We start from the raw sequence: 55,998 nt of genomic DNA on the forward strand, positions 1-55,998 counted from the left end.
GGTGCGGGTGGTGCCGTTGGGGTAGACGGAGACGTAGCTGCCGGCGGTGGGGTCGGTGGCTGTGACGTTGAGGACGACGGCGGTGACGCCGGTGGCGGGGAGGCCTGCGGTGTCGGCGACCTGGAGGGTCACCGTTCCGCCTTGGCCGACCTTCGCCTTGGGCACGCCCAGTCCCATACGGGTGTCCATCAGCCGCGTGGGCGTGATCGGCTTGTACGTGGAGCCGGAGCCGTCGGTGGTGTAGTAGCCGGCGACGTCGGCGATGAGGTCGACCGATCCGGCGTTGTTGTAGAAGCTGACCTTCCCGTTGACGACGGGGACGACGACGAGGTTCGGAATCGTCTGTCCTGCGGTGAAGTTGAGGTTCGAGGCGCTGGTGCGGGTGGTGCCATTGGGATAGACCGACACGTAGCTGCCCGCGGTGGGGTCGGTCGCCGTGACGTTCAGGACGACGGCCGTGACCCCGGTGGCGGGGATGCCTGCGGTGCCGGTGACCTGGAGGGTTGCGGTGCCGCCTCCGCTGATTTTGGCTTTGGGGACGCCGAGTCCTTCGCGGGTGTCCATCAGCCGGGTGGGTGTGATCGGCTTGTACGTACCCAGGCCGGAGACCGCGGGCGGCGTCACCGTCAGCGTGCCGCGCGGGTAACTGAAGCTGAGCTCGCTGACCGTGATGGTCCAGTGGCCGGCGGGGGCCGTACGCAGGTCCACGGTCGCCTTCAGCGTCCGGGCGTCGTCGGAGACCGAGACGGTCGTGGCCGTCAGCGGCGTCGGGCCGCCGCTCAGCCTGATGGTGGTGTTCTTGCTCAGCGCGGTGCCCTGCACGGTGAGGGTCGCGACCGTACCGCTCTGCGCGGTGGTCGGCGTGACGTCCCCGACGGACAGTTCCTCGGGGCCGCAGGGCGCGGTGGTGCAGACCACCTCGGCGCGGTACGCCGTACGATCCGCCTCGTCCGGCAGCGCGAGGACGAACAGGCTCTGGCCGGTGCTCTGGCAGTCGTAGGGGGACGAGTTGCCCATGCAGAGGTTGCGCCCGTCGCCGGTGTAGAGCGCGGCCTCCGGGGTGGACGCTCCGCCGTCCGTGGCGGTGATGTCGATCCTGAACCGGTTCCCCGAGACGCTCGGCAGCACGGCGCACACGCCGGTGCGATCCTCGGAGAGCGTGCCGGTCAGCGGGCCGTACCCGTACGCCACCGATCCGGCCCGGGTGCACTCGGGCGCGGGGCCGGCCGCCGTGGCGATCCGCCAGGCGTCTAGGCGGTAGGAGGCGGGCAGGGACCAGTTCTCCGGGACCTGGGTGACGACCTGGTAGCCGGTGGAGCCGGTGGCCGTGCACGCCCAGGTCCGCTGGTGGCAGGCGATGCCGCCGGCATTGTCCATGACCAGCAGGTGCGTGCTGTCGTGGGCGTCCCGGGCGTTGAGGAGCAGCCGGTCCGTGGCGGTGCCCGTGGTGATCCGGTGGCAGCGCAGGGTGCCGTTCTGACCGGACGCGGCGGTCGTGGCCGGGGCGCCGATCGCCGTCGCGGCGGAGGCTGCGCAGCCCTTGGCCGTGGCGGTGACGTCATGGCGGTCAAGGGTGTGGCTGCGCGGTGCGTCCTGGCCCTGCAGCAGGACGGTGTACCCCTTGCCGCCGGTGAAGGAGCAGCTGCTGAGGGCGTCTGTTAGGAGAGACTGGCTCGGGGTCGGGTGTCTGTAGCAGGAAGGCGGCCCGTTGCCGTCGGTGTCGATCAACCTGATCACCCAGCGCGGGATCAGGTCAGTGCCGTCCGGGAGGCCGTAGCGGATCCGGAGGAGCTCGGAGGCGGAGTGTGCGTCGGCCGGGATGGTCAGGCAGTGCGAGAAGACGCCGTTGCCGGTCTCCAGGCGCACGGCTCCCGCGTCGTCGGCGAAACTTCCGGCGGGCAGGATCTGGCAGCCGGCCTGGAGTACGTCCGTACGGACGAAGTGGACGCCGTACGGCCCGGTCGCGGTCTCGTCGTCGGCGTGCACGAGTGCACGGAACGGCGCCGTCCCGGTCAGGGTGCACTCGCCCCCGGGGAGATCCCCGGCGGTGCACTGGGCGGCGCCGTTCTTGTCGACCACCTCGACCTGGACGGTGAGGCTCGCGCCGCCGAGCGAGGTGAGGGCGGCGATCCGGGCGCCCTGCGGGCTCGGCAGTTGCAGGCAGTGCGTCTGTCCCGCCGTGGTGAAGTGACCCGCGTACCGCCCCTCGGCGACGCTCACGCAGTCTTCGGCGGCCGGCGCAGCCTGAGCCACACCCACCGGCAGGAGAAGTGCGGCTAGGACGGCCAGCAAGCACGTCAGTACGGTGGAAATGGGGCGTCTCGCGGACGCCAATGCCGGTGGCATGAACCCCCCAGGGTGGTGTGCGACGAGTGATCGTCGCACACCCGTACGGGGCCTGGACGCGGCCGTCCGCGGACGGGGACGGACCGTCCGGAACGTCAGCGGCCGTTCGTGTCGCCGTTCTCGCGGCGGTTGCGGTTGCGTCGGCCCAGAGCCCCCGCCAAGCCGATCAAGCCGCCCGTGAGCGCGCCGGCCACCAGGATGCGCAGCAGGTCTTCCATGTGTTCTCCCCCTTCGAAGCCAGGTTCACCGTCGCTCAGGCCTCCCCCGGGCAGCCTGAGCGACGACGACGAACAGCACGCTATCCAGGTGCGGACGGCCTGGCTTGGACGAATTTGACCTCGTCGCTCACAGGGCGAGGGCTCCCTCCGTCACGCGGGCGGCGGCCATCTGGCCGGGAGTGGTTCCGGCCAGGGCCCGGAACTCGCGGTTGAGGTGGGCCTGGTCGTAGAAACCGCAGGCGGCGGTCGCGTCGGTGAGGTTCACACCCTCGCGCGTGAGCAGCCGCACGGCGCGGTGGAAGCGCAGCACCCGTGCGGACGACTTGGGCGTCAGGCCGATCTGCTCGGTGAACCGGCGGATCAGGTACCCCTGGCTCCAGCCCACTTCGGCCGCGATCGCACCGACCGGCATCGCCCCGCCGGCGCGGGACAGCAGGCGCCAGGCGTGGCTCACCTCGGGCGCGGGACGCGGGCCCCGCTCGAACCGGGCGGACAACGCGATGTCCAGCAGGTCGAACCGGGCGCCCCAGTCGCTGGTGGCCGCCAGTTGTTCCACCAGGAATCCGGCCCGGGGCCCCAGGACGTCGCAGAGTTCGACCACCCTGTTGGTCAGCTCCCTCATCGGCACGGCGAACAGCCGAAACGCGCCCAGCGGGGTCAGCTCTAACCGAATCGCCTCCTGGCCACCGGGGTGGTGACACACCCGGGGTCCGTCCTCCAGACCCGCGATCAGCGAGCCGGTCACCTGGCTGACCGGGCTCGTGTCGCCCAGCCGGCGCACTTGGGCGAAGGGCTCCCGGAGGCTGATCACCACGACGGCCCGACCCGTGGGAACCAGGCGCACCCGATAGGGCGTGACCGCCGCCTCCCAGTAGCCGGCGTAGCTGTGCACGAAGGGGCGCAGGTGGGCAGGCCACGGCCGGGTCACCCGCCACCGGCCACCCACCCGGGTCATCTCGACCCCCCGTCCGGACGTGCCTGCGCCTGCGCCTGCCCTTGCGACTGCGACCACCGGCATGTCCCTCTTCCTCCCGTGGCGACGAGCCCCTCCCCTTACTGCACACCATCCCCGGCCTGCTGTCTGCGGTGGTTTTGGGCTTTACGGGTGGTGTTTGTCGGAAGATCGGCGCGGGCGGTGGGTGGCGTCGAGTTGCGACCACATCATGACGAATGTATGCAGATCCACCCGTCGGAACATCGCGAAATGAGGCACTCCGTCATGGCTCACCGCAGCATCCTCACGTCGATCTGGACCTCCGTCCTCGCCGTCCTCGCCGCTCTGCTCGGCTTCCTCGGTCTCGCCGGGAAAGCGGCCCCCGTCGCCGCCGGTGTCCCGGCTCCCGCCGCTGCCGCCACCGCCCGCCGCCGGCCGGCCGTCGTGGCCCGACGGACCTGGCGAGCGATGATGCGGGGTGGTTCGCTCCCGCCGACCATCAAGCAGCGGATCCGCGCCGAGGCCCACGGCAAGACCCCGTCCGTCCGGCGCTCGACCACCGCGGCGGCCATGGCCGGCGCTCGTGAGACCGGTGGTACGTCCGTGACCATGCCCGGAGCGGCCTCCGTACCGGCTGCGGCGCCCGTGAACGCCCCGGCTCGTGCAGCGCTCGCGCTCGCCGCGTAGCTCCGTGACGCCGTGGGCGCTGTCGGCCCCCGCAGGACCAGCAGTACCCCGTAGGTGCAGTCGCGCAGTCGTGTAGTTGTTGGGTCCGGATCGCAGGCGCACGCGCCGCCGCCGGGCTGGAGTGTCAGCAGGAGTAGCAGGAGTAGCAGGAGTAGCAGGAGCAGTACGAGCAGGAGCAGGTAGCGAACGCAGGCGTTGGAGCCCGGTCCGTCGTGGCCGTGGAGCGCGCCGCGTGGTGCCCCGGAGCGGGGCGCGGATGAACTTGCCCCCGGCGCACGCGGAGAGCGTGCAGGGGCGTGAAGCTTTGGCATGGCAGGGCCGCAGGCCCGGGAGACGGTGGGGTTCCCGGAGGCGCGCGGCCCTTTTCGGCATGTCCCGGACGAGGCGGTATAGCGAAACGTTTCACCCCGCCCGCGTCATCGCCGCCGTCGCCGCTCTCCCCTCGCCGTCGCACTCTTCGGCGGTGTCGCCTCGGCCGACAACGGCGTCATCGGCAGCGGCATGGGCGGCGACAACCACGGCAACTCCTCCACCTCGCAGCAGGTGGCGTCTGTGCGACCGGACCGGCTGGGGTCCGGTAGCGCAGGCGCCCTCTCGCATGCCCGCCGGCCCGTTTCGCTGCCTCGACGCCCTCCCGACCTTGACACCACCGGTGAATCTGACGGACAGTCAGGTTCACTCGATGATGTGTGATGCCGGGAGGCCAGCGCCGTGCACCTCGCCCCGACCGAAGGCCAGTTGCGGCTGCGTGCCGAACTGCGGGAGTACTTCCAGGATCTGCTGCCGAACGGAGTCCCCGACGACCCGGCCCGCCAGCGCGAACTGCTGCGCCGCATCGGCGCCGACGGACTGCTCGGCCTCGGCTGGCCCGTCGAGTACGGCGGCCAAGGACGCGGCCCCGACGAGCAGTTCGTCTTCTTCGACGAGGCCTACCGGGCCGGTGCCCCCGTTTCCATGGTCACGCTCAACACCGTCGGCCCGACCCTGATGAAGTACGGGACCCAGCAGCAGAAGGACTACTTCCTGCCCCGGATCCTCAAGGGGGAGATCGTCTTCGCCATCGGCTACTCGGAGCCCGAGGCCGGCACCGACCTCGCCTCGCTGCGCACCCGCGCCGTACGCGAAGACGACAGCGACGGGAACGGCGACGGCGCGAGCTGGGTGATCGACGGGCAGAAGATCTTCACCTCCAACGCCCAGAACGCGGACTGGATCTGGCTCGCCTGCCGCACCGACCCCGAAGCCCCCAAACACAAGGGCATCTCGATCATCCTGGTGCCCACCGACGACCCCGGCTTCTCCTGGACCCCGATCGACACCGTCGGCGGCCTCACGACCACGGCCACGTACTACGACTCCGTCCGCGTGCCCGTCGGCAACCTCGTCGGCCCCGAGCACGGCGGCTGGGGCCTGATCACCAACCAGCTCAACCACGAGCGCGTCGCCCTCGCCGCCATCGGCATGCAGGCCGAGGACTTCTACGAGCGCGCCCTCGACCACGCCCGCACCCCCGACCCGGTTACCGGTGACCGCCCCGCCGACCTGCCCTGGGTGCAGTCCCGGCTCGCCGAGGCGCACGCGCGCCTGGCCGCCGTACGGCTGCTCAACTGGCGGCTCGTCCAGGACGTGGGCGCCGGCACCCTGGCCCCCGGCGACGCCAGCGGCGTGAAGTTCCTCGGCACCGAGTCCACCGTCGAGGTGTACCGGATGTGCCAGGAGGTGGTGGGCGAGGAGGCGCTCGTGCGGGGGCCGACGGCCTTCGCGGGCGGCGAGCTGGAGCGGATGAACCGGGCCGCGCAGATCAACACCTTCGGCGGCGGGGTCAGCGAGGTCCAGCGGGAGATCGTCGCCATGATGCGGCTCGGCATGAAGGGGAGGAAGCGATGACGGCGCGAGCGATGAAGCCGGGGGCGGTGCCGGCGCGAGCGGCGACGGACGCAACCAGCGCAGCAGCCGACGGCGCAGACCGGTTCCACGCGCTGCTGGCGGCCTTCGAAGGCCGCCCGGCCGCCACCGACGGCCGGGGCAAGGACGCGGTCAACGAGCCGATGATCCGCCACTGGTGCGAGGCGATGGGCGACGCCAACCCCGCCTACACCGGCCCGGACGCCATCGCTCCGCCCACCATGCTCCAGGCCTGGACGATGGGCGGTCTCCGTGGCCACGCCGACCGCTCCTCCTCCTACGACGAGCTCTTCGCCCTCCTCGACGACGCCGGTTTCACCTCCGTCGTCGCCACCGACTGCGAGCAGGAGTACCTCCGCCCGCTGCGTCCCGGCGACGCGATCACCTTCGACGCCGTCATCGAGTCCGTGTCGCCCCGCAAGACGACCAAGCTGGGCACCGGGCACTTCGTGACGACCCGGATGGACGTCCGCGTGGACGGGGAGCTCGCCGGTACCCACCGCTTCCGCATCCTCAAGTACGCGCCCGCCGCCAGGCCGAAGGCCAAACCCGCGGCGCAACGCCCCCGACCGGTGATCAACCGCGACAACCAGGGCTTCTGGGACGGCGTCCGGGACCACAAGCTCCTGATCCAGCGCTGCACCTCCTGCGCCACCCTCCGCTTCCCGTGGCTCCCCGGCTGCAACGCCTGCGCCTCCCCCGACTGGGACACCGTCGAGGCGTCCGGCGCCGGCACGGTGTTCTCGTACGTGGTCATGCACCACCCGGCCTTCCCCGCCTTCTCCCCTCCCTACGCGGTGGCGCTCGTCGAGCTCGCCGAAGGCGTCCGGATGATCAGCAACATCACCGGTGTCCCGTACGACCAGGTGCGCATCGGCCTGCCCGTCCAGCTGGAGTTCCTGCGCGTCGACGACGCCCTCGAACTCCCCGTCTTCCGCGGGAGTGAAGGCTGATGGACTTCCACCCCACCGAGGAACAGGCCGCCGCGGCCGGCCTGGCCGCCCGTATCTTCGGCGACCTCGCCACCCACGAACGCCTCGCCGCCGCGGGCACCGGCAGCGACGCCGAACTGTGGAAGGCCCTCACCTCGGCCGGACTGACCGCCGCCGTCCCGGAGATCGGCCTGCTCGGGCTGGTGCTGCTGCTGGAGGAGCAGGGCCGCACCACCGCGCAGGTCCCGTACGCCGCCACCTGCGTGTACGGGATCCTCCCCGTGGCCGCGCACGGCAGCTCCGAGCAGCGGGCCCGCCTGCTGCCCGCCCTCGGCACCGGCGAGGCGGTGGCCACCGGTGCCTTCCCTGAGCGCGGACGGATCACCGCCACGTCCGGGGGCGGGCTGACCGGCACCGTCCCCGTCGTGCCCTGGCTGCGCGACGCCACGCACGTACTGGTCCCGGACGCGGACCGGGGGCTGTGGCTCGTACGGACGGACGCGCCCGGAGTGGAGACGGCCGCGGTGGAGACCACCGCCCCCTGGTCGGCGGGCCGCTTGACCCTGACCCGCGCCGAGGGCGAGCGCATCGGGCACTCCGGCGACCCCGTAAGCGACGACCCGCGTCCCCCCGACGCCCTCGGCCACGGCTCCCGCCCGTACGAGGACACGCTCGCCGCCGCCCGTACCGCCTTCGCCGGGCTCCAGGCGGGCGTCTGCGCGGGCTCGCTCGCCCGCGCGGTGCAGTACACCTCCACCCGCGAGCAGTTCGGCCGGCCGCTCTCCACCAACCAGGGCGTCATGCTGCGCGCGGCCGACGCGTACATGGACACCGAGGCGATCCGGGTCACCGCGTACGAGGCGGCCTGGCGCATCGACCAGGGCCTCGCGGCGCGCGAGCACGCGCTGACGGCGGCCTGGTGGGCCTCGGAAGCGGGCAAACGGGTCGTGCACGCGGGTCAGCACCTGCACGGCGGCATGGGCGCCGACCTCGACCACCCCGTCCACCGGCACTTCCTGTGGGGGCGCCAGCTGGACGCGTACCTGGGATGCGGCAGCGAGCTGCTGGCCGAACTGGGAGCTTCGATCGCTTCGACGGCCGAGGGAGAGCAGGCATGAAGGCCGGTGACACGCTGCCGCCGCTGGAGATCGCGGTCACCCGCACGCTGATCGTGGCGGGCGCGATCGCCTCCCGCGACTACCAGGACGTGCACCACGACGCGGAACTCGCTCGGGAGAAGGGCTCCCCGGACATCTTCATGAACATCCTCACCACGAACGGCCTGGTCGGCCGCTACGTCACCGATCACCTCGGGCCGCACGCCGTCCTGCGCAAGGTGGCCATCCGCCTGGGCGCCCCCAACTACCCGGGCGACACCATGACCCTCACGGGCACCGTGGCCGCCGTGTCCGGGACCACTGTCGAGATCAGGGTCGTCGGCGCCAACGGCCTCGGCCACCACGTGACGGGAACGGTCATCGCGGAGGTGGCGGCATGAGCGTCCGTTCCCGCGACGAGCTCGGCGGCCGCGCCGCCATCGCCGGCATCGGCGCGACCGAGTTCTCCAAGGACTCCGGCCGCAGCGAACTCAAGCTCGCCGTGGAAGCCGTGCACGCCGCGCTCGACGACGCCGGGCTGACCCCCGCCGACGTCGACGGGATGGTCACCTTCACGATGGACACCAGCCCCGAGATCACCGTGGCCCAGGCGGCCGGCACCGGGGACCTCTCCTTCTTCTCCCGTATCCACTACGGCGGCGGCGCGGCCTGCGCCACAGTCCAGCAGGCCGCCCTCGCCGTCGCCACCGGCGTCGCCGAGGTCGTGGTCTGCTACCGCGCCTTCAACGAGCGCTCCGGGCGCCGCTTCGGGTCGGGCATCCAGCAGCGCGAGCCCTCGGCGGAGGGGGCGGCGCTCGGCTGGTCCCTGCCCTGGGGGCTGTTGACGCCCGCTTCCTGGGTGGCCATGACCGCCCAGCGCTACCTGCACACCTATCACCTCACCCCCGAGGCCTTCGGGCACGTCGCCGTCACCGACCGCCGGCACGCCGCGAACAATCCCGCCGCGTACTTCCACGGCAAGCCGATCACCCTCGCCGACCACGCCGCCTCGCGCTGGATCGTGGAGCCGCTGCGGCTGCTGGACTGCTGCCAGGAGACCGACGGCGGTCAGGCCGTCGTCGTCACCACGACCGAGCGGGCCCGGGACCTGCGGCACGCGCCCGCCGTGATCACCGCGGCCGCACAGGGCGCCGGACGCCGCCAGGAGGGCATGACCTCCTTCTACCGCGACGACCTCACCGGGCTGCCGGAGATGGACGTGGTCGCGCGCCAGCTGTGGCGCACCAGCGGGCTGCGGCCCTGCGACATCGACGTCGGCATCCTCTACGACCACTTCACCCCCTTCGTGCTGATGCAGCTGGAGGAGTTCGGCTTCTGCAAGCCGGGCGAGGCCGCCGATTTCGTCGCCGCGGACGCGCTGGCGATCAACACCCACGGTGGTCAGCTCGGGGAGGCGTACCTGCACGGGATGAACGGCATCGCCGAGGCCGTCCGCCAGCTGCGCGGCACCTCCGTGAACCAGGTCGCGCAGGCGCAGTACGCCCTCGTGACGGCCGGGACGGGGGTGCCGACCTCCGGGCTGATCCTGGGAGCAGACGGCTGAGGGCACCGGGCCGTACGTCCTGATGCGCCCGTCGTCCCCTCCACCTTCAGGGGGTAGGGGTAGCCATGCTCCTACAACCTGAGAGGGATCCCCCATCGGCACCTGGGGCCGATTTCACGGCGGGCGGGCGCTCCTAGCGTGGAGACATGACCCCGCCCGCCTGCACGCTCGCCTCGACCCCGACGCCGTACCCGTCGTTTTCGGCGTACGTCCGGACCCGCGGCACGGTCCTGATGCGCACCGCGCGCTCGCTCACCGCCAACCCCTGTGACGCCGAGGACCTGCTCCAGACGGCCCTCACCAAGACGTACGTGGCCTGGGACCGCATAGAGGACCACCGCGCCCTGGACGGTTACGTCCGGCGGACCCTCGTCAACACGCGGACCTCGCAGTGGCGCAAGCGCAAGGTCGACGAGTTCGCCTGCGACGAGCTCCCGGAGACCGAGGAGGTGGCGGCCTGCGATCCGGCCGAGGCGCAGGCGCTGCGCGATGCGATGTGGCGTGCGGTGACCCGGCTGCCCGACCGGCAGCGGGCCATGGTCGTCCTGCGCTACTACGAGGACCTGAGCGAGGTGCAGACCGCGGAACTGATGGGCGTCTCGGTCGGAACGGTCAAGAGTGCCGTCTCCCGTGCGCTGGGCAAGCTCCGCGAGGACCCGGAGCTGACCCCGGTCCGGTGAGCGGCGGATGTTTCACGTGAAACACGAGCGGTGTTTCACGTGAAACACCAGCGCTTTCTACCCTCGGGTAGTGACATGCCGACCGGTACGTGCGCAGAATCGGCTGCATCCGTAGCCGCCGCAGCGCCGCAGCGCTCACCGGGAGGACGCTTTGCTCAGCACCATGCAGGACGTACCACTCCTCGTCACCCGCATACTCCGACACGGAATGACGATCCACGGGAAGTCCCAGGTCACGACCTGGACCGGGGAGGCCGAGCCCCAGCGCCGCAGCTTCGCCGAGATCGGTGCCCGAGCCGGACGCCTCGCCCACGCCCTGCGCGACGAGCTGGGTGTGCGACAGGACGACCGGGTCGCCACCCTCATGTGGAACAACGCCGAGCACGTCGAGGCGTACTTCGCGATTCCCTCGATGGGCGCGGTGCTGCACACCCTCAACCTGCGGCTGCCTCCCGAACAGCTGGTCTTCATTGTCAACCACGCCGCCGACCGGGTGGTGCTGGTCAACGGGACCCTGCTGCCGCTGCTCGCGCCCCTGCTGCCGCACCTGCCGACCATCGAGCACGTCGTGGTCACGGGCGTCGGCGACCGGTCCGCGCTGGACGGGCTGGACGTGCGCGTCCACGAGTACGAGGAGCTCCTCGCGGGCCGCCCCGACAGCTACGACTGGCCCGAACTGGACGAGCGCCAGGCGGCCGCGATGTGCTACACCTCCGGCACCACCGGGGACCCCAAGGGCGTCGTCTTCTCCCACCGTTCCGTCTACCTGCACTCCATGCAGGTCAACATGGCGGAGTCCATGGGGCTGACGGACAGCGACACCACCCTCGTCGTGGTCCCGCAGTTCCACGTGAACGCCTGGGGGCTGCCGCACGCCACCTTCATGACCGGCATCAACATGCTGATGCCGGACCGCTTCCTGCAGCCCGCCCCGCTCGCCGAGATGATCGAGCGGGAGAAGCCCACGCACGCCGCGGCCGTCCCCACCATCTGGCAGGGACTGCTGGCCGAGGTCACGGCCCACCCGCGTGACCTGTCCTCGATGAAGCAGGTCACCATCGGCGGCTCGGCCTGTCCGCCCTCCCTGATGGAGGCCTACGACAAGCTCGGCGTCCGGGTCTGCCACGCCTGGGGCATGACCGAGACGTCCCCGCTGGGCACGATGGCGCACCCGCCGGCCGGTCTGAGCGCCGAGGAGGAGTGGCCGTACAGGATCACGCAGGGCCGTTTCCCGGCGGGCGTCGAGGCCCGCCTGGTCGGCCCCGGCGGCGACCTCCTGCCCTGGGACGGGGAGTCCGCGGGCGAGCTGGAGGTGCGCGGCAACTGGATCGCGAGCGCCTACTACGGCGGCGTGTCCGGCGAAGCCTTCAAGCCCGAGGACAAGTTCAGCGCGGACGGCTGGCTCAAGACCGGGGACGTCGGCGTCATCAGCCCCGACGGCTACCTGACCCTCACCGACCGCGCCAAGGACGTCATCAAGTCCGGCGGTGAGTGGATCTCCAGCGTGGAGCTCGAGAACGCTCTGATGGCGCACCCCGAGGTCGCCGAGGCGGCCGTGGTCGCCGTTCCCGACGAGAAGTGGGGCGAGCGCCCGCTGGCCACCGTCGTCCTCAAGGAGGGCGCGAGCGTGACCTACACCGGGCTGCGCGAGTTCCTCGCCCTGTCCATCCCCAAGTGGCAGCTGCCGGAGCGCTGGACGCTGATCGAGGCCGTACCGAAGACCAGTGTCGGCAAGTTCGACAAGAAGGTGATCCGCAAGCAGTACGCGGACGGCGCGCTGGACGTCACGAAGCTGGACTGAGCGCCGTCAGCCCTTTGTGAGCCAGGGCCGCAGCAGCTTGCTGACCGCGGGCATGGCCACGTAGGTCATCAGGGTGCTGAAGACGACGGCGAAGGCGGCCGTCCGCAGTACGAAGTGCAGGTCCACCAGGTACGGCCCGAGCACCGCGTTGCCGATCAGCGAGATCGGGAAGATCGCCAGCCCCGAGCTGATCGCCATCTTCCACCGCGGCGGCGCGGGCCGGGCCGTACCCGGCTTGGCGAACCACGTCTCCATGCCGTGCAGTTCCCGGCGGGCTATCTCCGTGTGGTGGTGGCCGAGGCAGTTCGAGAACCACTGCGCCCGCTCCGGGGAGTCCTGCCAGCGCTGGAACGCCGCCTGGTTGCGGAAGCGGTGGACCAGGAACCACGGCCCTCCCTCCGTCGCGGGGCGGAAGAGCCCGTACCCGAGGTGGCCCGGGAAGCCCGCGGCCGTCTCCAGGATCCCGTGGGCCCAGGCCTCGAAGGTCTCCTCGTGCCCCGGCTCCACCTGCCGTGCGATGAGCAGGTTCACCTCGCCGTTGTCGGCGGGGACGGGGTGCTCGGTCGTGTCGATGAGGGCCATCGGACCAGGATGACTAGTTGGTGCCGATCTTGGCCAGCAGGTCCACGATCCGGCCCTGGACGTCCGCCGTGGTGGCCCGCTCGGCGAGGAAGAGCACGCTCTCGCCCGAGGCCAGACGCGGCAGTTCGGACGGGTCGATGCCGGCCGTCGTATAGACGACGAGCGGCGTGCGGTTGAGCTGCCCGTTGGCGCGCAGCCAGTCCACGATCCCGGCCCGGCGGCGGCGCACCTGCATCAGGTCCATGACCACGAGGTTGGGCCGCATCCGCGTCGCCAGTTCCACGGCGTCGGTGTCGGCGCCCGCCCGGGCGACCTGGAGGCCGCGCCGCTCCAAGGCGGCGCTCAGCGCGCTCGCGATCTCGTCGTGCTCCTCGATCAGCAGCACCCGTGAGGGGTGCTGCTCGCTGTCGCGCGGCGCCAGCGCTTTGAGCAGGACGGCCGGATCGGCTCCGTAGGCCGCCTCGCGCGTGGCGTGTCCGAGCCCGGCCGTGACCAGTACGGGGACCTCGGCGGCGGCTGCCGCCTGGCGCAGGGACTGCAGGGCGGTCCGGGTGATCGGCCCCGTCAGCGGGTCGACGAACAGCGCGGCGGGGAACGCCGCGATCTGCGCGTCCACCTCCTCGCGGGAGTGCACGATCACCGGGCGGTAGCCGCGGTCGCTGAGCGCCTGCTGTGTCTGCGCGTCGGGCGCGGGCCACACGAGGAGCCGCCGCGGGTTGTCCAGGGGCTCCGGCGGGAGCTCGTCGTCCACGGGCCGCGGCGCGGGCCGGTTGACCACCTCGACCGCTCCGCCCGGACCGTCCAGCGGCTCGGGTCCCTCGTCGGCGCCCGCCTCGGGGGCCCCTATGGCGAAGGCCCGGCCCTGGGGGGCGGGCTCGGCCAGCCGGCGACGGCGCCCGGAGCCGGAGGCGGAACCTGCGCCGGTGGGGTCCACGGAGATGCCCTGGCCGAGCGTGCCGAGCGCGCGCACGCTGATGGGCTGCGCGGCCTGACCCTCCGCCGGGGTGTCCTGCGGCTGACGCGCCGCGGGGACGGCGACCTGACCGGAGGCGTCGTCCTCGGGGGCGGTCCGGGCCGCCGGAACCGGCCAGGCGGCCGGGGCGCCGGGCAGCGCACGCCGCCGCCCGGTCGGGTTCTCGGCGGCCTCGGCGGGCTGCGCCGCAGGGGTTTCGGGCTCGGCGGCAGGAGCGCCCAGCACCCGGCGCCCGCGGCGCCCGGCCGGGGCCTCGCCGTCGGCGCCGACGGGAGCGGGTCCCGGTCCGGCCGCCGCGGGGCTCTGCGGAGCGGAGGGAACGGGAGCCGGCGCCGGGTTCGGGTTCGCAGGAGTCGCGTTCGCAGGAGCCGGGGTCGGTCCGGCGGGCAGGGCGAAACCGCCCTCGGGGGCGATGGGCCGCACCGGGGCCTGAGCGGGCGCCGGAGCCGGGCCGAGCCCGGTCGCCGGGACGGGGCCGCCGGGCTGCGCCGGACCGGCCGTACCCAGCGCGCGCCGCCGCCCGGCGGGGTGCTCGGTCAGCGGAACCGGGGGTACGGGCGGCAGGGCGGGCATGGCCGGCATCGCGGTGCCCTGCGGGGGCACGGGCCGCCCGGGACCGCCCTGTCCACCGGGAGCCACGGTGGCCTCGGGCCCGGCGCTGCCGTCGCCGGCCCGGCCGCGCCTGCGTCCCGTACCGAGGCCCGCCGGGTTCACCGGCGACTGCGCGAGCTCGGGGCCCGCGTCGGGAACGCCCGCGTCGCCCGCGCGCCGCCGCCCGGAAGGCAGCGCGAGCGCGCCACCCGCCTGAGCGCCCTGTGCGGCCTGAGCGGTCTGCGCGGCGCCGGGGCCGGCGGCCTCGTCGTCCAGGAAGGCGTCCACCCCGCGCCGGGCCCGCCGTCCACCGGACACCTTGCCGGGGGCGGCTTCCGCCGCCGGACCGGCCGGGGGCTCCGGCGCGGGCTCCGGCAGCGTCACCGTTCCGGCACCCGAGCCCAGCGGCAGCTCCAGTACGTACGCCCCGCCGGGCGCGCCCGGCACCTCGACCGTCTGCAGGACGCCGCCGTGCGCGGCCACGATCCCTCGCACGATCGGCTCGTGGACCGGGCTGCCGCCCTCGTAGGGACCGCGCACCTCGATCCGTACGACATCGCCGCGCTGCGCTGCGGCCACCACGATCGTCGAGTCGCTGTAGCCGTTGCCCTGGGGGGTCTTGCCCGTGGCGTCCACTCCGGCGACGTCCGCGACCAGGTGCGCGAGCGCGGTCGCGATGCGGGCCGAGTCCACCTCGGCCTCGATGGTCGGCGCGTGGACCGCGAACTGCGCGCGGCCCGGACCGATCAGCTCGACGGCACCGTCCACGCCCGCCGCGACGACGGTGTTGATCAGGACCTTCTTCTTGGCGAGCCGGTCGCTGCCGGAGTCCAGCCGCTGGAAGCCGAGCACGTTGTCCACCAGCGTGGTCATCCGCGAGTACCCGGCGGCCAGGTGGTGCAGCAACTGGTTGGCCTCGGGCCACAGCTGTCCGGCGTCGTCGGCGGCCAGCGTCGCCAGCTCCCCGCGCAGCTCGTCCAGCGGCCCGCGCAGCGAGTCGCCGAGGACGGCCAGCAGCTGCGCGTGGCGCGCGGCGAGGGCGTCGTAGGGCCGCCGGTCGGTGAAGGTCATGACGGCGCCGACGAGCTGCTCCCCGTCCCGGACGGGCGAGGTGGTCAGGTCGACGGCGACCGGTCGCCCGGCCTTGTTCCACAGCACCTGCCCGCGGACGCGGTGCTTGCGCCCGCTGCGCAGGGTGTCGGCGAGCGGGGACTCCTCGAAGGGGAACGGCGAGCCGTCGGCGCGGGAGTGCTGGACCAGGCCGTGCAGTTCGCGGTTGCCGAGGTCGGTGGCGCGGTAGCCGAGGATCTGGGCGGCGGCCGGATTGACCAGGACCACCCGTCCGTCGGTGTCGGTGCCGACGACGCCCTCGGCGGCGGCGCGCAGGATCATCTCGGTCTGCCGCTGGGAGCGGGCCAGCTCGGCCTCGGTGTCCACCGTCTGCGAGAGGTCGCGGACGACGAGCATGAGCAGCTCGTCACCGGTGTACGAGGGCTGCGGCTCGCGGTAGGCGTCGCGTCCGTCGAGATGGGCGCTGGTGACCTCGACGGGGAACTCGGAGCCGTCGGTGCGGCGCGCGATCATCCGCCGGGGCTTGGCGCGGCCGCCCTCGTCCTCGCCGGGCCGGCGCATGGAGCCGGGGATCAGCTTGGAGTCGAACTCGGGCAGGAGGTCGAGCACCCCGCGGCCGACGAGCCCGGTGCCGGGGCTCTCCATGACCTCAAGGGCGATCGAATTGGCGTTGACGACCGTGCCGTTGGCGTTGACGAGCAACAGCGCGTCCGGAAGAGCGTCGAGTATTGCTGCGAGGCGAGCAGCGCCTCGGGATGGCCTGCTGCTCACGACGAGCTTCCTCCCTGACCACAACTACCGGCAAGTCACGGGAGGAGTCTAAGGCCACAGGCCCGCCGGGGGGTGGCCGATGTCCGGTGGATACCGCCCATCCTGTGCATCCTCCCAGGTCAGGAACGCCCAGTCGGAAGCAGAGGTTCCAAGTCGTTCCAGCGGGCGATTTCGCATCCGTTGGTCCGCCGGAACGTGGCGTCCACGGTGTGCCCGTGCCAGGTTCCGGAGATGTGGGCGGTGGCGGGGCCCCCGTACTGAAGGGAGCAGACCTGTCGCTTGGCGACCGGGGCGAAGGGGTCCTTGCCCTCCTCGGCGAGCTGGTCCAGCCTGGCGCAGGCCTGCTCGCGCCAGGGGTGGTCGCCGCCGACGGGGTCGCACTCGATGTGGAACTCGCGGTCCAGCCGGCGGTTGCCCGTGTCGGCCATCTCGATGGTGAGGCGGTCGGGGCCCGGGCCCGCCAGCAGACGTCCCAGGGGCAGTGGGGGCAGCGGCCCGGCGGCCACGGCGGCCAGGGCGGAGGTGACGGCGAAGGCGGCGAGACGCAGCATGGGGCACTCCAGGTCGTCCGTACGTCGTACGCCTGACCAACGACGGGGGTGCGCCGACGTTGCGCGCGAGCGGGTTTTGGCGGGGGCCCGCGCGACGGCCTTAAGGCTTTGCCCTCGGGCCTCCCGGCCTTGTACCGTGGGAGCGGATTGGTGAGGGGCCCTGCGCCTGTGTCATCATCTGCACGCACCTTCGTACGCGGGGGTGTGCTGGAGGCGTCGCCTAGTCCGGTCTATGGCGCCGCACTGCTAATGCGGTTTGGGGCTTACACCCCATCGAGGGTTCAAATCCCTCCGCCTCCGCACCTCATCGAAGCCCCGGTCCTGACGGACCGGGGCTTCGATGCGTTCCGGGCCGATCCGGTCCGCCCCGACCTGTGTGCGAACCCATCCGGACGATCTTCGTCCGGGTCGTTTCCGCAGGTCAGCAGGGGTGCGGGCAATGGATTTCGCGTCCCGGCGAGGTCCATGTATTGTTGTTCTCGCAAGGCCAACGGGGCGCAAAACCCCGGGAAGCCCAAGCACTCGTAGCTTAACGGATAGAGCATCTGACTACGGATCAGAAGGTTGCAGGTTCGAATCCTGCCGAGTGCACAGCAGCCCAGAGGGCCCGGACGAAAGTCCGGGCCCTCTGGCGTTTCCGCCGGGTCCGCACCTCTCCGGTCGCTCCGCATCGGGGAGGGCGGTGGCTCCGCTGCGCCGGAGCCGGGCGCCGGGACGACGTACCGGCCGCCACGCCCGCCTTCGCGGTTTCGCGAGATCACCTGACTGGCGGCACACCTCCGCGTGTGGCGGCATTGGATTTATGGCGCAGGTGTGCGGGGCTGCCTCTTATGAGTTAATCGCGGCCTCGGCATCAGGGTCCATGTCGGATTATCGACCATCTGAGTTTCATTATTTTCATCGCGCTTCGTGCTGATGAATGTGTTTGTATTAATCCCCCTCCATGTCTTGCCCAGCGCCCGGCGCGCGAAATTACCTGCGTAATATGCGGCACCGACACACCAGGGCTTCTCGGGCGAACGGTAAGGCCCGGTACGCCACGGCTCCGCACAGGAAATGGCCTCTTGATGAAGCTGAGAATCCAAGCGGCTCGGCGCCGCACTCTTTCCGGCCGGCTGACTGGCTGGCTCACCTCGGCCGTCGCCGCAATGGTTGCCGCTGTCATGGTCGCCGGATTGCCGACACAGGCACTGGCCATTGCGACACCCGTGCCTCTCGGAACAGCCGCCAGCTTTTCCGTTCTGGCGGGGCAAGGCGTTACCAACACCGGACCCTCCGTGATCGGTCACGACCTGGGGACCCACCCGAACCCGTCCATCTCCGGATTCCCGCCCGGCTTGATCCTCGGGGCCGTGCACGCCGCGGACGCTGTGGCACTTCAGGCCAAGTCCGACCTGGTGACGGCGTACAACAACGCCGCAGGCCAGGCCACGGACTTCGCGCTCGCGGCGGGGATCGGCGCCGGCCAGACGCTGCTTCCGGGGGTCCACACCGCTGTCGCCGGTGTCGGACTCACCGGCGACCTGATCCTGGACGCCGGGGGAGACCCCAACGCCGTCTGGGTGTTCCAGATCCCCGAAGCCCTGACGACGGCCTCCAGCAGCCGGGTGCTCCTCACGAACGGCGCTTCGGCGTGCAACGTGTACTGGCAGATCGGGAGTTCGGCCACCCTCGGTACCAACTCCACCTTCGTCGGCACCCTCATGGCCCTGACCTCCATCAGCGTCACCACGGGGACGAACATCGAGGGCCGTGCGCTGGCCCGTAACGGTGCCGTGACGCTCGACACCAACAGGATCTTCCTCGGTGCGTGTGCCACTGGCGGAACGACGACGGGCACGACCACCGGAACGACGACGGGCACGACCACCGGAACGAGCGCCGGCCCGACGCCCGGAGCGCCGACCCCCGGAGCGCCGACCGGCGGATCGACGACCGGTACGACCGTGGGTCTGATCGGTGGTGGCCTCCTGGGCGGACCGAACATCGGCCTCGTGACCGGCGGCAGCTCGGGGAACATCTCCGGCAACACCAGCGGAAACACCGCGGGCAACACGGCCGGGAACAAGGGCAACGGGAACACGACCGGCGGGACCATCACCGGGGGGAACATCACCGGCGGGCACGGCGGTCAGCCCGGCGGGCCGGGAGACGACCAGGGCGGGCCGTTCCACGGCCACGGACACGACCACGGCGGGAAGCCCGGCGACCACTACGGCTACGGCGACAAGCCCGAAGGCCCGGAAGGCCCCGAGGGTCACGAGGGCCACGAAGGTCACGAGGGCCACGAGGGCCACGAAGGTCACGAAGGCCACGAGGGCCACGAGGGCCACGAAGGCCACGAAGGCTAGGCAGCAGGCTGCACGCAGCCCCTTCATCGGATGACGGCGGCGCGCGGCGGAATCCTCACGAATCCGCCGCGCGCCGTCGGTGAGAGTCGCAGCGACCTCAGCGAAGAGCAGACATGAGAAAGACCGGGTGGGCGGTGTCGAGCGGAATTGAATCAGCGGCCGTGAAGGAACTCCATCAGTCCGATTCCGGTCCGTTCCCCCCACAGCTCCATGACGAAGCGGTCAGACCCCATAAAGGGTCCATGGGTGTTCGTGTACTGCAAGCAGGGGTGCACACCGCCGTGGTCCTCTGTCTGGTGACGACCCTCGTCCACGTCGTCATGGTGTTCCTTCACGTCGCTCCCGCCAACCCTGTATCGAAGCGGTACAGCCAGCAGGTCAACGGCTGGGTGTACCCGCTCTTCGAACAGAACTGGCGACTCTTCGCCCCGGACCCCGATTCCTTCAACCGGAAAATCCTGGCGAGGACCTCGCACACCGACGCCGGCGGATCGGTGCGGGTGACCCCCTGGTTCGACCTGGCCGCCGTGGACCAATCCGCAGTGGATCACCATCCCTTCCCGAGCCATACGTCTCAGAACCTCCTGCGCCGCGCCTGGACCTCGTACGTCGAGGCCCACGGAGGCAGCGATACGTCGCGCTCGGAACGGGCCGTGATGTTGCGGGAGTACCTGCGCAACGTCGCCGCGGACCGCGTCGCCGCCCACGAGGGCGGCAGCACCTTCGACTTCATCCAGCTTCGGGTCGTCACGCTGCCCGTCGCCGCGCCCGGCACAGCGGCCGGGAACCGCCCGCCGGCACCCATCGAGGACCGGCTCCTGCCCTGGTGGAAGGTGACCGCCCATGGGAAATGAGCAGATCCCCCAGCCCCCTTCCGCGGCGGCCACGCCGCACCGGCCCGCGATCCAGGAGACGTCGGTCGCGGTCGCGGCCCACCGGTGGCTGCTCGGCCGGGCCGGCGCCCTGTGGGCGCTGCTCACCGACCGGCCCACGTCCCTGTACGCCGCGTCGGTGCTGCGCATCGGCTACGGGCTGCTCTATCTGATCTTCCTGTTGCGCGAGTTCCCGCACCGGGACGAGATCTGGGGCCCCGGCTCCCCGTGGACACCGGCGCTGGCGCACCAGCTCTTCGACCAGACGGGCTGGAACAGCATCCTGATCCTGTCCGAGAGCCGGGCCTACTTCGAACTCTGCTACGTGATGGCCCTCGCCACGTCCGCGCTGTTCATGCTGGGCTGGCGGACCCGCGCCCTGTCCGTCCTCTTCGCCGTCGTCGTGACCTCGTTCCACGCCCGGTCGATCTTCATGACGGACGGCGGCGACAACCTGATCCTGTTGATGGCCCTCTACCTCGTCCTCACCGCCTCCGGTCGGCGCTGGTCCCTGGACGCACGCAGAAACCGGCTCAAGACCGCCCGCGCGGGCCACGCACCGGAGCCGGTGAGGGGCCTCTACGTCCGGCAACTGTGCGAGGCCCGGGTGACGCTGACGACGGTGATGCACAACTGCGGCATCTTCGTCATCGCGGCGCAGGTCTGCTTCCTCTACGGATCAGCCGGGCTGTACAAGATCCAGGGCCCGACCTGGGGCGGTGGCACCGCTCTCCACTACGCGCTGAACCTCGAACTCTTCCAGCCCTGGCCGGAGCTCTCCCACCTCGTGGACGGGTACCCGATGGTGATCGCGGTCGCCAGCTACGTGACGGTGCTCCTGCAGGTCGCCTTTCCGTTCGTGCTGTTCGGCAAGCTCAAGTATCCCGTTCTGGCCGTGCTGCTGGGCATGCACATCGGTATCGCGGTGCTCTTGGGGCTGCCCCTCTTCTCCGGCGCGATGATCATCGCGGACGCGGTGTTCCTTCCCGACCGCTTCTACGCCTTCCTGCCCCACCTGTGGCGACGCGCGGCGCGGCGCACCGGGGTGGGACGGCGGGAGCCCGGCCGGGTCGAGGGAACCGGGTTCGTACCGTCGCAGGGCAGGCCCGGCGTGCCCAGTTCAGAGCAGCGAGCCACTCCTGCATAGAAGGAGGTCACGCCGGCACTTCTGCCCGGGCGGGTTTCCTCAGAGGACCCGGGGGAGGCCGGTCACCGACATCACCAGGGAGTAGAGGGACGTGGTGGCGGTGATGAAGAGGCGGTTGTTCTTGGGGCCGCCGAAGGTGATGTTCGAGACGGGTTCGGGGACGCGCAGGCGGCCGATGAGGGTGCCGTCCGCCGCGTGGCACTGGACGCCGTTCTCCATCGCGGCCGCCCACAGGCGGCCCTCGTCGTCGAAGCGGATGTTGTCGACGCGGGGGCAGGTGGTGAAGATCCGGTCGTCGGTGAGGGTGCCGTCGTCGGCGACCTTGAAGGCGCGGATGTGGCCCGCCCGGGTGTCCGCCGCGTACAGCTCGCTCTCGTCGGGGGAGAAGACGAGGCCGTTGGGCCCGAGGAAGCCGTCGGCGACCAGCGTGACCCGGCCCGTCGCGGGGTCGGCCCGGTAGAGGTTGCAGGCGCCGATCTCGCTGGGCGCGCGGTGGCCCTCGTAGTCGCTGGTGATGCCGAAGTCCGGGTCGGAGAACCAGATGGAGCCGTCCGAACGGACCACGGCGTCGTTCGGGCTGTTGAGCCGCTTGCCGTCGAAGCGGTCGGCGATGACGGTCAGGCTCCCGTTCGGTTCGGTGCGGGTGACGCGCCGGTTGCCCTGCTCACAGGTGATCAGGCGGCCTTCACGGTCCAGGGTGTTGCCGTTGGGGTGGCCGGCCGGGGAGCGGAAGACGGAGACCGCGCCGGTCGCCTCGTCCCAGCGCAGCATGCGGTCGTTGGGGATGTCGCTCCACACCAGCTGGCGCCAGGCGGGCAGGTAGAGCGGCCCCTCCGCCCAGCGGCAGTCGTCGTGGAGCCGCTCCAGCCGGGCGTCGCCGTTGGCGCAGCGGCCTGTCTGGAAGCGCTCGTCCAGGACCTCGTACAAGGTGAGGTCGGCTATGGCAGACATGATTCCCCCTGAAAGAGTATTGCCGAATTTTGTTCGGTCTGATGTTGAGATTGCAGGATCAGGTACCGTCTTCGCAAGGGTCGACAGGCCCATGAGAGGAAGATCGCGTGGACGACATCGACCGGGCGCTCGTCCTGCGCCTGCAGGAGGACGCCGGCCAGTCGTACGCCGCTCTGGGCACGGCCGTCGGGCTTTCGGCCGGAGCGACCCATGAGCGCGTACGCAAACTGCGCGAGCGCGGGGTGATCCGGCGGACCACCATCGACGTCGACCCGGCCGCCGTCGGCAGCGGGGTCCTCGCCTACGTGATGGTCGACTCCAACGCCTGGATCGGCGAGTCCGGCGCGGACTTCGCCGCGATCCCGGAGATCCAGGAGGCCCACGTCATCGCGGGCAGCGCGTCCGTGCTCGTCAAGGTGCGCACGGCGTCGACCGAGCAGCTCCAGGACGTCCTGCGCCGGCTCTACGCCATCGACGGCGTCAACGGTACGCACGCCACCGTCGTCCTGGACACGTTCTTCGAGCGGCCCCTCCCGCTGTGACCTGGTGGTGCACCGGGATCCGGTGGCAGGACGGCGGCCCCGCCATCGGCTGGTACGGGCAGGGCCGCGGCGAGCGGGCGAGCGTGCTCGCGTACGGGCAGCGGCTGGCCTTCGTCGCGGGTGGCGAGCGGCGGTGCCTCGGCGTGCGGCGGGCCGGGAAGCGGACGCCCTGCCCCACGGCGGCCACCGTGCCCGGGCGCGCCGCGAACGCGCAGTGCCCCGCGTGCGCCCGCCTCGACCGGTCCTTCTCGGTGGCGGCCGACACCAACGCCGCCGATCCGCGCACCTACCGCGTCTACCTGGCCTGGTTCGGGCCCGGCATGGTCAAGGTCGGGATCACCGCCGAGGAGCGGGGCCCGGCCCGGCTGCTGGAGCAAGGGGCGGTGGCCTGGGCCTGGCTCGGACGCGGCCCGCTGATGGCCGCGCGGCGCACCGAGGAACTGCTGCGGGCGGCGCTCGGGGTGCCGGACCGGATCGCCTACGCCCGCAAGCGCGCCGTGCGGGCCGGGCTGGCGCCGGCGGCGGAACGCGCGGCGGAGGTCGCGGAGCTGCACGCCCGGGCGGCGGCGCTGGCCGACTGGCCCGAGTCGCTGGAGCGGCTGGCGTGCGAAGTCACCGACCACGCGGCGGCGTTCGCACTGGACGCCCTGCCCGCCCCCGCGCGGGTGCTCACCGAGATGGTCCCCGGCGGGGCCGTCGTCGGCCGGCTGGCGGGCGCGGCCGGTCCCGATCTGCACCTCGCGGACGGGCTGGTGGTCGACACCCGGTTGCTGGCCGGGTGGGAGCTCACCGCCGCGCAGGACGCGGGGGCGGCGACCTCGGCACCGGCGGCGGAGATCCCGGCCGCGGCCGCGCGGCCGCCCGCCGAGCAGGACGGACTCTTCTGACACCGGCGGCCACCGGCGGCCACCGGTCCGCGACGGTGCCCGCGGTCCGCCACGGTGTCCGCGGTCCCGGGTCAAAACTTGGATCCCTTTCGCCTTCGCGCACCCTTTCCGGTGGACATGCCAGGGGGACGGCGCCGAGGGTGGTGGGCATGAGCATCCAGCCGGTGGCGGCCTTCGAACCGCCTTACGTCATGGCCGTCTTCAGCAATGTCCGCACCGACGACGACAGCGGTTACCCCGAGACCCTCGCCCGGATGAACGAGATCGTCCAGGCGAATCCCGGCTTCCTCGGCTACGAGTCCGCGCGCACCCCTGGCGGCCTCGGCATCACCGTCGCCTACTTCCGCGACCACGAGTCCCTCGCCGTGTGGCGCCAGGACCTGGAACACCAGGCGGCCATGAAGCAGGGCCGCGCCGACTGGTACGAGAGCTACACCCTGCACGTCGCGACCGTCGAGCGGAGCCACGGCTTTGCCCGCAACGGCTGAGGCGGTCCGCGCCTTCCGGCAGCGCCTCGGGATCCCCGGACTCGTCGACGTCCACACGCACTTCATGCCCGCGCGGGTCCTGGACAAGGTGTGGGACTACTTCGACGCCGTCGGCCCGCTGACCGGCGTCGCCTGGCCCATCACCTACCGGCACGAGGAGGAGCAGCGCGTCGCGCTGCTGCGGGAGTTCGGCGTCCGAGCCTTCACCGCGATGCTCTACCCGCACAAGCCGGCGATGGCGGCCTGGCTCAACGCCTGGTCCGCCGATTTCGCCGCCCGCACCCCCGACTGCCTGCACACCGCGACCTTCTTCCCGGAGGAGGGCGTGGTCCCGTACGTCCGCCGAGCCGTCGACGCGGGGGCCCGGATCTTCAAGGCCCACCTCCAGGTCGGCGCCTACGACCCGAACGACGACCGGCTCGACCCCGTCTGGGGACTGCTGGCCGAGGCCGGGATCCCGACCGTGATCCACTGCGGCTCGGGGCCCGTCCCCGGCAAGCACACCGGAGCCGATCCGATCGCCCGGCTCCTGGCCCGCCACCCGCGGCTGCCGCTCGTCATCGCCCACATGGGCTTGCCCGAGTACGCCGACTTCCTCGACCTCGCCGACCGGTACGCCGAGGTGCGCCTGGACACCACCATGGCCTTCACCGACTTCTCCGAGCGGTTCGGCGGCTTCCCGCCCGGTGAGCTCGGGCGGCTCGCGGACCTCGGCGACCGGATCCTGCTCGGCACCGACTTCCCGAACATCCCCTACCCGTACGAGCACCAGCTCGACGCCCTCGAACGGCTCGGCCTCGGGGACCACTGGCTGCGGGCGGTCTGCCACGACAACGCCGCCCGGCTGTTCCGCCTCGACCACGGACCCGGACCCGTTTCTCAGGAAATTCACAGGTAGGGACAAGAAAGGTTTCAGAGGCACCGGACAGCGTGTCCGGTATGACTGCGACGACCACCACCCACGCGTCCACGTCCACCAGCAACCCCACGGCCCTGGTGCGGCCGGACGGCGGGCCCTGCCGGGTGCTCGTCGTCGACGACGAGGCCTCGCTCTCCGAGCTGCTGTCCATGGCGCTGCGCTACGAGGGCTGCGAGGTCCGCAGCGCCGGCGACGGGGCCGGCGCGGTACGGGCGGCGCGCGCGTTCCGTCCGGACGTGGTGGTCCTCGACGTCATGCTCCCCGACATGGACGGCCTCGCCGTCCTCGGCCGGCTGCGCCGCGAGCTCCCCCACGTCCCCGTGCTGTTCCTGACCGCGAAGGACTCCGTGGAGGACCGGATCGCGGGCCTCACGGCGGGCGGCGACGACTACGTCACCAAGCCCTTCAGCCTGGAGGAGGTCGTGGCCCGGCTGCGCGGCCTGGTCCGGCGCTCGGGCGCGGCGCAGGCGGCGCGCAGCGGCTCCGTCCTAGCCGTCGGGGACCTGCGGCTCGACGAGGACAGCCACGAGGTGGTGCGGGGCGGGCGGGAGATCCACCTGACCGCCACCGAGTTCGAGCTGCTGCGCTACCTGATGCGCAACCCGCGGCGGGTGCTGAGCAAGGCGCAGATCCTCGACCGGGTGTGGTCGTACGACTTCGGCGGCCAGGCCAACGTGGTCGAGCTCTACATCTCCTACCTGCGCAGGAAGCTGGAGAGCGGGCCCGGCCTGCCGGGGATGATCCACACCCGGCGCGGCGCCGGCTACCTGATCAAGCCGGCGGAGTAATGGCCTTCCGGACCCGATGGCGTGGGCCCCGATGGCGTGGGCCCGAAGGCGGGAGGCGCACCTCGGGGCGGACGCGCACCCGACGGCCCTGGTCGCTGCGGACCCGGCTCGTCGTCTCGGCGGTGGCGCTGATCGCCGTGGTGGGGGCGGCCATCGGGACCGTCACCACGCTCGCCCTGCGCTCGTACCTGGTCACCCAGCTCGACGAACAGCTGCGCACCGCCGTCAAGATGGCCACCCACCCCGGCGGCAGGCCGGCCCGGGAGAGCAGCGGCGGATTCTCCCTGCCCCCCGGCAGCCCGCTGGACGCCGCCGGCATGCGCCTGGGTGCCGACGGCGCGGTGCTCGCGACCGCGCGCACCGCCCGTACCGACGGCTGGCCGCCCGTCCAGGTGCCGCCGCTCACCGAGGCCCAGAGCAAGGCCCTCGCCGACGCCGGACGCGAGGCCGCGCGGGGCCCGGCCGGGGCCGTGGACGCGGAGCTCCCGGGCCTGGGCGCCTACCGGGTGCTGACCGGCCCCGACGGGAGCATCGTCCTCGGCTTCCCGCTGCGCGAGGTGGACTCCACCGTGCGCACCCTGGTCGTGGTCGAGGTCTGCGTCACCCTGGCCGGGCTGATCGCGGCCTCGCTCGCCGGGCAGGCCCTCGTCGGGGTCGCCCTGCGGCCGCTGCGCCGGGTGGCCGCCACCGCCACCCGCGTCTCCGAACTGCCCCTGCACCGGGGCGAACCCGCCCTCCACGAGCGGGTCCCGGACGCCGAGGCCGACCCGCGCACGGAGGTGGGCCAGGTCGGCGCGGCCCTCAACCGCATGCTGGGCCACGTCTCCTCCGCGCTCACGGCCCGCCAGCAGAGCGAGACGCGGGTCCGCCAGTTCGTCGCCGACGCCAGCCACGAGCTGCGCACCCCGCTGGCCTCCATCCGCGGTTACGCCGAACTGACCCGCCGCGGGCGGGAGGAGCCCGGCCCCGACACCCGGCACGCCCTGGGCCGGATCGAGTCCGAGGCCACCCGGATGACCGGCCTGGTCGAGGACCTGCTGCTGCTGGCCCGGCTCGACGCGGGCCGCCCGCCCGCCGCCGACGGGGCCGACACGGACACCGACCTGGTCCCGCTCCTCGTCGACGCCGTCAGCGACGCCCGGGCCGCCGGGCCCGGGCACCACTGGCGCCTGAGCCTGCCCGACGAGCCCGCGCCCGTCCGCGCCGACCCGGCCCGGATCCAGCAGGTCCTGGTCAACCTGCTCGCCAACGCCCGTATGCACACCCCGCCCGGCACCACGGTCACCGCGCATGTTTCACGTGAAACATCCGCCGTCCGGCTGCGCGTCGAGGACGACGGGCCCGGCATCGCGCCCGAGCTGCTCCCCCGTGTCTTCGAGCGTTTCGCCCGCGGCGACGCCTCCCGCTCCCGCGCGGGAGGCTCCACCGGACTCGGCCTGGCCATCGTCCAGGCCGTGGTCGAGGCGCACGGCGGGCAAGTCGGCGTACGCAGCGAGCCCGGGCGGACCTGCTTCGAGGTCCTGCTGCCGTACGCCCCGGACCCCGCATCCGCCCCTGCCTCCGCAGGCGCTGCCGGGTCCGAGGGTGGACCCGCCCGGGATTCAAAGACGGGACACAGGCTCACCACACGGAGGTGACAGGCCCCCCGGCGAGTGTCGGACCATGCGAACCGACACCTCCACCGGGGCCCTTCCGGCACGGGCGCCCCTCGCGCCCGTAGCCGGCGAGCCCGTGCTCGACGTGGTGATCCCGGTCTTCAACGAGGAGAAGGACCTCGGCCCGTGCGTGCGCCGGCTCCACGAGCACCTCACCCGTACCTTCCCCTACCCCTTCCGGATCACGGTCGCCGACAACGCGAGCACGGACGCCACCCCCGAGGTCGCCGCCTCTCTCGCCGCCGCCCTGGACGGCGTACGGAGCATCCGGCTCGAGGCGAAGGGCCGCGGCAGGGCCCTGCGCACCGTCTGGTCCGGCTCCGACGCCCCTGTCCTCGCCTACATGGACGTCGACCTGTCCACCGACCTCAACGCACTGCTGCCGCTGGTCGCACCGCTGATCTCCGGCCATTCCGACCTGGCCATCGGCACCCGCCTCGCCCGCTCCGCGCGGGTGGTGCGGGGAGCGAAGCGGGAGTTCGTCTCCCGCGCCTACAACCTGCTCCTGCGCTCCTCGCTCGCCGCCCGCTTCAGTGACGCCCAGTGCGGCTTCAAGGCCATCCGGCGGGAGGTCGCCGAGCGGCTGCTGCCACTGGTGGAGGACACGGGCTGGTTCTTCGACACCGAGATGCTGGTGCTCGCCGAGCGCGCCGGGCTGCGGATCCACGAGGTGCCCGTGGACTGGGTCGACGACCCCGATTCCACCGTCCACATCGTCAGGACCGCCACCGAGGACCTCAAAGGCGTCTGGCGCGTGGGCCGGGCCCTGGCCGTCGGCGCCCTCCCGCTGGACCGGCTCGCCCGTCCCTTCGGCGACGACCCGCGCGACCGCGCCGCCCTGCCCGGGGTGGACGGCGGGCTGGCCCGCCAGCTCCTCGGCTTCTGCGCCGTCGGAGCCCTGTCCACGCTGCTCTACCTCGCGCTGTACTCCGCCTTCCGCACCGGCGCCGGCGCGCAGCTCGCCAACGGCGCCGCCCTGCTGCTCTCCGCCGTCGCGAACACCGCCGCCAACCGCCGGCTCACCTTCGGAGTGCGCGGCCGGGACCGGGCCGTGCGCCACCAGGCCCAGGGGCTGGTGGTGTTCGCCATCGGCCTCGCCCTGACCAGCGGCTCCCTCGCCGCGCTCGGCACGGCCACCGCCGATCCCGCCCACGGCACCGAACTGGCCGTGCTGATCACCGCCAACCTGGCCGCCACCGTGCTGCGGTTCCTGCTCCTGCGCGCCTGGGTCTTCCCCGAGCGGCGCGACATCCCTGTGAAGGACGACATCCGATGACCACGGCCACACCCGCGCTCTTCCCGGTCCCCGAGGCCCGGTCCCGTACCGGCCGCAGCACCGTCGACCGGCCCCGGTGGGAACGGCCCGCCCTCGCCGGGCTGCTGATCGCCACCGCGGCACTGCTGCTGTGGGACCTCGGCTCCTCCGGCTACGCCAACTCCTTCTACTCGGCCGCCGTGCAGGCGGGCAGCGAGAGCTGGAAGGCGTTCTTCTTCGGTTCCTCCGACGCGGGCAACTCCATCACCGTCGACAAGCCTCCCGCCGCCCTGTGGCCGATGATGCTGTCGGTCCGGCTGTTCGGACTGGGCGCCTGGCAGATCCTCGTCCCGCAGGCCCTGATGGGAGTCGGCACGACGGCCGTGCTGTACGCCGCCGTACGCCGCCAGTTCGGGCCGGGAGCCGCGCTGCTGAGCGGAGCCGCCTTCGCGCTCACCCCCGTGGCCGCGCTGATGTTCCGCTTCAACAACCCCGACGCGCTGCTGACCCTGCTGCTGACCGTCACCGTGTACTGCGTGCTGCGCGCCCTCGACGGGGCCCGCACCACCTGGCTGGTCTGGGCGGGTGTCGCCGTCGGCTTCGCCTTCCTCACCAAGACCCTCCAGGCCTTCGTGATCCTGCCGCCGCTCGCCGTGCTGTACGCGGTCTGCGCCCCGACCCGGCTGCGCAGGCGCCTGGGCCAGCTGGCGCTGGCGGGGGCCGCGATGGTGGTGGCCGGCGGCTGGTGGGTCGCGATCGTCGAGCTGTGGCCGGCCTCCTCCCGCCCGTACATCGGCGGTTCGCAGACCAACTCCTTCCTGGAGCTGACCCTCGGCTACAACGGCCTCGGCCGGATCAGCGGCAACGAGACCGGCAGTGTCGGCGGCGGCGCGCGGACCGGCGGGGCCGGCGCCGCGGCGGGTGCGGACGGCTACGGCATGCCCGAGGGCGCCCCCGCCCTGAGGGCCGGGGGCGGAGGCTGGGGGGAGACCGGCATCGACCGGCTGTTCGCGGGCAACATCGGCGGTCAGATCTCCTGGCTGCTGCCGGCGGCCCTGGTGCTGCTGGTGGTCGGACTCGTGGTCACCTGGCGGGCCCGCCGGGCCACCGACTCGCTGGAGGGCATGGCCCGGGCGGCGTTCCTGGCCTGGGGCGGCGCCCTGTTGATCACCGCGGTGGTCTTCAGTTACATGCAGGGCATCTTCCACGAGTACTACACCGTGGCGCTGGCGCCGTTCGTGGCCGCGCTGGTCGGCATGGGCGTGGCCGTGCTGTGGGAGGAACGCGGCAGCCGGGCCGCCGTGTTCACCCTGGCCGGGGTGCTCGTGCTGACCGCCGTCTGGTCGTGGGTGCTGCTGGGCCGGGCCAACGGCTACCTGCCGTGGCTGCGCTGGGCGGTGCTGGTGGGCGGGCTGCTCGCGGCGGCGGCCGCACTGCCGTTCGCCGCGCGGCTGGGGCGCTCGGGGGTGCGGCTGGTGGCCGCCGTCGGTCTGGGCGTGGCGCTGGCCGGGCCGTTCGCGTACTGCATGACCACCGTGAGCACCGGGCACACCGGGTCGATCGTGACCGCCGGCCCGGCGGTGGCGGGCGGCCGGGGCGGACCCGGCGGCATGATGGGCGGCCCCATCCCCGGCCCCGGCGCCGGTCCCGGTGGCGAGCTGCGCGCCGGAGGCCCCGGTGGCGGCGCCCTGCCGGGCGGGATGCCGCCGGGCGCGATGCCGCAGGGCCAAGGTCAAGGCCAGGGCCAGGCCGGCCGGGACGGACGCGGCGTCGAGCGCGTCGGTGGCGGTCAGGGCGGTCCCGGCGGCCTGCTGAACGGCGCCCGGGTCGGCGCCGAGGCGAAGGCGGCCCTGCGGGCCGGCGCGGGCACGTACACCTGGGCGGCGGCCGCGGTCGGCTCGCAGAACGCGGCGAGCTACCAACTGGCCTCGGGCGAGCCCGTGATGCCGCTCGGCGGCTTCAACGGCAGCGACCCCTCGCCGACCCTGGAGCAGTTCCAGCAGTACGTGCGGGAAGGGCGGATCCACTACTTCATCGCGCAGAGCAGCGGGGCCGCCGCAGGGCCCGAGGGGGCGGTCCGCGGCGGCCCGGGCGGTGGCACCAGCAGCCGGATCGAGAGCTGGGTCAAGGCGAGCTTCACGGCCAGGACGGTGGGCGGTGCGGCCTTCTACGACCTGACCGCGCCCACGTCCTGATCCACAGGGAAGCCCTGCCAGCCCCCCCCCGCACTAGCCCTTCAGCCGGGCTCCGGCGGCGGCGGTCTCCGCCTCGGCGGGGGCAGCCGCCGCCGGGGCGTGGGCCGCGGGCCTGGACTTCAGCGCGACCTCCTTGATGAACAGCACCAGCACCAGACCGAGGAGCGAGAAGGGGGCGGCGTAGAGGAAGACATCGCCGACGCCGTGCCCGTACGCCGCCTCGACGACCTCACGGAACGGCGCGGGCAGCTTGTCGAGGTCCGGGATCCCGCCCCCGGCGGTGCCGCCGTGGCCCATGGCCGCGGCCTTCGGGCCCAGTGCGGCCAGCCCGTCCTTGACGTACTGGGTGACCCGGGTGGCCATGACCGCACCCAGGGCGGAGACGCCCATCGCGCCGCCGAGCGAGCGGAAGAAGGTGACGACCGAGCTGGCCGCGCCCAGGTCCTCGGGGGCCACCTGGTTCTGGGTGGCCAGGACCAGGTTCTGCATCATCATGCCGAGCCCGAGGCCGGTCAGCACCATGGCGAGCGAGATCTGCCAGTACGGGGTGTCGTGGCGCAGGGTGCCCAGCAGCCCGAGCCCGGCCGTCAGCAGCACACCGCCCGAGACGAGCCAGGCCTTCCACTTACCGGTCTTGGTGATCACCTGACCGGAAACGGTGGAGGAGACGAAGAGCCCGCCGATCATCGGAATCGTGAGGATTCCGGACATCGTGGGGGACTCCCCGCGGGCCAACTGGAAGAACTGGCTGAAAAACACGGTCCCCGAGAACATCGCGATGCCCACGAACAGGGAAGCCGCCGACGCGAGGGCGATGGTCCTGTTGCGGAACAGCCGCAGCGGGATGATCGGGTCGCTCGCACGGGACTCCACGAGGACGAAGAGCAGGCCGAGCGCCACCGCGCCCCCCGTCATCGCCCAGGTCTGCCAGGAGACCCACGCGTACGAGTCCCCGGCCTGCGTGACCCAGATCAGCAGCAGCGAGACCGCCCCGCTGATCAGGAAGGCGCCCAGCCAGTCGACCTTGACGTCGCGGCGGACGACCGGGAGGCGGAGCGTCTTCTGGAGGACGATCAGCGCGATGATCGCGAAGGGCACGCCGACGTAGAAGCACCAGCGCCAGCCCAGCCACTCGGTGTCCGTGATGACACCGCCCAGCAGCGGGCCGCCGACGGTGGCGACGGCGAAGACCGCGCCGAGGTAGCCGCTGTACCGGCCGCGCTCGCGCGGGGAGATCATCGCGGCCATGACGATCTGGGCGAGGGCGGACAGGCCGCCGACGCCGATGCCCTGGACCACGCGGCAGGCGATCAGCGTGCCGGTGTTCTGGGACATGCCCGCGACCACGGAGCCGAGGACGTAGATCACCAGGGATATCTGGACCAGCAGCTTCTTGCTGAAGAGGTCGGACAGCTTGCCCCACAGCGGGGTGGCCGCCGTCATCGAGAGCAGGGCCGCCGTGACGACCCAGGTGTACGAGGACTGGGTGCCGCCGAGGTCGCTGATGATCTGGGGGAGGGCGTTGGAGACGATCGTGGAGGACAGGATCGCCACGAACATGCCGAGCATCAGCCCGGACAGCGCCTTCATGATCTGCGAGTGGGTCATGGCCACGGCCGTGGTGCCGGACGTGTCGTGTGGGGTGTCGGACGTGGGGTCGGTCGTCGTATCCGACGGGGCCATGTCTTTCCTTCGTCTAGAAGCTCGATCGGAGCCGGGCCAGCAGGGTGTTGAGTACGTCGATGTCCTGGGCGGACCAGTCGTGGAGGGCTCTTTCCACCGCGGCCGTGTACCGCGCGCCGAGCTCGGTGAGCAGCGCCCGTCCGGCCGGGGTGAGCCGCAGGATCCGGCAGCGCCCGTCCCCCGGGTCGGTCTCGCGCGCGATCCAGCCGCGGTCGGCGACGTGCGTGACGTGCCGGCTGGTCACCGAGATGTCGACGGCCATGAACTCGGCCAGCCGGCTCAGCCGCATCTCCCCGTGCCGGTCGAGCACGGTGAGGACGGCGGCGGCGCCGGGCGGGCAGTCGGGGGGAAGGTGGCCGGCGAGCTCGCGCTTGACCGCGCCGATGCCGAGGAGCTGGCGGGCCAGCTCCTCGTGCGGGGTCGGGGTGGTCCCAGCCGTCGGCTTCGTCTGCGCGGTCACCCGACGCCCCTTCATCTCGTTGCTTAGGGCAACCATAGAAGCGAATGGTTGCTACAGGCAAATGAATCCGGGGGGTGGGGCGGTAAAGGAATGCCAAAACCGGCTAGGGTCCTGCTCCATGGCTGCGAACCACAACTCACAGGGCCCCGAGGGCAACTACGACCCCGCGGGCAGCACTCAGATGTTCCGGGCGTTCGTCGAGGAGGCCGCACCGGCCCGGCAGGCGGGCCCGGGAGCCCGCCAGCAGCGCCGCGCGGAGCAGGCGCAGTCCGCGCCCGCGAAGCAGACCGCGAAGCTGGGGCTGATCATCGCGCTGGTCCTCGTGATCGGCGCAGCGGCCTGGGTGGTCCTGCACTGACCGCCGGACCTGCGCTGACCGCCTGATCCACAGAACACCCGCCCCTCAGCTCCAGGTGGCCGTGACCCGCTGGGTGTCCACGTGCATGCCCAGCGGCACCCGCCACGCCTCCACGCACACCGTGTAGGTCTGGGTCCGCGCCGTTCCCCCCGCGATGGGCGCGGGCAGGGGCTGGGTCGTGGTGAGGGTGGCCCAGTCCACGCCGAGGGCGCCGATGACGTGGGTCGCGAAGCTGACCGTGCCCGAACGGGCCGCGGTCGTGCCGGTGTTGGTGAAGGTGACGGTGACCCGCTCGCACCAGCGGTCGGCCGCGGCCGTCCTGACCGGCGTGGACAGCGTCAGCTTCGCCGGGGTCGTCGCGGGCGGCGGGGCCGGCGGAGTCGTGGTGCCCGGCGGAGTCGTCGTGCCCGGCTTCGTCGACCCGCCGGGCGGGCCGGCCGGCCCGGGCGGGGTGCCGGGTGCGGTGGTGGGGGAACCCGGCCCGGGCGGGGTGCCGCGGGCGGGGTCGGAGCCGCCGGGGGCGGTGGTCGTCGCTCCGCCCGGTGCGGAGCCGGCCGGTGTCGGGGATCCGGGGGGACTGGCCGACGTACCGGATGACACGGAGGACCCGCCCGCCGCGGACGGGCCGCCGAGCTGCTGGAACTCCACCTGCCCCTGCGGGGCCACGTTCTGCCCGGCCCCCCGTTCGGGGCCCGGGGCCGCGGCGCCCACGGCGACGTAGCCGTCCCGTGCCGGGCCGCCGCAGCCGGTGAGGCCGGCGGCGGCCGTGCAGGACAGGGCGAGCAGGGTGGCCGCCCGCGAAGGCCCTCGCGATCCCTTGCGCATCAGCATCGCGCCAGTTTTCCTGACGGAGCGTCAATTGGGAAGCGCGCGACGGCCCCCTCGGTCAGCCGGGGCCGGGCCTCGGCCGGTCCCGGGTCACTCCCCGCTCACTCCCCGATGAGGCCTACGCGCAGTTGCGCCAGCGTGCGGGTCAGCAGCCGGGAGACGTGCATCTGGGAGATGCCGACCTCCTCGCCGATCTGCGACTGCGTCATGTTCGCGAAGAACCGGAGCATGATGATCTGCCGTTCCCGGGGCGGGAGTTTGGCGAGCAGCGGCTTCAGTGACTCGCGGTACTCGACGCCTTCGAGCGCGGTGTCCTCGTAGCCGAGGCGGTCCGCGAGGGAGCCCTCGCCGCCCTCGTCCTCGGGCGAGGGCGAGTCGAGCGAGGAGGCGGTGTAGGCGTTGCCGACGGCGAGACCGTCGACCACGTCCTCCTCCGAGACCCCGAGCACGGCGGCGAGCTCCGGCACGGTCGGCGAGCGGTCCAGTTTCTGGGCGAGCTCGTCGCTGGCCTTCGTCAGCGCGAGGCGCAGTTCCTGGAGCCGGCGCGGTACGCGGACGGACCAGGAGGTGTCCCGAAAGAATCGTTTGATCTCGCCCACGACGGTCGGCATCGCGAACGTCGGGAACTCGACCCCGCGTTCGCAGTCGAACCGGTCGATCGCCTTGATCAGGCCGATCGTGCCGACCTGGACGATGTCCTCCATCGGCTCGTTGCGGCTCCGGAACCGGGCGGCGGCGTACCTGACCAAGGGCAGGTTCAGCTCGATCAGGGTGTCGCGTACGTACACCCGGTCGGGGCTGTCCGCGTCCAGGGCGGCAAGTCGCTGGAAGAGGGAGCGGGACAGGGTGCGGGTGTCGATGGCTTCCGAGCGGTCGGACACGGCCGGTGCCGGGCTCTTGACGAGCGTGAGCACCTTGGAGCTGCCCTGGTCTACGGACATGCCACCCCCTTGAGGTCGCGGACGGTCGCGTGCGGCGCGCCCGTCGGAGGAACGCAGCCTCCACCTGAATACCGGAGGCGGGGCTGCGGCAAACGCGGTTCCAGCAGAATGTCACATGTCGGCAACACGCTGTAGCGCCAAGTCGACATATATCTCCAGCGACAGAAGAGGTCAGAAGGGGATCAGCCCGTTCTGTCGGGAAACGTGTGGATGATCTCCACTCGTTACGGTTACGCCTCGATCCTGTTTGCGGATCTCAGTCGGGCGAAACTCCGGGCGAGGAGTCGGGAGACGTGCATCTGGGAGACGCCGAGCTCGGCGCTGATCTGGGACTGCGTCAGGTTGTTGTAGTACCGCAGGAGCAGGATCCGCTGTTCGCGCTCGGGCAGTTGTACGAGCAGGTGCCGGACGAGGTCGCGGTGCTCGACCCCGGCCAGCTCCGGGTCCTCGTAGCCGAGGCGGTCCAGCAGCCCGGGCATGCCGTCACCCTCCTGGGCGGCCTCCAGTGAGGTGGCGTGGTAGCTCCGCCCGGCCTCGATGCAGGAGAGCACCTCGTCCTCGGTGATGCGCAGGCGCTCGGCGATCTCGGAGGTGGCCGGGGTGCGGCCGTGGAGGGTGGTGAGGTCCTCGGTGGCGGCGTTGACCTGGACCCACAGCTCGTGGAGGCGGCGCGGTACGTGGACGGTGCGGACGTTGTCGCGGAAGTACCGCTTGATCTCGCCGACGACGGTCGGCATCGCGAAGGTGGGGAACTGCACGCCGCGGTCCGGGTCGAACCGGTCGATCGCGTTGATCAGCCCGATGGTGCCGACCTGGACCACGTCCTCCATCGGCTCGTTGCGGCTGCGGAAGCGGGCGGCCGCGTACCGGACGAGCGGGAGGTTGGCCTCGATGAGGGCTCCGCGCACCCGGGTGTGCTCGCTGGTGCCCGGATCCAGGCCCTTCAGCTGCCCGAAGAGCACCTGGGTCAGGGCCCGGGTGTCCGCGCCCCGGCTCGGGGGTCTGGAAGGCGCCGGGGGCTCCTCGGGCGGCTCCTGGCGGGGCTCTTGAGGGGGGTCCTCGTGGCTTTCCCGCTGGGGTTCCGGGTCGGACTCGTGCCGCGATTCCGGGAGGGCGTCGTGGCGCGGCTCCTGGCGTTCCTGCTGCGGCTCCTGACGGAGTTCCTGGCGGGGCTCCGGTGGGGGCGGTACTTGGGGGTCCTGCTGGGGTGGCACTTGAGGCGCAGTACTGGCCGGCACGGTCACGCCACCCCTTCAGTCAACTCATCGGTCAAAAGCGGTCATAGCATCACAAGAGATGTGCACTGTGTGCAAGCACCGTATATCGCCGTGTTGAGGGCAAATTGGGCATACCAGGGCAATGTTTCCAATGGGGGGTATGCAAAAGCCCCCCACCCGTCGGAGTGGGGGGCCGGAAGTCCGGGAACCGCTTCAGCGTACGGGTTCAGCGCACCAGTTCGGTCATGAACTCGCCGATACCGGACGCGGCATCCGATATCCCCTGGAAGCCTATTTCCACGAGCTCGGCGGCTCTCTTCGGCTGAGTGATGATCACAAAGAGGACGAACACGGTGAGGGCACCCGTGATGAGTTTCTTGGTGTCCACGAGCGGGCGGCCTCCCCAACCGGTCCTTGCAAGTCGGGTGAGTCTAACCGGTCGGGATCGGACACTCACCTGTCCTTTAAGGACCAATGACCCACCGATCCGGGCCCTTTGCCGCCGGGTCCGCGGTCGTGGAGGACGCAGGATGGAGGGGAGCCCACCGGCTCTGGCAGGAAACCGGTGGGTGAGGGACAGGACCTCACTGCGGGGTCCGCGCCGCGGGCTCCCCCTGCCTGTGGCGCGGACGAGCAGGTCCCGTCCTCATCGGGGGAAGTGGCTTCGTCCCCCCGACGCCACTTCCCCCGTCCCACGCCAAGGAGGCCCCGACCCCGGTCGGGGCCTCCTTCGCGTGCGCGTCCTCGGGGCCACTCGGCCTACTTCGGCCCCCTCGGCCTACTCGATGGCGCCGGCCAGGTCCGTGAGGGGCTGTACGGGGGCGATCACGGGCGCCAGTTGGTTGGGCAGGTCCATGAGCGCGTTGAGCTGGTTGGCGCCCTCGCTGAGCTTCGAGCCGATCTCCTGGACCGAGGCGGGCTGGGCCCCCGCCGGCATGCCCTGCGTCGGCACCGGCAGGTCCGGGAGGGTGAGCGGGGCGATCGGGGAGGCCGAGGCGGCGGGTGCGGCGAGGCCCGCGGCGGCCCCCGCGAGGGCGAAGGCGGCGAGCATGCGCTGGGTCTTGGTCATGCCGTGACAACGGCCGAGGGGGCGGGCGGTCACGCCCGCCGTACTCCGGACAGGGCGCGGCGCAACGCCCGCCCGGTGCGCGTACGAGCAGATCCCCAAGCGGCGAGACCGCATGCGACGCGACCCTCATACGGCGCGACCCGTCATACGACGAGAGCCCCACCCTCGCGGGTGGGGCTCTCGACCGGAGCGGTAGTGGAGGGATTTGAACCCCCGATGGGTTGCCCCATACTCGCTTTCGAGGCGAGCTCCTTCGGCCACTCGGACACACTACCGAGATGGATCCTAGCCTACGGAGCGGCATGCTCTGAAATCGGTGTCCGCCGCGCGTGCGGAATCCCCGTCCAGAGGCCACCGGAGGCTTGCGGGAGCTTCAGAGGTCGCGGAAGAAGTCGGTCAGCTGCCGGGCGCACTCCTCGGCGAGGACGCCGCGGATCACTTCGGGCCGGTGGTTGAGCCGGCGGTCCCGTACGAGGTCCCACAGCGACCCGGCCGCGCCCGCCTTCTCGTCGTCCGCGCCGTAGACGACCCGGGCGACGCGGGACTGCACGAGCGCGCCCGCGCACATCACGCACGGTTCAAGGGTCACCACGAGGGTGCACCCCGCGAGCCGCCATTCCCCGAGTGCGGCGGCGGCCCGGCGCAGCGCCACCACCTCGGCGTGCCCCGTCGGGTCGCCGGTCGCCTCGCGTTCGTTGTAGCCGGTGGCGAGGACGTTCCCGTCCGGGCCGAGCACCACGGCGCCGACCGGCACATCGCCGGCCGGCACCGCCCGGGCGGCCTCCTGGAGCGCCAGGCGCATGGAGTCCCGCCACGGGTCCCGTACGGGATCGGGACCGAGGGTGAGCGGGTCGTGCAAGGGGGTCACTAGCGAACGGCCTCCAGGACCTCGGTGGCGCCGAGGGACTCGGCGATCTCCGAGAGGGCGTCCCCGTCGAGGGCCATCAGTTGTTTGTGGGTCACCCCGAGGTCGTCCAGCAGGCGGGGGTCGCCGAGCGGACCGGCCGGCACCGGCTCCGCGCCGGTCCCGCCCACCGCGTCCTCGTCGGTGTCCTCGTCCGTGTAGACGGCGACGGCGTCCTCTTCGCCGTCCTCGGTGCCGTCCAGGTCCAGCTCGTCGAGTTCGTCCTCCTCCTCGTCGCTGCCCAGCAGCTCTTTGGTCAGCATCGAGCCGTAGGAGCTGCGGGCGGCCGCGGAGGCGTTCGATACGAAGTACCGCGGGTCCTCCTCGCCGTCCACGCGGACGACGCCGAACCAGGCGTCCTCCTGCTCGATGAGGGCGACCACCGTGTCGTCGTCGACAGCGGCGGAACGGGCGAGATCGATCAGATCACTGAGGGACTCGACGTCGTCGAGTTCCATGTCGCTCGCTTCCCACCCGTCTTCGGTGCGCGCGAGCAGTGCGGCGAAGTACACCGTGACTCTCCCACTGGTCTTAGGCGTGCCGGTTGGAGGTCCCCCCGGCCGGAGGTTGGGGTTCGGCGGCCGTGCTGCTCGCCGTCCTCACCCCGCCCAATCGGCATCGTGGCAGAAACGGCGGCTTTGCGAGAGGTCTTCGGCGCGGTGGCGTGCCGCTGCCTGCCGTGGCGGGGGCCGTACGGGGTGTGGGGGCGTGGGCGTGTCGGCGCCGACGGCGGTGGCGCCCCCGGAGGCCCGGCGGGGCATCAGGCGCTACCAGCGGCAGGTGCTACCAGCGGTAGGCGCAGCAGCGGCAGGCGCTGCGAGCGGCAGGTGCAACGAGCGGCAGGCGCTACCAGCGGAAGGTGCGCATGCGCATCTGCTGGCGCATGCGGGCCGCGCGGGCGCGGCGGGGCTGGACGCGGTCGCGGAGCTCGCGCGCCTCCATCAGGTCGCGCAGGAACTGGGCGCGGCGTGCTCGGCGCTGCGCCGGGGTCTCCGGCATGTCGTCGCTCGGCTCGGTGTCGGGCATCGGCCACCACCCTGGCTGGTCGGTCGTCCCCCCTCGCACCCACCTTCCCCCGGACAGCCCGTTTGATGCCACCCCTTCGCAGGTCAGACGTCGTCCGTGAGGGTCGGGACGACGGCGACCGGGCCGTGCGCGTGCTGGAGTACCGCGTTGGCGACCGAGCCGATCAGCAAGGACATGGCGGTGCGCCGCGGGTGGTGGCGGCCCACCACGACCAGCGCCGCCGACCGGGAGGCCGTGACCAGGCGGCCCGCCGGGTCGCCCGGTACGGCGGCCTGCTCGACCGGGACGTCCGGGTGGCGGGCGCGGAACGGCGCGAGCCGCTCCGTCTGGGACCGCAGCATCTCCCGTTCGGCCGGTACGCCGTCCCCGCCGTCCGCCAGGCCCTCCGGCGGGATCACCGCGAAGGGGCTGTCGATGACCATGGTCGGGGCGGGTGGGACGGAGTAGGCCGAGACCACCTGGACGGTGGTCCCCCGCACGGCCGCCTCGGTGAACGCGAAGGCCAGTACGTCGTCGGGGGTCTCGGCGGCGTGCAGCCCGAGCACCACCTTCCCCGCGGACTGCTCCGCGGCGGCGTCGGGCACCTTCCGCTCCGCGTGCGGGACCACCACCACCGGGCAGGGCGCCGTGGTCGCCACGGCCCGGCTGTTCGAGCCGAGCAGCAGGCTGGCGAGGTCCCCGCGCCCCCGGGAGCCCATCACCAGCATCAGGGCCTCCGCCCCGATCACGCGCAGGGCCTCGGGGACGGAGCCCTCCAGCGACTCGTACTGGACCCCCTCGGGCAGTTCGTCGCGCTCGCCGAGCAGGGCCCGGACCCGTTCGGCCACCGGATCGGCGAACTCCTCCGGCTCCGAGGCGTCGTGCAGGGCCGAGCGGCGTCCGGCGTACAACTGGGCGTGGTCGGGCAGGACATGGGCGATCATGAGCCCCGTACCGTGCCGGAGGGCGGCCGCCCTGGCCCACTCCAGGGCCTTGAGGCTGTGTTCGGATCCGTCGACGGCTGCGATCACCGGTGTGTTGCCCATGGGTCCAGCGTGCTGGGCGTCCGGGCGGGCCGCATCCGCAGGCCGCAGCGCGGTTGCGGGCACGCGCCGCGGCACGAGGCGCACCGGCGTGGCCGCCGCTTCGGACGCGAAGGGCCCCCGTCAGCGCGTAGCCTTTTGGGTGCAGGTCGCGTCGTGCGGCCGTTTTTGCAGGTCGCAGGCTGAGTTTTGGAGGATGTTGTGCGTTTGCAGGTCGTCGATCACCCCTTGGTGGCGCACAAACTCACCACCCTGCGCGACAAGCGCACCGACTCGGCCACCTTCCGGCGGCTGGCCGACGAGCTCGTGACCCTGCTGGCGTACGAGGCCACCCGCGACGTGCGCACCGAGCAGGCCGACATCGAGACGCCGGTCGCCCCGACCACCGGTGTGAAGCTCTCCCACCCGCGCCCGCTGGTCGTGCCGATCCTGCGCGCCGGTCTCGGCATGCTCGACGGCATGGTGCGGCTGCTGCCGACCGCCGAGGTGGGCTTCCTGGGCATGGTCCGCAACGAGGAGACCCTGGAGGCCTCCACGTACGCGACGCGCATGCCCGAGGACCTCTCCGGCCGGCAGGTCTACGTCGTCGACCCCATGCTCGCCACGGGCGGCACGCTCGTCGCGGCGATCCAGGAGCTGATCAAGCGCGGCGCCGACGACGTCACGGCCGTGGTGCTGCTGGCCGCGCCCGAGGGCGTCGAGATCATGGAGCGCGAGCTGGCGGGCACGCCGGTGACGGTGGTGACGGCCGCGGTGGACGAGCGGCTCAACGAGCACGGCTATATCGTGCCGGGCCTGGGCGACGCGGGCGACCGGATGTACGGGTCGGCCGAGTAGCGAGTAACGAGTAACGAGTAGACCGTCCGGCGCCCCGTGGGGCGCCGGTCCGGCGCTTCAGCAGTTCTTGGCGGGCGCGGGCACGGGGTGGGCCAGGACGGCCAGCGCCTTGTCCGCGTCCTCCTTCGTACTGAGCTCCTTGAAGGCGTCACCCAGGATCAGGTCGATGTCCGCGCCCTCGCGGGCGTCGGTCTGCTGGGTGGTGCCGCCGAGCTGGGTGCCCAGGACGGAGTACGCGGCCTTGTCGGTCGTGGGGGAGCCCAGCAGTATCCCGGTGCCGGGGACCTTCTTGTCGAAGTCGGCCGGGGCGTTGCCCACGTTGCCGATGACGAAGCCGCGCTTGGCCAGCTCGTCACCGACGGCCTTGGCCAGACCCGCGCGCGGCGTCGCGTTGTACACGTTGACCGTGATGGACGCGGGCTCGGGGAGCACGACGGCCGGTGCGGCCGGGGCCGAGGCGCCGGAGGCGGCCTCGGCGCCGCCCTTGGCGGCCGCCTTCGAAGACGAGGCCGGACAGTCCTTGGAACCCGCAGCCGTGTTCCGTTTGGGGCTGTCGCCCCGGAACACGTCGATGAGCTGCAGCGCCCCGTAGCCGACCAGGGCGAGCGCGAGGACCGAGCCGAGCACGGCGAGGACGATCCGACGACGGCTCCGCTTACGGCTCATGCGGGGGTAGGCCGCTCCCGTGACGCGGTACTTTCCGCCCATGCCGGGGGGAGTGAGCATGCTCATGGGCGCAGCGTAGTGCCGCCTCGTGGCGATGCCTACTAAATGATCTGCTGATAGGTCAATGGAGACCCGAAAGGCGCAATCCACGCGAAGCGGGCCAGCCCCTTGGCGAGGCGGGCCGGCCCGTAGGTGAAGCGGGTCAGTCCATTTCGAGGACGCGCGCGTGCAGCACCTGGCGCTGCTGGAGCGCGGCGCGCACGGCGCGGTGCAGACCGTCCTCCAGATAGAGGTCGCCCTGCCACTTCACGACATGGGCGAACAGGTCGCCGTAGAAGGTGGAGTCCTCGGCGAGCAGCGTTTCGAGGTCCAGCTGACCCTTGGTCGTCACGAGCTGGTCGAGCCGGACCGGGCGCGGGGCGACATCCGCCCACTGCCGGGTGGTTTCCCTGCCGTGGTCGGGGTACGGCCGTCCGCTTCCGATGCGCTTGAAGATCACACGGAAAGCCTACCGGGCCCGTGCCTGCGGGCGCAGCCTCGCAGCGGCGGTGCAAAAGTGGCGAACAGTGCTATTTGGGGAGTGATCCATGAGCGAGAGCAGCGCCCCCGCCACCCCGGCGGACCCGACAGGACCGGCCGGGAAGATCATCGCCGGGTACGCCTTCACGGGCCCCGCGCTCGACCTCGGGGCACTGCTCTGGGACGGGGCCTGCCTGCCCGATCACCAGATCCGCATCCCGCTGTCCATGCTCAACCGCCACGGGCTGGTCGCCGGCGCCACCGGTACCGGCAAGACCAAGACCCTCCAGCTCATCGCCGAGCAGCTGTCGGCAGCCGGCGTCCCGGTCTTCCTCGCGGACGTCAAGGGGGACGTCTCGGGGATCTCCGCGCCCGGCGCCGCCCACCCGAAGACCGCCGAACGGGCCCGGGAGGTCGCCCAGACGTGGGAGCCCACCGCATACCCCAGCGAGTTCTACGCGCTCGGCGGGATCGGCCCCGGCATCCCCGTCCGCTCCACGGTCACCAGCTTCGGCCCGGTGCTGATGTCGAAGGTGCTCCAGCTCAACCAGACCCAGGAGCAGTCCCTCGGCCTGATCTTCCACTACGCCGACACCAAGGGCCTGGAGCTGATCGACCTCAAGGACCTGCGCGCGGTCGTCGCCTTCCTCGTCTCCGACGAGGGGAAGGCCGAGCTCAAGGGCATCGGCGGACTGTCCACGGTGACGGCCGGGGTGATCCTGCGGGCGCTGACCACCTTCGAGCAGCAGGGCGCCGCGGAGTTCTTCGGCGAACCGGAGTTCGACACGGCCGAGTTCCTCCGTACGGCCGCCGACGGCCGCGGCACCGTCTCCGTACTGGAGCTCGCGGCGGTCCAGGACAAGCCGCAGCTCTTCTCCACCTTCCTGATGTGGCTGCTGGCCGACCTCTACCACGACCTGCCGGAGGTCGGCGACCTGGAACGGCCCAAGCTCGTCTTCTTCTTCGACGAGGCGCACCTGCTCTTCAACGGGGCCTCGAAGGCCTTCCTCGCGTCCCTCACCCAGACGGTGCGGCTCATCCGCTCCAAGGGCGTCGGCGTCTTCTTCGTGACGCAGACCCCGAAGGACGTACCGGCGGACGTGCTCGCCCAGCTCGGCAACCGCGTGCAGCACGCGCTGCGCGCCTTCACCCCCGACGACGCCAAGGCGCTGAAGGCGACCGTGAGGACCTTCCCGCACTCCGGTTACGACCTGGAGGAGCTGCTCACCGGCCTGGGGACCGGCGAGGCCGTCGTCACCGTGCTCAGCGAGAACGGCGCCCCGACCCCGGTCGCGGCGACCAGGCTGCGCGCCCCGCAGTCGCTGATGGGGCCGGTCGAGGCGGCGGCTCTGGACCGGGCGGTGACCTCCTCGCCGCTCTACGCCCGCTACGCCGAGCCGGTCGACCGGGAGTCTGCGTACGAGAAGATCACCGCCGAGCAGACCGCGGCCGAGGCGCGGGCGGAGGCCGCCGCGGCGGCCGCCGAGGCCGAGAAGCGGGCCGAGGCGCAGGCCAAGGAGGCGGAGCGGGAAGCGGCGAAGGAGGCGGCGAAGGCCGGGCGCGGCGCCCCGAAGCCGGATCCGTCGCTGGCCGAACAGGTGATCGGGAGCGGACTGTTCCGCTCGCTGGCCCGTTCGATCGGGACGCAGGTGGGCCGGGAGATCTCGCGCTCGATCTTCGGGACGGCGCGCAGGCGCCGCTGAGACCGCGGCCCAAAGACCAGGGCCGGAAGCCCCCGGCAGGAAGAACCCGGCCGGGGTGACGCGTTGAGGGCCCACGCTGACAGACTCGGTACATGCGGACCGAACTCACCGACACCACGTCCAGCAAAGTCAACCGAGCCCTGCTCGAAGCGCGCCGGGCCATCGGCAGTCCCACCATGGGTCTGGTGCTGACCCTCGTCGTGGTCACCGACGAGGAGAACGCCTACGACGCCGTACGCGCGGCCTCCGAGGCCTCGCGCGAGCACCCCTGCCGGATCATCGCGGTGATCAAGCGGACCTCGCGCGGCCAGCACAAGCTCCGCGCGAGCCGGGTGGACGCCGAGCTGCGGGTCGGCTCGGACGCCGGCACGGGGGAGATCGTGCTGCTGCGCCTGCACGGGGCGCTGACCGAGCAGGCCGGATCGGTCGTCCTGCCGCTGCTCGTGCCGGACGCGCCGGTGGTGGCGTGGTGGCCGGCCGACGCCCCTGCCGACCTGGCGCGGGACCCGCTGGGCGCGCTCGCCCAGCGCCGGATCACGGACGCGGCCGCGGCCTTCGACCCGGTCGGCGTGCTCGACGAGCGGGCCTCGGGGTACCAGCCCGGCGACACCGACCTGGCGTGGACGCGGCTGACGCCGTGGCGGGCCCTTCTGGCCGCCGCCCTGGACCAGAAGCCGCTGCCGGTGACCGGCGCGGCGGTGGAGAGCGAGCCCGAGAACGCGAGCGCCGAGCTGCTGGCGCGCTGGCTGGAGGACCGGCTGGGGGTCCCGGTGGACCGCGTGGCGACCGAGGGGCCGGTGATCACCGGGGTCAGCCTGCGGACCACGGCCGGGGAGATCCGGGTGGACCGGCCCGCGGGCGTGCTGGCGACCCTGTCCCTGCCGGGGAGCCCCGACCGCAAGGTGGCCCTGAAGATCCGCAGCGGCGCCGAACTGATCGCGGAGGAACTGCGCCGCCTGGACGCGGACGTGGTCTACGGCTCGGCGCTGCGGCGACGGCCGCTCCAGGCCCCGCTCTCGGCGTAGTGGTTGTCGTAGGCCGATGAACTGTCCTTGATGTCCTGGACGGTGGCCTCGCCGGCGTGGACCCGGCCCAGCAGCCGGTAGTAGTCGAAGCGGCCCATGCCGGGCGTGAAGCCGACGAAGACACGGGCGGTGTGGCCGGGGGCGGGGGCGAAGGCGTGCTTGACGCCCGGCGGGATCGCGAGGAAGTCACCGGCGGCGAGGGTCTGGATCTCCTCCCCGACGAGGACGTCGAGCCGTCCCTCGGTGACGTGGAAGAACTCGGTGGCCTTGGTGTGGAAGTGCACCGGGGCGCCGTGCGCGCCCTCGTCGAAGGTGGCGGTGTTGCAGGTGAGCTCGGCGGTGTCCGTGAGCAGCGTGATGAGGCTGCCGGGGGCGTCGTGGATGGCTTCGGCGGTGGCCGCGCGCGTCGCGGTCGCGATCTCTGTCATGTCCACCAATCTATGGACGCGAGAGACCGGCCACAGGGGTCAATCGGACCTCTCTGCGACCGGTCAATCGGTGGGCTCAGGAGTCCCCGGCGGGCTTCGCCGCCTTGGCCGCCTTGGCCGCGGCCTTCATCTCCTGTTTGTGCGCCCGCACCTTGGCCAGGGACTCCGGGCCCGTGATGTCGGCGGCCGACCGGTAGACGTTCGCCTCGCCGTACCCGCCCGCCGCCTCCCGCCAGCCCGCGGGCCGCACGCCGAACCGCTTGCCCAGCAGCGCCAGGAAGATCTTCGCCTTCTGCTCCCCGAAGCCGGGCAGCGCCTTGAGGCGCTTGAGCAGCTCCTCCCCGCTCGCGGCATCGGCCCAGACGGTCTCGGCGTCCCCGCCGTAGTGCTCCACCAGGTACGCGCACAGCTGCTGGATCCGCGTCGCCATCGACCCCGGGTAGCGGTGCACGGCGGGCTTCTCGGAGAGCATCGCGGCGAAGGCCTCCGGGTCGTACGCGGCGATGGCGTGCGCGTCCAGATCGTCGGCGCCCATCCGCTGGGCGATCGTCCAGGGCCCCGAGAAGGCCCACTCCATCGGCACCTGCTGGTCCAGCAGCATCCCGACGAGCGCGGCGAGCGGGCTCCGGCCGAGCAGCGCGTCGGCCTGCGGCTGCTGGGCCAGCCGGATGGTGATGTCCTTGTCCATGGGACCAGCGTCCCGCGCGGGTGCGCTCCCCGCGCGGGCGGCACACCGCGCGCCTAGCGTGACTACGACGGCGGGAACCGCTACGAGCCGAGGAGTCGATCGATCATGACGGAGTTCACCGAAGGCGCGCCGTGCTGGGTGGACGCGATGTTCACGGACGTGGAGGGCGCCAAGGCCTTCTACGGCGACGTGCTGGGCTGGACCTTCGGCGAGGCCAGCACCGAGTACGGGAACTACACGCAGGCCTACTCCGACGGCAAGGCCGTCGCGGCCGTCGTCCCTCCGATGCCGGGGGCGGACGCGCCGTCGCAGTGGTGTCTGTACTTCGCCTCGCCGGACGCGGCGGCCACGGCCGAGAAGGTCACGTCGGCCGGCGGCGAGGTGCTGATGGGCCCGATGCAGGTGGGCGCCTTCGGCACGATGCTGATCGCGAAGGAACCGAGCGGCGCGGTCTTCGGCGTCTGGCAGCCGGGCGAGCACAAGGGCTTCGAGAAGATGGGCGAGGCGGGCTCGTACGCCTGGGCGGAGGTCTTCACCCGGGAGCCGGACAAGGCGGACGACTTCCTGGCGAAGGTGTTCCCGTACGCCGCCCAGCAGATGGACCCGGGCGACGACCCCGAGACGGCCGGCATGGACTTCAAGGTCTTCAGCCTCGGCGGCGCCGGGAACGTGGTGCTGGGCCGGATGAAGATGGGCGAGGAGTTCCCGCCGCAGATCCCCTCGTACATCCAGATCTACTTCGGCGTCCCGAACTGCGACGAGGCGGTCGAGAAGACCAAGAAGCACGGCGGGAAGCTGCACTTCGGACCGATGGACAGCCCGTTCGGCCGCTTCGCGGCGGTGACGGACCCGCAGGGCGCGGCCTTCGCGGTGATCGACATGTCGACGACGGTCGGTGAGATGCCGAGCTTCGGCTGAGCCGTCCCGGACGCACGGGTCCGTGCCCCTGCCGGTGGTTCACGGCAGGGGCACGGGGCTGGGGGGGGGGGGGGGCGGCGACCGCCACGGTGGAGGGATACCGGCCGCCCGTCCCGGCCTGCCAGACCCCGGCGGGGGAATCACCCGTATGCCGCAGGCCGTTCACCGCAGAAACGATCACGAGCGGGGGTGGGCCGCCGGATCCCCGGGGCCCGCGATCGGGCAGACTGCCCCGCTGGCAGGGGAGTTCTATCGGCGGGGGCGGATGTCATGAGGCGCTGGACGGTCGGGGTGGCCGCGGGATGGGGTCTGGCGATGCTGGCGGTGAGCTCGTGCACGACGCCGCCCGCCCCACCGCTGTCGCCGGCGGCCGCGCCGTCCCCGGCGAAGCCCTGGACGCCCCGGCCCCCGGCGTCGTCGCCCCCGCCCGCGCCCTCGTCCTCCCCTTCCCCCTCCCCCTCGCCGTCGGCTGAGCCGCCGTCGACCTCGGGTCCGGCCACGTCGGTCGGGGACGGCAAGGTCACGGCCGCCGACGGACCGTTGCTGGCCGCGGTCCGGCGCGTTCCGGATCTCCAGGTCCCGGATGACGATTCGGTCATCGTGATCCACCGCGAGGGGCCGGACGCGGGCGAGCTCGCCTGGATGCCGGACGACCGGCACTACTGCCTCGCCGAGATCCGGTACGAGGGCGTGACCACCTCGTGCAACCCGCTGCCCGCCTCCTGGGCGCGGATCGGGATCCGGCTGGTGACCAAGGGCCGGCCGTACCCCGACCAGCCCGGCAGGTCGGACACCCGCACGGTCTTCTTCGCCGTCGTGGACGGCGGCCACGGCCCCTACCACTACACCGCGACCGGCGAGCCGGGACCCGGCATGGGTCCGATCCGCGACGCCACGGCCGTCTTCGCCTCCGGCCGGACGCTGAGCCTGCTGACGTACGAGCGCCCCACCGTGGGTCTTTCGCCGAGCGACCGTGAGATCTGCAGCGCGGACAACGCCATCTGCTTCCCGGCCCTCGACGTCTACGTCAGCCAGGACCGGACCACCCCACCGAACGCTCCGGCGAGGTAGCTCACGGCTACTTACGCCCCTGGGGGCCGTACCACTGGAGGGGTTGGCCGGTGACCGCCGCGATGCACTCGAAGTCGTGGTCGCAGTGCAGAAGGGTGAGTCCCTGCAACTCGGCGGTCGCGGCGACGACGAGGTCCACCGCACCGGCGCTGCGGTGCCTGCCCTGTTGGGTGAGGGCCTCCTGGACCTGCCAGGCCCGGTCGTAGGCGCGGTCGTCGACCGGAACCCAGCCGAAGATCAGGCGGACGTCGTCGATGCCGCGTGCCCGGTCGGCGGCCGACCGCGCGCTGTAGAAGAATTCCAGCTCCGTGATGGGGCACGTGGCGATGAGACCGGCGGCTGCCGCCTGGTCCCAGCCGTACTGCTCCGCATCGCCCCGCATGAACCGGGCGAGGGCGCTGGTGTCGATCAGGTAGAGAGCGGCGTTCACCGTCGGTAGTTCCGCTTGTCCTCGAAGAGGGTCAGATCGAATGCGCCGTCAGCGGCGGCTGCGCGCAGGCGGGTCAGAGCCAGCGCGCGCCGCCTGTTCTCCAGTACCTCGCGCAAGGCCGTGTTGACCGTCTCCTTCTTGGTGCTGGTCCCCAGGGCCTTGGCCACGTCTGCCAACAGCTCGTCATCGAGGTCGATCACGGTCCGACTCACGGTGCACCTCCCGTATATCAAATATGGAGACAAGTATATCTCCTGTGGTGCCCGGGGGCTGGTGGCGACGACCCTGGGGGCGTCGCCGAGTCCACCACCCAGCCGAAGCCCGAGGCCGGCGGGGACCGGGGAACGCAGAAGGCCCCGGCCGGTTTCCCGGTCGGGGCCTTCAAGTGCCCGGTGAGGCACTGGCGGAGGATACGAGATTCGAACTCGTGAGGGGTTGCCCCCAACACGCTTTCCAAGCGTGCGCCCTAGGCCACTAGGCGAATCCTCCGCCGCAAACAATACAAGACGTTGAGGGGTGCTCGCGAACGTGATCGTCGGCGGGAGACCCGGTGGGGGTCCGGCTCGATTCCGGGGGCCTTCATCCGCTAGGGTGGGGCCAGCCCCTCACGTGGCGCTATCTCACCCAACTCCCCCAGGGCCGGAAGGCAGCAAGGGTAAGTGGGCTCTGGCGGGTGCGTGGGGGGCGCTTTGCGTTCCCGGGGGCCTTCGTGGCCTCGGCGGGCCGCCGTTGTCGGCGGGCCCGGATAACCTCGTAGACGTGTCGTCCCTTGCGCTGTACCGCCGCTATCGTCCCGAGTCGTTCGCCGAGGTCATCGGGCAGGAGCATGTCACTGCCCCGCTGATGCAGGCCCTGCGGAACAACCGGGTCAATCACGCGTACCTGTTCAGCGGGCCGCGAGGGTGTGGGAAGACCACCAGCGCGCGCATCCTCGCCCGGTGTCTGAACTGTGAGCAGGGTCCCACCCCCACTCCCTGCGGGGAGTGCCAGTCCTGCCGTGACCTGGCCAGGAACGGACCGGGGTCCATCGACGTCATCGAGATCGACGCCGCCTCGCACGGTGGTGTGGACGACGCCCGTGACCTGCGCGAGAAGGCGTTCTTCGGGCCGGCGTCCAGCCGCTACAAGATCTACATCATCGACGAGGCCCACATGGTCACCTCGGCGGGCTTCAACGCCCTGCTGAAGGTCGTCGAGGAGCCGCCGGAGCACCTCAAGTTCATCTTCGCCACCACCGAGCCGGAGAAGGTGATCGGGACCATCCGGTCCAGGACGCACCACTACCCCTTCCGCCTCGTGCCGCCCGGCACCCTGCGGGAGTACCTGGGCGAGGTCTGCGGGCGGGAGGGCGCCACCGTCGAGGACGGCGTGCTGCCGCTCGTCGTGCGCGCCGGCGCAGGCTCCGTGCGTGACTCGATGTCCGTCATGGACCAGCTGCTCGCGGGCGCCGGTGAAGGCGGTGTGACGTATGCCATGGCGACCTCGCTGCTGGGCTACACCGAGGGCTCCCTGCTCGACGCCGTCATCGACGCCTTCGCCGCCGGGGACGGGGCGGCGGCCTTCGAGGTCGTCGACCGCGTCGTCGAGGGCGGGAACGACCCGCGCCGCTTCGTCGCCGACCTGCTGGAGCGGCTGCGCGACCTGGTCATCCTGGCCGCCGTGCCCGACGCCGGGGAGAAGGGGCTGATCGACGCCCCCGCCGACGTCGTCGAGCGGATGCAGGCCCAGGCGTCCGTGTTCGGGGCCGCGGAGCTCTCGCGGGCCGCCGATCTCGTCAACACCGGGCTCACCGAGATGCGGGGCGCGACCTCGCCCCGCCTCCAGCTGGAGCTGATCTGCGCGCGCGTGCTGCTGCCCGCCGCCTTCGACGACGAGCGGTCCTTCCAGGCCCGGCTCGACCGGCTGGAGCGCAGCGGGGCCGCCGCCTTCGCCGCGGCGCCGCAGCTCGCCGCGCCGCCGGCCGCATCGCCCGCCATGGGCTACGTGCCCGGTCCCGAGGCGCACGCCATGGCGCCGGCCGGGCCCGGCGGGGGCGTCGTCGCCGCGCGTGCCGCCGTACGGGCCCCCGAGCCGGTGGCGGCTCCCGAGCCGGTACGGACGCCCGAGCCGGCCCCCGCGCCGGTACGGGCCCCCGAGCCCGCGGCCGAGCCCGCGCAGCCCGCCCCCGCGCCGGCCGCCACCGGACCCGCGCCGGGCGCCTGGCCCGGAGCGGCGCAGCCGGGGAGCGGTGCGCCTGGCGCCTGGCCCGGAGCCGCGGCCCCGGCCGGCGCGGCCGCCGCCCCTGCCTCGGCCCCCGCCGCCCCCGCGTCGGCCGCCGGTGCCTGGCCCAGCGCGGCCGCGCCCGGTCAGGGCGCCCCCGCGGGCCCGCCCGCGCCGGCCCCCGTACCCGGCCCCGCAGCCGCCGCTGCCCCCGCGAGCGCCGCCCCCTCCCCCGGCATGGCGGCGGGCGCCGGGCAGGTGCAGGCGATGTGGCCCTCCGTGCTGGAGGCCGTGAAGAACCGCCGGCGCTTCACCTGGATCCTTCTCAGCCAGAACGCTCAGGTCACCGGCTTCGACGGCACCACCCTCCAGCTGGGCTTCCCCAATGCCGGAGCCCGCGACAACTTCGCCAGCAGCGGCAGTGAGGACGTCCTCAAGGCGGTCCTGGCCGAGCAGTTCCAGGTCAACTGGAAGATCGACGCCGTGGTCGCCGGGGGCGGCCCGGTCCCGGTGACCCAGGCCTCCGCGTACGGCGGGCCGCCCGCCTCCGGCTACAACCCGCCGCCCGCCGCTGCGTCGGCGCAGGGCGCCGCCCCGCAGCAGCACCAGCCGTCGCCGTACCAGCAGGCACAGCAGCCGCAGCAGCATCAGCAGTCGCAGACGCCGCAGCAGGGCCAGCGGCCGCAGCAGCCCCATCAGTCCCAGCAGCCCCACCAGTCGGGTCCCGCCTCGCAGTCCCCGGCGCAGCAGGCGCCCCCGCCGGTCGCCCCCGAGGACGACTTCGCGGAGGAGGACGATCCCGACCTCGTCGAGAGCGCGCTGACGGGTCACGACCTGATCGTGCGCGAGCTCGGAGCCACGGTGGTAGAGGAATATACGAACGAGTAAGGCCGTCTCATTGGGTGGCCGCACGAAAGGGAATCCGGAGTGCGGGCTACGCTTCATGGCGTGAAGGTCCTCGTCATCGGCGGCGGCGCCCGCGAACACGCCCTGTGCCGCTCTCTGTCCCTCGACCCCGACGTCTCCGCGCTGTACTGCGCCCCCGGTAACGCGGGGATCGCGGATGTGGCCGAGCTCCGGGACGTCGACCCCCTCGACGGCGACGCCGTCGCCCGCCTCGCCACCGAACTCGGCGCCGACCTGGTCGTCGTCGGCCCGGAGGCCCCGCTGGTCGCCGGGGTCGGCGACGCCGTGCGCGCCGTCGGCATCCCCGTCTTCGGGCCGTCCGCCGAGGCGGCGCAGCTGGAAGGATCCAAGGCCTTCGCCAAGGACGTGATGGCCGCCGCCGGGGTCCCGACCGCGCGCAGCTACGTCTGCACCACCCCGGAAGAGGTGGACGCGGCCCTCGACGCCTTCGGCGCCCCGTACGTCGTCAAGGACGACGGTCTGGCGGCCGGCAAGGGCGTCGTGGTCACCGAGGACCGGGCCGCCGCCCGCGACCACGCGCTCGCCTGTGACCGCGTGGTCATCGAGGAGTACCTGGACGGTCCCGAGGTCTCCCTCTTCGCCATCACCGACGGCGTCACCGTGCTCCCGCTCCAGCCCGCGCAGGACTTCAAGCGCGCCCTGGACGGCGACGAGGGCCCCAACACGGGCGGCATGGGCGCGTACTCGCCGCTGCCGTGGGCCGACCCGAAGCTGGTCGACGAGGTCATGGAGCTGGTCCTCCAGCCGACCGTCGACGAGCTGCGCCGCCGTGGCACCCCCTTCTTCGGCCTGCTCTACGCCGGCCTCGCGATCACCAGCCGCGGCACCCGGGTCATCGAGTTCAACGCCCGCTTCGGCGACCCCGAGACCCAGGTGGTCCTGGCCCGGCTGCGCACCCCGCTCGCGAGCGTCCTGCTGAACGCCGCCCGGGGCACCCTGGACGTCGAGCCGCCGCTGCGCTGGAGCGAGGACGCGGCCGTCACGGTGGTCATCGCCTCGCACAACTACCCCGGCACCCCCCGCACCGGGGACCCGATCGAGGGCCTGGCCGAGGTGGCCGCCGAGGACGCGCCCGACGCGTACGTGCTGCACGCCGGGACCCGGCGCGAGGGCGACGCGGTGGTCAGCGCGGGCGGCCGCGTGCTGTCGGTGACGGCGACCGGATCCGATCTGGCGCAGGCCCGCGCGAAGGCGTATAAGGCCGTCTCGCGCATCCGGCTGGACGGCGCGCAGCACCGTACGGACATCGCCGCCAAGGCGGCCGAGCACCGCTGACCAGCGGCTCCGCAGACCCGCGGGCCCGGTGCGCAGATCCTGCGCCCGGGCCCGCGGGCGCGTTCGCGTGCGAGTGCATCCGGCCGCGTTCGAACGCACCCAGCTTTACCCAAAGCCATTCCATCGGGTGATCGTCACCCGGTCTGCCTGACGGCCGGGCGCGCCCCAACTAGGGTGCGATGCCAAGCATTCCGGCACTTGGCCCACCGGCATTGCGATGTCAGTGGCGGGTGTCACAGTGGGGGAGTGAGCAAAGCCGCCGCAGGGCAGAGGGGGTGAGGTCCGGCCGTGTCCGGAACCGGTTCGATCATCGAAGCAGGCGTGCCGTCCGCGCGTTCCCGCGCTCTGGCCGTGCTGCGCGTGCGCAGCAGGGCCTTGGCCTTCGGGCTGCTGCCCGCCGCCGTCGCGGTGGTGCTGGTGGCCGCCCGGGCGACGGGCCGGCTGGCCGGTGAGCCCTGGCCGGCGGTGACCCTGGTGGTGTGCGCGGTCGCCGCGCTGGTCCTGCTCGTCGGCGGGACGTTCGCCGCGGTGGTGCTGCGGGCGAGCCCGGCCGTGACGCCGACGGTGCCGCTGTCGGAGGCCGCGGCCCCCGATCTGTACCGGCTGGTGCGGGACCTGGCCGACCGGATGGACGTGCCGGCGCCCTCCGCGATAGCCCTGACCCCGGACTGCGACAGCTGGCTGGAGGACCGCACCCACGGGGCGCACCGCCGGAGCGGCATAGCCGCCGGTCCGGAGTCCGAGCCGGGCGCGGCCCCCGTGCTGGTGATCGGCTCGCCGTTCCTGTGGTGGATGCGGGTCGCGGAGCTACGGGCGGTCCTCGCGCCGGTCGTGGCCGGTACGGGCCCTTCGGCGCACCCCGACATAGCCGACGCCCGCGGTTTCGTGCGGGGCCTGGACGCGGCCGTGGACGTGGGCAGCCGCCGCGGCCTCGGCTGGATCGCCCCGCCGGCCCGGCTGCTGCTGCGGCTGTGCCGGACCGACGCGGCCGAGATGGAGCGCGGGGTGGCCAGAGCCGCCTCGGAGCGCGCCCAGGACGTGGACTACGGGCTGCGCATGGTCGCCCAGGAGCAGGTCGGCCTCGCCTACGCGGGCTGGGACCGGCTGCTGACGCGGGTCGCCCTGCCCGCCTGGCGGATGGGCCGCTGGCCGGCGCGACTGGACGCCGGGGTGGTTTCCGCGCTGACCGAGCTGTCCCGGCGGGACCGGCTGGCCGAGGGGTTCACCTCGCGGCTCGGCGAGCGGCCCGCCTGTGACCTGCTGGAGCAGCCCGGCGCGGTGGACGAGGCCACCTCGCTGCTGGCCGCCCGCCTCTTCCACGGTGGTCCGGCCGAGACCGGACCGGCCTGGTCCCCGGTGGACTGGGCGGCGTATCCGGAGGAGGTCGTGGACCGCAAGTGGCGTACGGAGGCGGCCCGGCTCCACGCGGCGCTGGACGCCCTGGACCCCCTGGCCGTCCCGGCGGGCCCGTCCCCCGGATCTCCCGGATCCCCCGGAGCCGCAGGCTCCACCGCCGCGGCCCCGGCCCGAGCCTCCACCCCCGTCGCAGGCGCCACCGCCGCGGGCTCCACCACCGTCGCGGCCACCGGATCCCCGGCGCCGCCCACCGTGGACGGTTTCACCGGTCCCACCCTGGAGCGGGTGCTGGGCTACCTCACGGACCCCGCCGGCCAGGGCGCGGCGGGGGAGGCGCTGGCCGGACGGCTCAGCGCCGAGCTGGCCCGCGAGGAGCGGGCCGCGGGCACGGCCGCCGGGGCGGGGAAGGCCCGCGCGGCCGACGCCGTACCGCTGTTCCCGCTCCAGCCGCCGCGCAGCGGCCGGGACCTGCTGGCCGACCACGTGACCGCGATGGTGTGCTGCGCGGCCGTGGACTCGGCGGGCGCCGCACCGGGGCTGGACTGGCTCGACGGGCCGGTCCTGCTGGTCGGCGGCGACCGCCGCCCGGACCTCGCGGCGCGCGTGCTGTGCCTGGTCGAGGACGGGAACCCGGAGCCCCTGCGGGACTGGCTCGCGGATCTGGGCGTCCGCCCGGAGAAGCCCGTCCGCCTCGTCTGAGCCCTCCCGCGCGTCCACGACCGCCCAGGGGCTCGCCCCACCGCAAGGGCGACGTCTCGTACAGCTAGGCGGATCCGAATGTTCCGTTCCCGTCAATTCGCGACGAACGGTGACGGACTGCGTGCGTTATGTGATGTGCTGGGCTCGAAGCACGCCCGTTCGGGGGGAGCGAGGGAGGGGAGCGGTCAATGGGAACGGACCAGATCCGGCGTTGGGAGTCAGGTGCGCTCGCGCACGCGGTGACCGACCCCTTCGGGCAGGGCCCCCTGCCCTGGTTCCGCGGCAGCGAGCTCTACTTCGACGACACCGGGCACGTCGTCCCCTGGTACGTGGACCCGGCCGCCGCGGTCGCCGGCACCGGCCGCGTCCCCCGCGCCCGTGGCAACGGCGGCCCCCGCACCGCCGACGACGTCCACCGCCAGATCAAGGGCTTCGCCTCCACGGGAGCCGTCACCCCCGGCGAGGCCATCGACTTCCACATCACCGTCGACCCGCCCCAGCAGTTCTCCGTCGACGTCTACCGGATCGGCCACTACGGCGGCGACGGCGCCTTCAAGATCACCACCAGCCCCCGGCTCTCCGGCATCGTCCAGCCGGCCCCGCTCGCCGCGGACCGCACCGTCTCCTGCCACCACTGGTGGCTGTCCTGGCGCCTGCAGGTGCCCTCGTACTGGACCGTCGGCGCGTACGTCGCCGTGCTCACCACCGCCGACGGCTACCGCTCCCACATCCCCTTCACCGTGCGCGACGACCACCCGGCCGACCTGCTCCTCCTGCTCCCCGACATCACCTGGCAGGCCTACAACCTCTACCCGGAGGACGGCCGCACCGGCGCCAGCCTCTACCACGCCTGGGACGACTCGGGCCGCCTCCTCGGCGAGCAGGACGCGGCCGTCACCGTCTCCTTCGACCGCCCCTACGCGGGCGCGGGCCTGCCCCTGCACGTCGGCCACGCCTACGACTTCATCCGCTGGGCCGAGCGCTACGGCTACGACC

The 55,998-nt window shown here is 72.5% G+C and carries 53 protein-coding genes, 4 tRNA genes, 1 other RNA gene and 2 pseudogenes (1 of these 60 running past the window's edge); 34 read left to right on the forward strand and 26 right to left on the reverse strand.

The window, feature by feature from the left end; all coding sequences use genetic code 11:
- The 3 genes and pseudogenes from ACF059_RS21125 to ACF059_RS21135 all read right to left on the reverse strand — a co-directional run.
- A pseudogene (locus tag ACF059_RS21125) lies at positions 1–2,220 on the reverse strand (hypothetical protein); the annotation flags it as partial.
- 221 nt (positions 2,221–2,441) lie between these two features.
- Positions 2,442–2,564 (reverse strand): hypothetical protein, encoded by a 123-nt coding sequence (locus ACF059_RS21130; RefSeq protein WP_392059309.1) that lies wholly within the window; start codon positions 2,562–2,564, stop codon positions 2,442–2,444.
- 127 nt (positions 2,565–2,691) lie between these two features.
- Positions 2,692–3,519, reverse strand: coding sequence for a helix-turn-helix domain-containing protein (locus tag ACF059_RS21135; protein ID WP_392059312.1), 828 nt, complete (start codon positions 3,517–3,519; stop codon positions 2,692–2,694).
- 264 nt (positions 3,520–3,783) lie between these two features.
- On the opposite strand from ACF059_RS21135, the gene ACF059_RS21140 reads away from it, so the two are divergent.
- The 9 genes and pseudogenes from ACF059_RS21140 (at position 3,784) to ACF059_RS21180 (ending at position 12,164) form a co-directional block, all read left to right on the forward strand.
- Positions 3,784–4,185, forward strand: a complete 402-nt coding sequence (locus tag ACF059_RS21140; protein WP_392059315.1) for a DUF6344 domain-containing protein — start codon at positions 3,784–3,786, stop codon at positions 4,183–4,185.
- 370 nt (positions 4,186–4,555) lie between these two features.
- A pseudogene (locus ACF059_RS21145) lies at positions 4,556–4,878 on the forward strand (hypothetical protein).
- Positions 4,879–4,896: 18 nt separating this feature from the next.
- A complete protein-coding gene (locus ACF059_RS21150) occupies positions 4,897–6,072 on the forward strand; it encodes an acyl-CoA dehydrogenase family protein (RefSeq protein ID WP_392059318.1) in 1,176 nt (391 codons plus the stop codon).
- Positions 6,069–7,043, forward strand: a complete 975-nt coding sequence (locus tag ACF059_RS21155) for a bifunctional MaoC family dehydratase N-terminal/OB-fold nucleic acid binding domain-containing protein (RefSeq protein WP_392059321.1) — start codon at positions 6,069–6,071, stop codon at positions 7,041–7,043. Before ACF059_RS21150 ends, ACF059_RS21155 begins: the two co-directional genes overlap by 4 nt.
- Positions 7,043–8,140, forward strand: coding sequence for an acyl-CoA dehydrogenase family protein (locus ACF059_RS21160; RefSeq protein WP_392059324.1), 1,098 nt, complete (start codon positions 7,043–7,045; stop codon positions 8,138–8,140). Before ACF059_RS21155 ends, ACF059_RS21160 begins: the two co-directional genes overlap by 1 nt.
- A complete protein-coding gene (locus ACF059_RS21165) occupies positions 8,137–8,520 on the forward strand; it encodes a MaoC family dehydratase (protein WP_392059326.1) in 384 nt (127 codons plus the stop codon). Before ACF059_RS21160 ends, ACF059_RS21165 begins: the two co-directional genes overlap by 4 nt.
- Complete coding sequence (locus tag ACF059_RS21170; RefSeq protein ID WP_392059329.1) at positions 8,517–9,683, forward strand: lipid-transfer protein; 1,167 nt, start codon at positions 8,517–8,519, stop codon at positions 9,681–9,683. The genes ACF059_RS21165 and ACF059_RS21170 overlap by 4 nt, the downstream gene beginning before the upstream one ends.
- A gap of 146 nt (positions 9,684–9,829) precedes the next feature.
- Complete coding sequence (locus ACF059_RS21175) at positions 9,830–10,363, forward strand: SigE family RNA polymerase sigma factor (protein ID WP_361939865.1); 534 nt, start codon at positions 9,830–9,832, stop codon at positions 10,361–10,363.
- A gap of 151 nt (positions 10,364–10,514) precedes the next feature.
- The gene (locus tag ACF059_RS21180; protein WP_366866175.1) at positions 10,515–12,164 is read left to right on the forward strand and encodes a long-chain fatty acid--CoA ligase; all 1,650 of its coding nucleotides are present in this window, start codon (positions 10,515–10,517) and stop codon (positions 12,162–12,164) included.
- Between the two features lie 6 nt (positions 12,165–12,170).
- Here the strand turns inward: ACF059_RS21180 and ACF059_RS21185 are convergent, their stop codons facing one another.
- The 3 genes from ACF059_RS21185 to ACF059_RS21195 all read right to left on the reverse strand — a co-directional run bounded on the left by ACF059_RS21185 (position 12,171) and on the right by ACF059_RS21195 (position 16,703).
- Complete coding sequence (locus ACF059_RS21185; protein WP_392059332.1) at positions 12,171–12,746, reverse strand: antibiotic biosynthesis monooxygenase; 576 nt, start codon at positions 12,744–12,746, stop codon at positions 12,171–12,173.
- A 13-nt stretch (positions 12,747–12,759) separates the two neighbouring features.
- Positions 12,760–16,152, reverse strand: coding sequence for a PAS domain-containing protein (locus ACF059_RS21190; RefSeq protein ID WP_392059334.1), 3,393 nt, complete (start codon positions 16,150–16,152; stop codon positions 12,760–12,762).
- A 119-nt stretch (positions 16,153–16,271) separates the two neighbouring features.
- Positions 16,272–16,703 carry an SSI family serine proteinase inhibitor gene (locus tag ACF059_RS21195; RefSeq protein ID WP_392059336.1) on the reverse strand — a complete coding sequence of 144 codons (432 nt, stop codon included), beginning with the start codon at positions 16,701–16,703 and terminating at the stop codon, positions 16,272–16,274.
- Between the two features lie 209 nt (positions 16,704–16,912).
- Here ACF059_RS21195 and ACF059_RS21200 point away from each other — a divergent pair.
- The 5 genes from ACF059_RS21200 (at position 16,913) to ACF059_RS21220 (ending at position 21,073) form a co-directional block, all read left to right on the forward strand.
- Positions 16,913–17,003, forward strand: a tRNA-Ser gene (locus ACF059_RS21200).
- Positions 17,004–17,221: 218 nt separating this feature from the next.
- Positions 17,222–17,294: transfer RNA gene (locus tag ACF059_RS21205), tRNA-Arg, on the forward strand.
- A gap of 476 nt (positions 17,295–17,770) precedes the next feature.
- Entirely contained in the window at positions 17,771–19,054 is a 1,284-nt protein-coding gene (locus ACF059_RS21210) for an ice-binding family protein (RefSeq protein ID WP_392059339.1), read from the forward strand.
- A 242-nt stretch (positions 19,055–19,296) separates the two neighbouring features.
- On the forward strand, positions 19,297–19,908 hold the full coding sequence (locus ACF059_RS21215; RefSeq protein WP_392059342.1) for a DUF5819 family protein: 612 nt from the start codon (positions 19,297–19,299) through the stop codon (positions 19,906–19,908).
- Positions 19,898–21,073, forward strand: coding sequence for an HTTM domain-containing protein (locus ACF059_RS21220; RefSeq protein ID WP_392059345.1), 1,176 nt, complete (start codon positions 19,898–19,900; stop codon positions 21,071–21,073). Before ACF059_RS21215 ends, ACF059_RS21220 begins: the two co-directional genes overlap by 11 nt.
- Positions 21,074–21,112: 39 nt before the next feature.
- Here the strand turns inward: ACF059_RS21220 and ACF059_RS21225 are convergent, their stop codons facing one another.
- The gene (locus ACF059_RS21225) at positions 21,113–22,024 is read right to left on the reverse strand and encodes an SMP-30/gluconolactonase/LRE family protein (protein ID WP_392059348.1); all 912 of its coding nucleotides are present in this window, start codon (positions 22,022–22,024) and stop codon (positions 21,113–21,115) included.
- A gap of 107 nt (positions 22,025–22,131) precedes the next feature.
- On the opposite strand from ACF059_RS21225, the gene ACF059_RS21230 reads away from it, so the two are divergent.
- The 8 genes from ACF059_RS21230 (at position 22,132) to ACF059_RS21265 (ending at position 30,753) form a co-directional block, all read left to right on the forward strand.
- Positions 22,132–22,566, forward strand: a complete 435-nt coding sequence (locus ACF059_RS21230; RefSeq protein WP_361939838.1) for an Lrp/AsnC family transcriptional regulator — start codon at positions 22,132–22,134, stop codon at positions 22,564–22,566.
- On the forward strand, positions 22,563–23,453 hold the full coding sequence (locus ACF059_RS21235; RefSeq protein WP_392059351.1) for a DUF2797 domain-containing protein: 891 nt from the start codon (positions 22,563–22,565) through the stop codon (positions 23,451–23,453). Before ACF059_RS21230 ends, ACF059_RS21235 begins: the two co-directional genes overlap by 4 nt.
- 149 nt (positions 23,454–23,602) lie before the next feature.
- On the forward strand, positions 23,603–23,941 hold the full coding sequence (locus tag ACF059_RS21240; protein WP_360898873.1) for an antibiotic biosynthesis monooxygenase: 339 nt from the start codon (positions 23,603–23,605) through the stop codon (positions 23,939–23,941).
- Entirely contained in the window at positions 23,925–24,839 is a 915-nt protein-coding gene (locus ACF059_RS21245) for an amidohydrolase family protein (protein WP_392059354.1), read from the forward strand. The genes ACF059_RS21240 and ACF059_RS21245 overlap by 17 nt, the downstream gene beginning before the upstream one ends.
- 41 nt (positions 24,840–24,880) lie before the next feature.
- Positions 24,881–25,648 (forward strand): response regulator transcription factor, encoded by a 768-nt coding sequence (locus ACF059_RS21250; RefSeq protein ID WP_361939826.1) that lies wholly within the window; start codon positions 24,881–24,883, stop codon positions 25,646–25,648.
- Entirely contained in the window at positions 25,648–27,285 is a 1,638-nt protein-coding gene (locus ACF059_RS21255) for a sensor histidine kinase (RefSeq protein WP_392059357.1), read from the forward strand. Before ACF059_RS21250 ends, ACF059_RS21255 begins: the two co-directional genes overlap by 1 nt.
- Before the next feature lie 25 nt (positions 27,286–27,310).
- Positions 27,311–28,579: a glycosyltransferase gene (locus ACF059_RS21260; RefSeq protein ID WP_392059360.1), complete on the forward strand. Its 1,269-nt coding sequence runs from the start codon at positions 27,311–27,313 to the stop codon at positions 28,577–28,579.
- Entirely contained in the window at positions 28,576–30,753 is a 2,178-nt protein-coding gene (locus tag ACF059_RS21265; protein WP_392059363.1) for an ArnT family glycosyltransferase, read from the forward strand. The genes ACF059_RS21260 and ACF059_RS21265 overlap by 4 nt, the downstream gene beginning before the upstream one ends.
- Positions 30,754–30,786: 33 nt before the next feature.
- On the opposite strand, the gene ACF059_RS21270 is transcribed toward ACF059_RS21265, so the two are convergent.
- Together ACF059_RS21270 and ACF059_RS21275 are read right to left on the reverse strand one after the other, a co-directional pair.
- Positions 30,787–32,436 (reverse strand): MDR family MFS transporter, encoded by a 1,650-nt coding sequence (locus tag ACF059_RS21270; RefSeq protein ID WP_392059366.1) that lies wholly within the window; start codon positions 32,434–32,436, stop codon positions 30,787–30,789.
- Between the two features lie 13 nt (positions 32,437–32,449).
- On the reverse strand, positions 32,450–32,911 hold the full coding sequence (locus ACF059_RS21275) for a MarR family winged helix-turn-helix transcriptional regulator (protein WP_392059564.1): 462 nt from the start codon (positions 32,909–32,911) through the stop codon (positions 32,450–32,452).
- A gap of 103 nt (positions 32,912–33,014) precedes the next feature.
- On the opposite strand from ACF059_RS21275, the gene ACF059_RS21280 reads away from it, so the two are divergent.
- The gene (locus tag ACF059_RS21280) at positions 33,015–33,254 is read left to right on the forward strand and encodes a hypothetical protein (RefSeq protein ID WP_392059369.1); all 240 of its coding nucleotides are present in this window, start codon (positions 33,015–33,017) and stop codon (positions 33,252–33,254) included.
- Between the two features lie 45 nt (positions 33,255–33,299).
- Here the strand turns inward: ACF059_RS21280 and ACF059_RS21285 are convergent, their stop codons facing one another.
- The 10 genes from ACF059_RS21285 to ACF059_RS21330 all read right to left on the reverse strand — a co-directional run bounded on the left by ACF059_RS21285 (position 33,300) and on the right by ACF059_RS21330 (position 40,264).
- Positions 33,300–34,085, reverse strand: a complete 786-nt coding sequence (locus tag ACF059_RS21285; RefSeq protein ID WP_392059372.1) for a hypothetical protein — start codon at positions 34,083–34,085, stop codon at positions 33,300–33,302.
- Positions 34,086–34,183: 98 nt separating this feature from the next.
- Positions 34,184–35,023, reverse strand: coding sequence for an RNA polymerase sigma factor SigF (locus ACF059_RS21290; protein ID WP_150518939.1), 840 nt, complete (start codon positions 35,021–35,023; stop codon positions 34,184–34,186).
- Positions 35,024–35,253: 230 nt separating this feature from the next.
- On the reverse strand, positions 35,254–36,237 hold the full coding sequence (locus ACF059_RS21295) for an RNA polymerase sigma factor SigF (protein ID WP_392059376.1): 984 nt from the start codon (positions 36,235–36,237) through the stop codon (positions 35,254–35,256).
- Between the two features lie 229 nt (positions 36,238–36,466).
- On the reverse strand, positions 36,467–36,628 hold the full coding sequence (locus tag ACF059_RS21300; protein ID WP_360898899.1) for a hypothetical protein: 162 nt from the start codon (positions 36,626–36,628) through the stop codon (positions 36,467–36,469).
- 390 nt (positions 36,629–37,018) lie between these two features.
- On the reverse strand, positions 37,019–37,309 hold the full coding sequence (locus ACF059_RS21305) for a hypothetical protein (protein WP_392059379.1): 291 nt from the start codon (positions 37,307–37,309) through the stop codon (positions 37,019–37,021).
- 190 nt (positions 37,310–37,499) lie between these two features.
- Positions 37,500–37,584: transfer RNA gene (locus ACF059_RS21310), tRNA-Ser, on the reverse strand.
- A 98-nt stretch (positions 37,585–37,682) separates the two neighbouring features.
- The gene (gene tadA / locus ACF059_RS21315; protein WP_361940049.1) at positions 37,683–38,111 is read right to left on the reverse strand and encodes a tRNA adenosine(34) deaminase TadA; all 429 of its coding nucleotides are present in this window, start codon (positions 38,109–38,111) and stop codon (positions 37,683–37,685) included.
- Between the two features lie 65 nt (positions 38,112–38,176).
- Positions 38,177–38,725: a hypothetical protein gene (locus ACF059_RS21320; RefSeq protein ID WP_392059382.1), complete on the reverse strand. Its 549-nt coding sequence runs from the start codon at positions 38,723–38,725 to the stop codon at positions 38,177–38,179.
- A 334-nt stretch (positions 38,726–39,059) separates the two neighbouring features.
- Positions 39,060–39,239, reverse strand: a complete 180-nt coding sequence (locus tag ACF059_RS21325; RefSeq protein ID WP_361939799.1) for a hypothetical protein — start codon at positions 39,237–39,239, stop codon at positions 39,060–39,062.
- An 83-nt stretch (positions 39,240–39,322) separates the two neighbouring features.
- The gene (locus ACF059_RS21330; RefSeq protein ID WP_392059385.1) at positions 39,323–40,264 is read right to left on the reverse strand and encodes a universal stress protein; all 942 of its coding nucleotides are present in this window, start codon (positions 40,262–40,264) and stop codon (positions 39,323–39,325) included.
- A 198-nt stretch (positions 40,265–40,462) separates the two neighbouring features.
- Here ACF059_RS21330 and upp point away from each other — a divergent pair, with 198 nt between their 5' ends.
- Positions 40,463–41,098, forward strand: coding sequence for a uracil phosphoribosyltransferase (gene upp, locus ACF059_RS21335; RefSeq protein ID WP_030010426.1), 636 nt, complete (start codon positions 40,463–40,465; stop codon positions 41,096–41,098).
- A 57-nt stretch (positions 41,099–41,155) separates the two neighbouring features.
- Here upp and ACF059_RS21340 read toward each other — a convergent pair whose 3' ends face one another.
- A complete protein-coding gene (locus ACF059_RS21340) occupies positions 41,156–41,830 on the reverse strand; it encodes a LytR C-terminal domain-containing protein (RefSeq protein ID WP_392059389.1) in 675 nt (224 codons plus the stop codon).
- Positions 41,831–41,966: 136 nt separating this feature from the next.
- Positions 41,967–42,263 (reverse strand): type II toxin-antitoxin system VapB family antitoxin, encoded by a 297-nt coding sequence (locus ACF059_RS21345; protein ID WP_008740979.1) that lies wholly within the window; start codon positions 42,261–42,263, stop codon positions 41,967–41,969.
- 88 nt (positions 42,264–42,351) lie between these two features.
- Between ACF059_RS21345 and ACF059_RS21350 the strand changes: the two genes are divergently transcribed.
- Together ACF059_RS21350 and opcA are read left to right on the forward strand one after the other, a co-directional pair.
- A complete protein-coding gene (locus ACF059_RS21350; RefSeq protein WP_392059393.1) occupies positions 42,352–43,986 on the forward strand; it encodes a helicase HerA-like domain-containing protein in 1,635 nt (544 codons plus the stop codon).
- Between the two features lie 92 nt (positions 43,987–44,078).
- Positions 44,079–45,011 carry a glucose-6-phosphate dehydrogenase assembly protein OpcA gene (gene opcA / locus ACF059_RS21355; protein WP_392059396.1) on the forward strand — a complete coding sequence of 311 codons (933 nt, stop codon included), beginning with the start codon at positions 44,079–44,081 and terminating at the stop codon, positions 45,009–45,011.
- Here opcA and ACF059_RS21360 read toward each other — a convergent pair.
- Together ACF059_RS21360 and ACF059_RS21365 are read right to left on the reverse strand one after the other, a co-directional pair.
- Positions 44,960–45,439: a cupin domain-containing protein gene (locus ACF059_RS21360; protein ID WP_392059398.1), complete on the reverse strand. Its 480-nt coding sequence runs from the start codon at positions 45,437–45,439 to the stop codon at positions 44,960–44,962. The genes opcA and ACF059_RS21360 overlap by 52 nt on opposite strands.
- 76 nt (positions 45,440–45,515) lie before the next feature.
- A complete protein-coding gene (locus ACF059_RS21365) occupies positions 45,516–46,127 on the reverse strand; it encodes an HhH-GPD-type base excision DNA repair protein (protein ID WP_392059401.1) in 612 nt (203 codons plus the stop codon).
- A 105-nt stretch (positions 46,128–46,232) separates the two neighbouring features.
- Here ACF059_RS21365 and ACF059_RS21370 point away from each other — a divergent pair, with 105 nt between their 5' ends.
- The 3 genes from ACF059_RS21370 to ACF059_RS21380 all read left to right on the forward strand — a co-directional run bounded on the left by ACF059_RS21370 (position 46,233) and on the right by ACF059_RS21380 (position 48,116).
- Entirely contained in the window at positions 46,233–47,045 is an 813-nt protein-coding gene (locus tag ACF059_RS21370) for a VOC family protein (RefSeq protein ID WP_392059404.1), read from the forward strand.
- 302 nt (positions 47,046–47,347) lie between these two features.
- On the forward strand, positions 47,348–47,518 hold the full coding sequence (locus ACF059_RS21375) for a hypothetical protein (RefSeq protein WP_392059407.1): 171 nt from the start codon (positions 47,348–47,350) through the stop codon (positions 47,516–47,518).
- Between the two features lie 127 nt (positions 47,519–47,645).
- A complete protein-coding gene (locus ACF059_RS21380; protein ID WP_392059411.1) occupies positions 47,646–48,116 on the forward strand; it encodes a hypothetical protein in 471 nt (156 codons plus the stop codon).
- Positions 48,117–48,123: 7 nt separating this feature from the next.
- Here ACF059_RS21380 and ACF059_RS21385 read toward each other — a convergent pair whose 3' ends face one another.
- The 3 genes from ACF059_RS21385 to ACF059_RS21395 form a co-directional block, all read right to left on the reverse strand.
- The gene (locus tag ACF059_RS21385) at positions 48,124–48,546 is read right to left on the reverse strand and encodes a PIN domain nuclease (RefSeq protein WP_392059414.1); all 423 of its coding nucleotides are present in this window, start codon (positions 48,544–48,546) and stop codon (positions 48,124–48,126) included.
- Positions 48,543–48,758 carry a type II toxin-antitoxin system VapB family antitoxin gene (locus ACF059_RS21390; protein ID WP_392059417.1) on the reverse strand — a complete coding sequence of 72 codons (216 nt, stop codon included), beginning with the start codon at positions 48,756–48,758 and terminating at the stop codon, positions 48,543–48,545. The genes ACF059_RS21385 and ACF059_RS21390 overlap by 4 nt, the downstream gene beginning before the upstream one ends.
- 189 nt (positions 48,759–48,947) lie before the next feature.
- Positions 48,948–49,035 (reverse strand) — tRNA-Ser (locus ACF059_RS21395).
- Positions 49,036–49,142: 107 nt separating this feature from the next.
- Between ACF059_RS21395 and ffs the strand changes: the two genes are divergently transcribed.
- From ffs to ACF059_RS21420, 5 genes are all read left to right on the forward strand, one after another.
- An RNA gene (ffs, locus tag ACF059_RS21400) (signal recognition particle sRNA small type) lies at positions 49,143–49,241 on the forward strand.
- A gap of 64 nt (positions 49,242–49,305) precedes the next feature.
- Positions 49,306–51,633 carry a DNA polymerase III subunit gamma and tau gene (locus ACF059_RS21405; RefSeq protein WP_392059420.1) on the forward strand — a complete coding sequence of 776 codons (2,328 nt, stop codon included), beginning with the start codon at positions 49,306–49,308 and terminating at the stop codon, positions 51,631–51,633.
- Positions 51,634–51,693: 60 nt separating this feature from the next.
- Positions 51,694–52,947: a phosphoribosylamine--glycine ligase gene (gene purD, locus ACF059_RS21410; protein ID WP_392059423.1), complete on the forward strand. Its 1,254-nt coding sequence runs from the start codon at positions 51,694–51,696 to the stop codon at positions 52,945–52,947.
- Positions 52,948–53,235: 288 nt separating this feature from the next.
- On the forward strand, positions 53,236–55,002 hold the full coding sequence (locus tag ACF059_RS21415) for a hypothetical protein (protein WP_392059426.1): 1,767 nt from the start codon (positions 53,236–53,238) through the stop codon (positions 55,000–55,002).
- Between the two features lie 188 nt (positions 55,003–55,190).
- A protein-coding gene (locus ACF059_RS21420) for a N,N-dimethylformamidase beta subunit family domain-containing protein (RefSeq protein ID WP_392059429.1) crosses the window boundary here: on the forward strand, positions 55,191–55,998 show its 5' portion. The gene runs 680 nt beyond the window's last position; only the first 808 of its 1,488 coding nucleotides appear in the window; it begins with the start codon at positions 55,191–55,193; the stop codon falls past the right edge of the window.

It is taken from the genome of Streptomyces sp. NPDC016562, assembly GCF_043076955.1.
In the GTDB taxonomy this organism is placed as follows: Bacteria; Actinomycetota; Actinomycetes; order Streptomycetales; family Streptomycetaceae; genus Streptomyces.

Coding starts and splice junctions, on each gene's coding strand:
- ACF059_RS21375 (WP_392059407.1), top strand. CDS start 47,348: ATGGGGTCTGGCGATGCTGGCGGTGAGCTCGTGCACGACGCCGCCCGC.
- ACF059_RS21350 (WP_392059393.1), top strand. CDS start 42,352: ATGAGCGAGAGCAGCGCCCCCGCCACCCCGGCGGACCCGACAGGACCG.
- ACF059_RS21325 (WP_361939799.1), bottom strand. CDS start 39,239: ATGCCCGACACCGAGCCGAGCGACGACATGCCGGAGACCCCGGCGCAG.
- ACF059_RS21195 (WP_392059336.1), bottom strand. CDS start 16,703: ATGCTGCGTCTCGCCGCCTTCGCCGTCACCTCCGCCCTGGCCGCCGTG.
- ACF059_RS21305 (WP_392059379.1), bottom strand. CDS start 37,309: ATGACCAAGACCCAGCGCATGCTCGCCGCCTTCGCCCTCGCGGGGGCC.
- ACF059_RS21340 (WP_392059389.1), bottom strand. CDS start 41,830: ATGAGCATGCTCACTCCCCCCGGCATGGGCGGAAAGTACCGCGTCACG.
- ACF059_RS21370 (WP_392059404.1), top strand. CDS start 46,233: ATGACGGAGTTCACCGAAGGCGCGCCGTGCTGGGTGGACGCGATGTTC.
- ACF059_RS21240 (WP_360898873.1), top strand. CDS start 23,603: ATGAGCATCCAGCCGGTGGCGGCCTTCGAACCGCCTTACGTCATGGCC.
- ACF059_RS21140 (WP_392059315.1), top strand. CDS start 3,784: ATGGCTCACCGCAGCATCCTCACGTCGATCTGGACCTCCGTCCTCGCC.
- ACF059_RS21185 (WP_392059332.1), bottom strand. CDS start 12,746: ATGGCCCTCATCGACACGACCGAGCACCCCGTCCCCGCCGACAACGGC.
- ACF059_RS21360 (WP_392059398.1), bottom strand. CDS start 45,439: ATGACAGAGATCGCGACCGCGACGCGCGCGGCCACCGCCGAAGCCATC.
- tadA (WP_361940049.1), bottom strand. CDS start 38,111: ATGCGCCTGGCGCTCCAGGAGGCCGCCCGGGCGGTGCCGGCCGGCGAT.
- ACF059_RS21220 (WP_392059345.1), top strand. CDS start 19,898: ATGGGAAATGAGCAGATCCCCCAGCCCCCTTCCGCGGCGGCCACGCCG.
- ACF059_RS21285 (WP_392059372.1), bottom strand. CDS start 34,085: ATGCTGATGCGCAAGGGATCGCGAGGGCCTTCGCGGGCGGCCACCCTG.
- ACF059_RS21210 (WP_392059339.1), top strand. CDS start 17,771: ATGAAGCTGAGAATCCAAGCGGCTCGGCGCCGCACTCTTTCCGGCCGG.
- ACF059_RS21275 (WP_392059564.1), bottom strand. CDS start 32,911: ATGAAGGGGCGTCGGGTGACCGCGCAGACGAAGCCGACGGCTGGGACC.
- ACF059_RS21135 (WP_392059312.1), bottom strand. CDS start 3,519: ATGACCCGGGTGGGTGGCCGGTGGCGGGTGACCCGGCCGTGGCCTGCC.
- ACF059_RS21155 (WP_392059321.1), top strand. CDS start 6,069: ATGACGGCGCGAGCGATGAAGCCGGGGGCGGTGCCGGCGCGAGCGGCG.
- ACF059_RS21215 (WP_392059342.1), top strand. CDS start 19,297: ATGGGTGTTCGTGTACTGCAAGCAGGGGTGCACACCGCCGTGGTCCTC.
- ACF059_RS21365 (WP_392059401.1), bottom strand. CDS start 46,127: ATGGACAAGGACATCACCATCCGGCTGGCCCAGCAGCCGCAGGCCGAC.
- ACF059_RS21260 (WP_392059360.1), top strand. CDS start 27,311: ATGCGAACCGACACCTCCACCGGGGCCCTTCCGGCACGGGCGCCCCTC.
- ACF059_RS21250 (WP_361939826.1), top strand. CDS start 24,881: ATGACTGCGACGACCACCACCCACGCGTCCACGTCCACCAGCAACCCC.
- ACF059_RS21255 (WP_392059357.1), top strand. CDS start 25,648: ATGGCCTTCCGGACCCGATGGCGTGGGCCCCGATGGCGTGGGCCCGAA.
- ACF059_RS21330 (WP_392059385.1), bottom strand. CDS start 40,264: ATGGGCAACACACCGGTGATCGCAGCCGTCGACGGATCCGAACACAGC.
- ACF059_RS21170 (WP_392059329.1), top strand. CDS start 8,517: ATGAGCGTCCGTTCCCGCGACGAGCTCGGCGGCCGCGCCGCCATCGCC.
- ACF059_RS21160 (WP_392059324.1), top strand. CDS start 7,043: ATGGACTTCCACCCCACCGAGGAACAGGCCGCCGCGGCCGGCCTGGCC.
- ACF059_RS21175 (WP_361939865.1), top strand. CDS start 9,830: ATGACCCCGCCCGCCTGCACGCTCGCCTCGACCCCGACGCCGTACCCG.
- ACF059_RS21165 (WP_392059326.1), top strand. CDS start 8,137: ATGAAGGCCGGTGACACGCTGCCGCCGCTGGAGATCGCGGTCACCCGC.
- ACF059_RS21290 (WP_150518939.1), bottom strand. CDS start 35,023: ATGTCCGTAGACCAGGGCAGCTCCAAGGTGCTCACGCTCGTCAAGAGC.
- opcA (WP_392059396.1), top strand. CDS start 44,079: ATGCGGACCGAACTCACCGACACCACGTCCAGCAAAGTCAACCGAGCC.
- ACF059_RS21280 (WP_392059369.1), top strand. CDS start 33,015: ATGGCTGCGAACCACAACTCACAGGGCCCCGAGGGCAACTACGACCCC.
- ACF059_RS21270 (WP_392059366.1), bottom strand. CDS start 32,436: ATGGCCCCGTCGGATACGACGACCGACCCCACGTCCGACACCCCACAC.
- ACF059_RS21225 (WP_392059348.1), bottom strand. CDS start 22,024: ATGTCTGCCATAGCCGACCTCACCTTGTACGAGGTCCTGGACGAGCGC.
- ACF059_RS21265 (WP_392059363.1), top strand. CDS start 28,576: ATGACCACGGCCACACCCGCGCTCTTCCCGGTCCCCGAGGCCCGGTCC.
- ACF059_RS21130 (WP_392059309.1), bottom strand. CDS start 2,564: ATGGAAGACCTGCTGCGCATCCTGGTGGCCGGCGCGCTCACGGGCGGC.